General features: G+C 57.5%; 38 protein-coding genes and 3 pseudogenes. 18 read left to right on the top strand and 23 right to left on the bottom strand.

Annotation, left to right across the window (positions count from 1 at the left end):
- Positions 1-464: 464 nt before the first annotated feature.
- Positions 465-1,496: a Glu/Leu/Phe/Val family dehydrogenase gene (locus tag KHU29_RS19595; RefSeq protein WP_211454954.1), complete on the bottom strand. Its 1,032-nt coding sequence runs from the start codon at positions 1,494-1,496 to the stop codon at positions 465-467.
- A 388-nt stretch (positions 1,497-1,884) separates the two neighbouring features.
- On the opposite strand from KHU29_RS19595, the gene KHU29_RS19590 reads away from it, so the two are divergent.
- Positions 1,885-2,115: a type II toxin-antitoxin system RelE/ParE family toxin gene (locus KHU29_RS19590; protein ID WP_211454952.1), complete on the top strand. Its 231-nt coding sequence runs from the start codon at positions 1,885-1,887 to the stop codon at positions 2,113-2,115.
- An 11-nt stretch (positions 2,116-2,126) separates the two neighbouring features.
- On the top strand, positions 2,127-2,423 hold the full coding sequence (locus KHU29_RS19585; protein ID WP_211454950.1) for a HigA family addiction module antitoxin: 297 nt from the start codon (positions 2,127-2,129) through the stop codon (positions 2,421-2,423).
- 45 nt (positions 2,424-2,468) lie between these two features.
- Here the strand turns inward: KHU29_RS19585 and KHU29_RS19580 are convergent, their stop codons facing one another.
- The 4 genes from KHU29_RS19580 to KHU29_RS19565 form a co-directional block, all read right to left on the bottom strand.
- Positions 2,469-3,728, bottom strand: coding sequence for a DEAD/DEAH box helicase (locus tag KHU29_RS19580; protein ID WP_211454948.1), 1,260 nt, complete (start codon positions 3,726-3,728; stop codon positions 2,469-2,471).
- 111 nt (positions 3,729-3,839) lie between these two features.
- On the bottom strand, positions 3,840-6,323 hold the full coding sequence (locus tag KHU29_RS19575) for a DEAD/DEAH box helicase (RefSeq protein WP_211454946.1): 2,484 nt from the start codon (positions 6,321-6,323) through the stop codon (positions 3,840-3,842).
- Positions 6,320-7,090 carry a fumarylacetoacetate hydrolase family protein gene (locus tag KHU29_RS19570; protein WP_211454944.1) on the bottom strand — a complete coding sequence of 257 codons (771 nt, stop codon included), beginning with the start codon at positions 7,088-7,090 and terminating at the stop codon, positions 6,320-6,322. Before KHU29_RS19570 ends, KHU29_RS19575 begins: the two co-directional genes overlap by 4 nt.
- Positions 7,091-7,093: 3 nt before the next feature.
- Positions 7,094-7,852 carry a GNAT family N-acetyltransferase gene (locus KHU29_RS19565; RefSeq protein WP_211454942.1) on the bottom strand — a complete coding sequence of 253 codons (759 nt, stop codon included), beginning with the start codon at positions 7,850-7,852 and terminating at the stop codon, positions 7,094-7,096.
- A 121-nt stretch (positions 7,853-7,973) separates the two neighbouring features.
- Between KHU29_RS19565 and KHU29_RS19560 the strand changes: the two genes are divergently transcribed.
- Positions 7,974-10,130 carry a S9 family peptidase gene (locus KHU29_RS19560; RefSeq protein WP_246542312.1) on the top strand — a complete coding sequence of 719 codons (2,157 nt, stop codon included), beginning with the start codon at positions 7,974-7,976 and terminating at the stop codon, positions 10,128-10,130.
- Between the two features lie 138 nt (positions 10,131-10,268).
- Positions 10,269-11,483 (top strand): alkaline phosphatase family protein, encoded by a 1,215-nt coding sequence (locus KHU29_RS19555; protein WP_246542310.1) that lies wholly within the window; start codon positions 10,269-10,271, stop codon positions 11,481-11,483.
- A 25-nt stretch (positions 11,484-11,508) separates the two neighbouring features.
- Here the strand turns inward: KHU29_RS19555 and KHU29_RS22285 are convergent.
- A pseudogene (locus KHU29_RS22285) lies at positions 11,509-11,634 on the bottom strand (alpha/beta fold hydrolase); the annotation flags it as partial.
- A 133-nt stretch (positions 11,635-11,767) separates the two neighbouring features.
- On the opposite strand from KHU29_RS22285, the gene KHU29_RS19550 reads away from it, so the two are divergent.
- The 3 genes from KHU29_RS19550 (at position 11,768) to KHU29_RS19540 (ending at position 13,769) form a co-directional block, all read left to right on the top strand.
- Positions 11,768-12,175, top strand: a complete 408-nt coding sequence (locus tag KHU29_RS19550) for a nuclear transport factor 2 family protein (protein ID WP_211454938.1) — start codon at positions 11,768-11,770, stop codon at positions 12,173-12,175.
- Positions 12,176-12,250: 75 nt separating this feature from the next.
- Entirely contained in the window at positions 12,251-13,138 is an 888-nt protein-coding gene (locus KHU29_RS19545) for a helix-turn-helix domain-containing protein (protein WP_211454936.1), read from the top strand.
- Positions 13,139-13,229: 91 nt separating this feature from the next.
- Positions 13,230-13,769: a DUF3455 domain-containing protein gene (locus tag KHU29_RS19540; protein WP_211454933.1), complete on the top strand. Its 540-nt coding sequence runs from the start codon at positions 13,230-13,232 to the stop codon at positions 13,767-13,769.
- Positions 13,770-14,631: 862 nt separating this feature from the next.
- Here the strand turns inward: KHU29_RS19540 and KHU29_RS19535 are convergent.
- Entirely contained in the window at positions 14,632-15,369 is a 738-nt protein-coding gene (locus KHU29_RS19535) for a GntR family transcriptional regulator (RefSeq protein ID WP_246542308.1), read from the bottom strand.
- 298 nt (positions 15,370-15,667) lie between these two features.
- Between KHU29_RS19535 and KHU29_RS19530 the strand changes: the two genes are divergently transcribed.
- The 5 genes from KHU29_RS19530 (at position 15,668) to KHU29_RS19510 (ending at position 20,773) form a co-directional block, all read left to right on the top strand.
- On the top strand, positions 15,668-17,215 hold the full coding sequence (locus KHU29_RS19530; RefSeq protein ID WP_211454930.1) for an ABC transporter ATP-binding protein: 1,548 nt from the start codon (positions 15,668-15,670) through the stop codon (positions 17,213-17,215).
- Positions 17,208-18,296: an ABC transporter permease gene (locus KHU29_RS19525; RefSeq protein ID WP_246542306.1), complete on the top strand. Its 1,089-nt coding sequence runs from the start codon at positions 17,208-17,210 to the stop codon at positions 18,294-18,296. The genes KHU29_RS19530 and KHU29_RS19525 overlap by 8 nt, the downstream gene beginning before the upstream one ends.
- Positions 18,297-18,298: 2 nt before the next feature.
- Positions 18,299-19,219, top strand: coding sequence for an ABC transporter permease (locus KHU29_RS19520; RefSeq protein ID WP_211454926.1), 921 nt, complete (start codon positions 18,299-18,301; stop codon positions 19,217-19,219).
- Positions 19,220-19,287: 68 nt separating this feature from the next.
- Positions 19,288-20,430 (top strand): BMP family ABC transporter substrate-binding protein, encoded by a 1,143-nt coding sequence (locus KHU29_RS19515; RefSeq protein ID WP_211454924.1) that lies wholly within the window; start codon positions 19,288-19,290, stop codon positions 20,428-20,430.
- Between the two features lie 67 nt (positions 20,431-20,497).
- Positions 20,498-20,773 (top strand): DUF3566 domain-containing protein, encoded by a 276-nt coding sequence (locus tag KHU29_RS19510; RefSeq protein WP_211454922.1) that lies wholly within the window; start codon positions 20,498-20,500, stop codon positions 20,771-20,773.
- A gap of 79 nt (positions 20,774-20,852) precedes the next feature.
- On the opposite strand, the gene KHU29_RS19505 is transcribed toward KHU29_RS19510, so the two are convergent.
- From KHU29_RS19505 to KHU29_RS19495, 3 genes are all read right to left on the bottom strand, one after another.
- A complete protein-coding gene (locus KHU29_RS19505) occupies positions 20,853-22,430 on the bottom strand; it encodes an aldehyde dehydrogenase (NADP(+)) (RefSeq protein WP_211454920.1) in 1,578 nt (525 codons plus the stop codon).
- A gap of 177 nt (positions 22,431-22,607) precedes the next feature.
- Positions 22,608-23,519, bottom strand: coding sequence for a 5-dehydro-4-deoxyglucarate dehydratase (gene kdgD / locus KHU29_RS19500; protein ID WP_211454918.1), 912 nt, complete (start codon positions 23,517-23,519; stop codon positions 22,608-22,610).
- Positions 23,520-23,839: 320 nt separating this feature from the next.
- Positions 23,840-24,598, bottom strand: a complete 759-nt coding sequence (locus tag KHU29_RS19495) for a FadR/GntR family transcriptional regulator (RefSeq protein ID WP_211454916.1) — start codon at positions 24,596-24,598, stop codon at positions 23,840-23,842.
- A 368-nt stretch (positions 24,599-24,966) separates the two neighbouring features.
- Between KHU29_RS19495 and KHU29_RS19490 the strand changes: the two genes are divergently transcribed.
- Entirely contained in the window at positions 24,967-26,319 is a 1,353-nt protein-coding gene (locus tag KHU29_RS19490; RefSeq protein ID WP_246542314.1) for an MFS transporter, read from the top strand.
- A complete protein-coding gene (gene garD, locus KHU29_RS19485; protein ID WP_211454912.1) occupies positions 26,316-27,902 on the top strand; it encodes a galactarate dehydratase in 1,587 nt (528 codons plus the stop codon). The genes KHU29_RS19490 and garD overlap by 4 nt, the downstream gene beginning before the upstream one ends.
- Before the next feature lie 7 nt (positions 27,903-27,909).
- Here the strand turns inward: garD and KHU29_RS19480 are convergent, their stop codons facing one another.
- Positions 27,910-28,953: a questin oxidase family protein gene (locus tag KHU29_RS19480; RefSeq protein ID WP_211454910.1), complete on the bottom strand. Its 1,044-nt coding sequence runs from the start codon at positions 28,951-28,953 to the stop codon at positions 27,910-27,912.
- Positions 28,954-29,379: 426 nt separating this feature from the next.
- Between KHU29_RS19480 and KHU29_RS19475 the strand changes: the two genes are divergently transcribed.
- Positions 29,380-29,691 carry a hypothetical protein gene (locus KHU29_RS19475; protein WP_211454908.1) on the top strand — a complete coding sequence of 104 codons (312 nt, stop codon included), beginning with the start codon at positions 29,380-29,382 and terminating at the stop codon, positions 29,689-29,691.
- A 188-nt stretch (positions 29,692-29,879) separates the two neighbouring features.
- Here the strand turns inward: KHU29_RS19475 and KHU29_RS19470 are convergent, their stop codons facing one another.
- The 8 genes from KHU29_RS19470 to KHU29_RS19435 form a co-directional block, all read right to left on the bottom strand.
- Positions 29,880-30,998, bottom strand: coding sequence for a porin (locus KHU29_RS19470; protein ID WP_211454906.1), 1,119 nt, complete (start codon positions 30,996-30,998; stop codon positions 29,880-29,882).
- A gap of 167 nt (positions 30,999-31,165) precedes the next feature.
- Positions 31,166-32,089 carry an SMP-30/gluconolactonase/LRE family protein gene (locus tag KHU29_RS19465; RefSeq protein WP_425514497.1) on the bottom strand — a complete coding sequence of 308 codons (924 nt, stop codon included), beginning with the start codon at positions 32,087-32,089 and terminating at the stop codon, positions 31,166-31,168.
- A gap of 9 nt (positions 32,090-32,098) precedes the next feature.
- A complete protein-coding gene (locus KHU29_RS19460; RefSeq protein ID WP_246542304.1) occupies positions 32,099-33,124 on the bottom strand; it encodes an ABC transporter substrate-binding protein in 1,026 nt (341 codons plus the stop codon).
- A 55-nt stretch (positions 33,125-33,179) separates the two neighbouring features.
- On the bottom strand, positions 33,180-33,971 hold the full coding sequence (locus KHU29_RS19455) for an ABC transporter permease (protein ID WP_211454902.1): 792 nt from the start codon (positions 33,969-33,971) through the stop codon (positions 33,180-33,182).
- Between the two features lies 1 nt (position 33,972).
- Complete coding sequence (locus KHU29_RS19450; protein WP_246542302.1) at positions 33,973-34,815, bottom strand: ABC transporter ATP-binding protein; 843 nt, start codon at positions 34,813-34,815, stop codon at positions 33,973-33,975.
- Positions 34,816-35,103: 288 nt separating this feature from the next.
- The gene (locus KHU29_RS19445; protein WP_211454898.1) at positions 35,104-36,135 is read right to left on the bottom strand and encodes an IS110 family RNA-guided transposase; all 1,032 of its coding nucleotides are present in this window, start codon (positions 36,133-36,135) and stop codon (positions 35,104-35,106) included.
- 221 nt (positions 36,136-36,356) lie between these two features.
- Positions 36,357-37,571, bottom strand: a complete 1,215-nt coding sequence (locus KHU29_RS19440; RefSeq protein WP_246542300.1) for a CaiB/BaiF CoA transferase family protein — start codon at positions 37,569-37,571, stop codon at positions 36,357-36,359.
- Positions 37,568-38,500, bottom strand: a complete 933-nt coding sequence (locus KHU29_RS19435) for a hydroxymethylglutaryl-CoA lyase (RefSeq protein WP_211454896.1) — start codon at positions 38,498-38,500, stop codon at positions 37,568-37,570. Before KHU29_RS19435 ends, KHU29_RS19440 begins: the two co-directional genes overlap by 4 nt.
- 103 nt (positions 38,501-38,603) lie before the next feature.
- Between KHU29_RS19435 and KHU29_RS19430 the strand changes: the two genes are divergently transcribed.
- Positions 38,604-39,329 carry an IclR family transcriptional regulator gene (locus KHU29_RS19430; protein WP_211454894.1) on the top strand — a complete coding sequence of 242 codons (726 nt, stop codon included), beginning with the start codon at positions 38,604-38,606 and terminating at the stop codon, positions 39,327-39,329.
- A 36-nt stretch (positions 39,330-39,365) separates the two neighbouring features.
- Here KHU29_RS19430 and KHU29_RS19425 read toward each other — a convergent pair whose 3' ends face one another.
- On the bottom strand, positions 39,366-41,489 hold the full coding sequence (locus KHU29_RS19425; protein WP_484793072.1) for a carboxy terminal-processing peptidase: 2,124 nt from the start codon (positions 41,487-41,489) through the stop codon (positions 39,366-39,368).
- Between the two features lie 433 nt (positions 41,490-41,922).
- On the bottom strand, positions 41,923-42,351 hold the full coding sequence (locus KHU29_RS19420; RefSeq protein ID WP_211454890.1) for a TOBE domain-containing protein: 429 nt from the start codon (positions 42,349-42,351) through the stop codon (positions 41,923-41,925).
- Positions 42,352-42,656: 305 nt separating this feature from the next.
- Between KHU29_RS19420 and KHU29_RS19415 the strand changes: the two genes are divergently transcribed.
- Together KHU29_RS19415 and KHU29_RS19410 are read left to right on the top strand one after the other, a co-directional pair.
- Positions 42,657-44,261, top strand: coding sequence for a S53 family peptidase (locus KHU29_RS19415; protein ID WP_211454888.1), 1,605 nt, complete (start codon positions 42,657-42,659; stop codon positions 44,259-44,261).
- Between the two features lie 82 nt (positions 44,262-44,343).
- Positions 44,344-45,957: a S10 family peptidase gene (locus tag KHU29_RS19410; RefSeq protein WP_211454886.1), complete on the top strand. Its 1,614-nt coding sequence runs from the start codon at positions 44,344-44,346 to the stop codon at positions 45,955-45,957.
- A gap of 2 nt (positions 45,958-45,959) precedes the next feature.
- Here the strand turns inward: KHU29_RS19410 and KHU29_RS19405 are convergent.
- Positions 45,960-46,679 (bottom strand): annotated as a pseudogene (locus tag KHU29_RS19405) (GNAT family N-acetyltransferase); the annotation flags it as partial.
- A 101-nt stretch (positions 46,680-46,780) separates the two neighbouring features.
- Positions 46,781-47,307: pseudogene (locus tag KHU29_RS19400) on the bottom strand (hypothetical protein); the annotation flags it as partial.

Below are 47,307 nucleotides of genomic sequence, written 5' to 3'. Positions count from 1 at the left end.
GAAGATGCCACAGCGAACATGGAAGCTGGCAGCCAACCAATTCGCCATCATGTTCGGCGAACGCTTTACCAACGCAATTGACTAACTATGAAATTCTGATCCCGCACACAGAATTCCTGACAGGTCCCCAATATTTTTTATATGGAATCGAAAATTTCCTTATCGTGAACCGACGGGTATGCTGGCACATCCGATCGTCACGGCAATGCGAATTGCATGCATTACGTTATCAGCTTTCTCGTGTTCTTGTTTGTATACGGTCTTTTCGAAGGAATTCTTATTAGCTACTCGACGCGAATTCACTTAGGAGACCGTCTTGAAATTCCAGTTCTTATAGTGACTGGCATCGCTGCAATTTTTTGCGGGAACCGCTATCGGAAAATGTCACCAAAACGACGCAAATAAAAAAACAGGGCGCAAGCATATGGCGCTTTCCACCCTGCCAGTCCAAAACACTACATTGCTTAGTGCTTGAAGCGCGCTTCAGCCAGCTTGTCTGCTACCACGCTGGTCGGCAAACCTTCCGCGTCGGCGCGTTTGAAAATCTCGCCCAGGGTCACGCCGATTTCACGCACGTGGGCTTCGACATCGGCTTCCGGTTTGTCGTAGTACTCGTAGCAAACCTTGATGATGCCGCCGGCGTTGATCACGAAGTCCGGCACGTACAACACTTCTTTGCGACGCAGCAGTTCGCCCACTTCAGCGGTGGCCAGCTGGTTGTTGGCAGCGCCGGCAACGATCTTGGCTTTCAGGCGCGACAGGGTCGCCGGGTTGAGCGTGGCGCCCAGTGCGCATGGTGCGTAGATGTCGGCTTGTACGTCATAGATGGCGTCGGTTGCCACTACTTCGGCACCAAACTCGGTGCGCGCACGTTCTAGCGCTGTCTGATCGATATCGGTGACGATCAGCTTGGCGCCGGCGGCATGCAGGCGGCGCGCGTAGTCGTAACCGACATTGCCCAGTCCTTGTACCGCAACCGTCAAGCCTTCCAGCGAGTCGCGTCCCAGGTAATGCCTGACCGCGGCTTGCGCGCCGACAAAACAACCCAGTGCGGTGAACGGCGAAGGATCGCCGCTGGCGCCGAGGCCGGCGACGTATTTGGTCTTGGTGGCGATGTGCGCCATGTCGGCCGGGCTGGTGCCGACATCTTCCGCCGTGATGTAACGGCCGCCGAGGCGTTCCAGGGCTTCACCCATGGCCTCGAACAAGGCGGGTGTCTTGGCGGTTTTAGGATTGCCGATAATCACGCTTTTGCCACCGCCGATAGGCAGGCCGGCAACTGCATTCTTGTAGGTCATGCCGCGCGACAGGCGCAGCACATCGTTGACGGCGACGGCTTCGCTGGCGTAGTCCCACATGCGGCAACCGCCCATGGCCGGGCCGAGGTTGGTGTTGTGGACAGCGATGATGCCTCTGAGGCCGGATTTTTCTTCGGAAACGAAGACCACTTGCTCGTGGTTGTCGAAATTCAATTCATTAAAAATGAAGGTACTCATGCTTTTGGCTCCGTGCGGATAGCATTCACTCGTCCGGGTAGGGCGGGCTATGGTTTTCCGTTATCTTCGGAGTCTGTCGGGTTGAGGGGATCGAAGCGAAAAAATAGCTGGGCGAGGACAGATTTTGCCGGATTCGCAGTGTCAATAGCCTAGCTATTGACCAAGAAGCCGGTGAAATATGGACCGTTCAGCTATTTTTGCAGCCGATCACCTCAGCCCGATAGACTCCAGGGGTTAAGGTCAGTGATACGGGTGTTTGCGGCGGGTTGGCGCCGGTCAACGGGTGAGGCCGTGATTGTGTCACGCAGGTGAGAGTGTAATTTATCGCTATGTGAAACTCAATTGAGTTCAATGGTTTGTTCCGGTATACCTTATAGAAATTGCCTTAATGGCAATTGCTAATCATTTAAACTGCCAATTAAAGCCTGCATTTCAAATGCAGATGCTGCATGCGGCGCACAATATAAATGACTTGCGAGTGCCGCCGAACAATCGGTTGGAAGCCTTGAAAGGCGGGCGTAAGGGACGGTACAGTATTCGCGTCAACGATCAGTGGCGTATCTGCTTTCGTTTTACGAATGGCAGTGCAAGCCATGTTGAAATTGTCGACTATCATTGATGAGGTCCACCATGACCAGGCAAATTGCTCTCGCAACACCCGGCGAAATTCTCAATGAAGAGTTTCTATTACCGATGAATATCAGCCAATACGCCCTGGCAAAAGCCGTGCATGTACCGGCTCGACGTATCAACGAGATCATCAAGCATGGGCGAGCCATCACGCCCGATACAGCGTTGCGCCTCGGCCAGTATTTTGGCATGTCTGCGGATTTCTGGAGCAACCTGCAATCGCATTACGATCTGGAAACGCGCCGCGCGCAAATGACAGAGGAGTTGGCAGCCATCAAGCAACTGCAGGCGGCCTGATATGGTGCGGTTGCTCAGCAAATGTTGGTTTTTAGCTAAACCAGTTTAGTCAGTTGAATCCCGCGCTGCCGCCTCACGCAACTTGTCTTTTTTGCTCTTTCTTTTGCCTTTGATGCCGCCGTTGGCGGTGTCGGTGGGCGATTCAGTGCTGGCTGAAACTGCAGTGACGACAGGCTCGAACCCGGCAATCTGCTCGCGCTCGCATCTCAGATGATGGCGCTTTTCTATGAGGCGGAAATGGGCTTCGGTATCGGCGCTGATGAAGCTGATGGCGATGCCGCTTTTGCCAGCCCGGCCGGTACGGCCGATGCGATGGGTGTAGTCCACCGCCGAGCGTGGCAGATCGTAGTTCAGGACCACCGGTAATTGTGCAATGTCTATACCGCGGGCGGCGACGTCGGTGGCTACCAGCACTTGCACTTTGCTGGCTTTGAAATCCGCCAATACCTCGTCGCGTGCGCCTTGGCTGAACTCGCCATGGAAGGCGGCGGCTTTGATGCCTGCCCGATGGAGTTTTTCCGCAATGTGTTCCGCTGCGTATTTGGTGGCGACGAAAACCAGTACCCGGCCCCAGTTGTTTTCGCGTAGCAGATGCCGCAGCAATTGGGTGCGGCGGCCGGCGTCGACTTGTATCGCGCGTTGCTGGATGGCTGGCTGGTTTTGTTCTAGTGCAGGAATGGCTATGCGGGCCGGCTGGTGCAGCATCTTGGCGGCGAGTGCGTGGACTGCGGGTGGGAACGTTGCTGAGAAAAACAGGTTTTGGCGTTGCTTGGGCAGCAATGCCAGGATGCGTCCGATTTCGTCGGCGAATCCCATGTCGAGCAGACGGTCTGCTTCGTCCAGCACCAGTGAGGATACCGTCGCGATGCTGAGGGCGTTGTGATCAATCAGGTCAAGCAGGCGGCCGGGTGTTGCGACCACGATGTCGACGCCGCCGCGCAGATCCATCATTTGTGGATTGATCGATACGCCGCCGAACAGGGCGGCGATTTTTAGCGGTTGCGGGCTGGTTTGGGCGAGGGTGCGGATGGATTCTGCGGTTTGCTGAGCTAGTTCGCGGGTTGGGACCAGGATCAGGGTTCTTAGCCGGCGCGGTTTTTCGGTAGGGGTTTCTAGTATTAGTTGCAGTAGCGGTAGGGCGAATGCGGCGGTTTTTCCGGAGCCGGTTTGGGCTGCTGCCAGTACATCGTTGCCGCGCAGGATTTCGGGGATTGCCGCTACCTGGATCGGGGTTGGCGTGGTGTAGCCGCGTGTGCTGATGGCTTGCAGGATGGCGGGGGACAGGCCCAGGTTGGAGAATGACATGATGGTGGGCCTTGACAGCTTGAGGGGTAGCTATCTTACCATTTGCGTTGATTAATACGTTTGCTACTCCGTGGAGACGTGCGCCGGTACTCGACAAACGTTTGACATCACTCAAACCAACGGCGCCAACAACAACTGCAAATCCTCACTACTAAACTTGATCGCCAACGCCGCATCGCTACCCAGCACACCTTCCGCCAACGCGGCCTTGCGCGCCTGCAGCTCAATAATGCGTTCCTCAATGCTGCCTTCAACCACGATCTTGTAGACGAACACTGTCTGCTCCTGGCCGATACGATGGGCGCGGGCAGTGGCTTGTTCCTGCACTGCGGGGTTCCACCACGGGTCGATATGGATCACGGTGTCGGCGGCGGTCAGGTTGAGGCCGACGCCCCCGGCTTTGAGGCTGATCAACAGTAAGGGTACGGTTTTGCTCTGGAATTGCGCTACCAGCTCGCCGCGTTTTGCCGGCGGCGTCTTGCCGGTCAAGGCCAGCCACGGAAGTTGCAAAGCATCGAGTTCGACCGCAATCAAGTCCAGCATTTCGGTAAATTGAGAAAACACCAGAATACGCCGGCCTTCCGCCACCAGTGCCGGCAGCATGTCGCGCAGCAGTTCCAGTTTGGCGCGTTCCATGCTCGCCGGGTGTTCCATGCCTTTCAGCAGGAACGGATCGCAGCATACCTGCCGTAGCTTGAGCAGGGCGTCGAGAATCGTGATTTGTCCGCCGGCAAAGCCTTTGCGTTTGAGGACGCCGCGTACCTGTTCGTCGGCGGCCAAACGGACGCTTTCGTAAAGATCGCGTTGCCGACCTTGCAATTGCACGCGCTTGATTGCCTCGCTGCGTGGCGGCAGTTCGCTCGCTACTTCATCTTTGCGGCGGCGCAGGATGAACGGCCTGACTCTTTGCGCCAGCAATTGCGCGCGCAGGGTTTGACCACCATACTCGATCGGTTTGCGCCACAAGCGCGTGAAGCTTCGCATGTCGCCGAGGAAACCGGGCATCAGGAAATCGAATTGGGTCCACAGTTCTCCCAGGTGATTTTCCAGCGGCGTCCCGGTGATGCACAATCGATGCCGCGCGCGCAAACGCCGCACGGCGCCGGCGCTGCGGGCGGTGGCGTTTTTCACGGTCTGCGCTTCGTCCAGGATCAGCATGTGAAACGGCTGTGCTTCTAGCGTGGAGCGGTCGCGCCATAGCAACGGGTAAGTAGTTAGGATCAGGTCGTACTCAGCCATGCGAGAAAAATCGCGATGGCGCTCCGGCCCTTGCAGCGCAAGCACACGCAAATCGGGCGCCATGCGCCTGGCTTCGGCCTGCCAGTTGAAGATCAGAGAAGTCGGCAACACAACCAGTGCGGGCAGGTCGAGACGGCCTGCCTGTTTCTCGATTAGCAAGTGAGCCAGCGCTTGCGCGGTTTTCCCGAGACCCATATCGTCGGCCAGGATGCCGGCCAAGTGATGCTCACGCAGGTATTGTAGCCAAGCCACGCCGTGTAATTGATAGGGGCGCAGGGTAACGCCAAGGCCGCTCGGCGCTACGATGGCCGGCGGTGTGCCGGCGCCTTGCAGTCGTTGCGCCAGCGCGCGCAGGCCGGCGTCGCCTTGCAATTGCCAGCTGCCGTGGTTGCCGGCGCGTTCGCGCTGCGTATCCAGCAAACTCAGGCGCATTGTCTCGAGCCGATAGGCGTCCCAGGATGACAGCAGCAGCGGACCGTCTTTGCGTTGAGGGTCGGTCAGCAACTCCAGCATGCTGCCGATTATTGCCTTGAGCGGCGCCGCCCGGGCTTCAATGCGTTTGCCGCCCGGTGCTCGCAGCTTGATCAAGGCGTGATCGTCGATCAAGGCAATCTGTTTGGCGTCCAGCCAGCGCCCGTCGCGTTGCAGCAGATGGGCCAGCAACGGCACCAGATCCACCATCTCGCCTTCGATTTCAATGCCCAGGGTCAGCAACCACGAGCCTTCGCCGGCAGGCAGACCCAAGGCGGTTACCATCTGCTCGCGACCCCGCATGCGCGCAGCAACTTCCTTGCCAAGTACCTGGCCGGTCTCGGGGCTTACGATCAGGTGCCAGACATCCACCGGCACGCTTTCATGCGCAAAACCGGGACGTACCACGATAGCCCAGCCTTTTGCCTGCAGATCCGGCAATTGCTCCGCCCAGAAATCGCCGAAAAAATCTTCCTGCACCAAAGTCCAAAGCGACGCCAGCGTTTGCCCCGCGTCCTGCGCAGCGCTTTCCGTGCGCCATTGCAGAGTATCGCTCGGCAGCGGGTGCAAGCCCAGGTCCCACACCAGGTCCAAGGCGTCGGCTTCAGCCCCCAGGTCGCGCAGCAACAGGCGTCGACCTTGGCTGTCTTCCACCGTTTGCGCCGATGCCGGGCGGCGATTCAGCAGCGTGGTAGGTGCTGCAGTCTCCCACTGCAAGCCATCGTCGGTGACATACGTCCAAGTGATTTGCGCCACTGTCACGTTGGGGCCGCGCGGGCCGAACGGACCGGAAGGGCGCATTCCCAGGAGGCCGTCGCCGCGTCCCAGGGTTTGCAGCGTCAGGCGCGGCCGGAAGTGGCCGACGGTGTCTGCAACGACATTCATCTCGGCGAAAAACGGACGGCTAGTTCGCCCAGATCGCCGTAGCGTATTGCGATGTCCTGCGCCACCGGCAAGCCGAAACTGCCGGTGTAGGAGCCGGTGATAACGGCTTGTCCGGCCTGCAATCCCTGCCCCGCAGCGCGCAGGAACTCTACCAGCCAGTACAGCGGAGCGCGTGGATTGACGGCAGGATGGCGGCCACTTAGCTGGTTTGTTTCCTGGGTTGCAATGCTGATTCGGATCGCTAATTCGGTAGCAGCATGCGCAGCTTCCGCATCCGCCAGCGGGCCGAGGTACAACCCTTGGTTGAGTAAACCGTCAGCCAGATTTTCAATAAAACCCGCTTCATCCGGTTCGCTGTAGCGGCTGTCTATCAGCTCGAGTGCAAGGTAGGTACCGCCGATAGCAGCATCAATTTCCGTTGCCGAGTAGGGCGAAGATCGCGTCGGCAGATCTTGAGCGAGGACGAAAGCCAGTTCCGGTTCAACCCGGACCTGGCCGTCGCGTACCCACGCCGCGCACGCGCCACCGCTGTAGACGGTGCGGGCATAGATGGGGGCCAGCACGGGTTGTCCATCGACAGGCAATCCGCATTTCCACGCGATGATCTTGTCGCCCAGCTGTTCACTCACGAGAGCCTGCACTGCGAGCGCTGCCGCAGCATCCAGTGGTCGCAAGGAGGGCGGCAGGCGTGCGCCGCGCGTGCCGGATCGGCGCCGTTCTGCGAGGATGGCTGCGGCGGGCAGGGAGTTATGAGTTTGAGAAGTCATGCTTTATGGACGTATGCGGTAATGATATTCATATTGTTCATCGAACCCGAGTTTTCGATACAGCGCAATTGCCGGCAGGTTATCGGCAACAACCTGGAGATATGCGCGTGTAGCACGTTGCGCCTGTCCCCACTCCAGCAGAGCTGTAACGAGCTTTGTCGCAACGCCACGACGGCGTGCATCCGGCGCGACGACAATATCGAACAGGCCGACAATCCCATTCTCTGCTACCGCCAGAGCATAGGCAACCGGCGTTTCATTCTCAATGAGCGTGGCGAACGCGGCTGGCATCGTGATCGCCGCGAGCATACGGTCATGCACCGCCCGCGAGCCGGATGGGACGCCGTTTGCTTGCGAAAAACCGGCACTCCACGTATCGTTTGCAGCGGCTTCAATCACCACATCGCGCGAAGTCGACGCTAGTGTCGAGGTCGCCAGCGATGCAGTCATGACAAGTGTACGGTCGATTTTACGATATCCTGCCTGGTCGAGTGCGCGGTCCGGTTCGGCGCCGGCCAGCGGCGATAAGCGAAAAATCGCTGGCAAGCCATGTCTCGCATAGAAATTCTCTACGACCCGCAGTGTTTCGCCGAATGCCACCGTCGGACGCAAGGCATTGGCAGAATTCGCGCGCTTGGTATATCCCTCGGACAGACGTAATAACCAGCCACCGCAAAGCGCAGATTTTTGCGCCGGCCATGCATTAAACGCACGTTCCTCAAGTGAGCTGATGAGATCGAAATCCGCGGACGGTGTTGTCATCTTGTTTTGCTGCTGTAAGTGGCGGAAAGATATTCTAACCGGTATGCGTATCCGAATTTTTCAATCCATGCCGATGCGCCAGGTGTACATTCATGCTTATCCATACTAGGATCAGTACACTATGCCTTTCCTTCAGCAACGCGCTCATACCCTGAGCGCATTTTTCCTGGCTCTGATGACTTCCACTTCTACCCCTACTTTTGCAGCGCCCCTTCCAACGCCGCCAGTCGCTGCCAGGCAAGCATGGCAAGAAACCCGGCATGGAGAAATCGTCACCGACGACTATCACTGGCTGCGTGAAAAAGCCGATCCGAGGGTGATCTCCTACCTGAAAGCGGAGAATGCCTATACGCAGGCAATGACCAAGGAGCTGGCGCCGCTGTCGAAAAAACTCTACGGCGAAATAAAGGGCCGCATGAAGGAAACAGATCTGTCGGTGTCGACCCGGCGCGGCAATTTTTACTATTACAGCCGCACCGAGGCCGGCCAGCAGTATCCGATCATTTGCCGTCGGCTTGCCAAGGCCGACGCCGATTTTGCCTATGACGCCAACGCCACGGAAGAAATCCTGCTGGATGAAAACCAGCTGGCCAAGGGCAAGAAGTTTTTTGAGGTTGAGAGTTTTTCAGTCAGCCACGATGACCGCTACCTGGCGTACTCCACCGATACCACCGGATATCGGCAATATCAGTTGCACATCAAGGATCTCCGTACCGGGCAATTGCTGGACGATTCAGTGGAGCGCGTCACCAGCCTGGCATGGGCCGCCGACAGCCAGACCTTGTTCCTGGTGCAGGAAGACGCCACCACCAAGCGTTCTGATCTGCTGCTGCGTCTCAAGCTTGGCAGCAAGCCGGTCGAGGTGTATCGCGAAGCGGTGGAGCAATTCAACCTGGACGTCGGCATCAGCGGCGACCGCAAATTCATTGAACTGGAAGCGCAAAGCACCGACACCACCGAAGTCAGCCTGCTACCGGCAGACCAGCCGGAAGGCAGCTTCCATTCAGTGCTGGGGCGTGAAACCGGGCATCGCTACCATGTCGATCATCGCGATGGCGAACTGTTCATCATGACCAACAAGGATGCCAAGAATTTCCGCCTGGTGACAGCGCCGTTGACAACTCCGAGTCCAGATCATTGGAAAGAACTGGTAGCGCATGATCCCGCGGTGTTGCTGGAATCGTTCGAACTGTTCCGTGATTTCCTGGTGGTCAGCGAAAAGTCGGATGCGCAAGAGCGTTCCCGCATCTACAATTTTGCCGATCACAGCTGGAAGACCGTGCAGTTCGATGAAGCGGTATACGCCTCGCACCCTGGCGGCACGCCGGAATTCACCTCACGTCAATATCGCCTGATGTACGAGTCGCCGGTTACGCCGTCGACGGTGTTCGATGTCGACATGGCGAGCGGTCAGCGCGTAGTACTGAAGCAGCAGGAAGTGCCTGGCTACGATCCCGCTTTGTATGAGACCAGGCGCCTGTGGGCCACCGCGCGTGACGGCGTCAAAGTGCCGCTTTGGATCGTCGCCAGGAAGGGCATCAAGCTGGACGGCTCGGCGCCATTGCTGCTGTATGCCTATGGTTCGTATGGCATTCCTGCCGACGCGAGTTTCTCGAACAGCCGCGTCAGCCTGCTGGATCGCGGCGTCATATTCGCCGAAGCGCATATCCGCGGCGGCAACGATATGGGCGAACATTGGCATGACGATGGCATGCTGATGCACAAGAAGAATACTTTCAACGATTTCATCGACAGCGCCGAATATTTGATCAGGCAGGGCTGGACCAGTCCGCAGCACCTGATCATCGAAGGCGGCAGCGCCGGTGGCCTGCTGATGGGCGCAGTCACCAATATGCGGCCCGACCTGTTCCATGCGGTGCACGCGGCGGTGCCGTTTGTCGACGTGATGAACACCATGATGGATGCCAGCCTGCCGCTGACCACCGGCGAGTATCTGGAATGGGGCAACCCCAACGAGAAGCCGGCCTACGATTACATGCGCAGCTATTCGCCGTACGATAATATCGAGCGCAAAGCCTACCCTCCCATGCTGGTCACTACCGGCCTCAACGATAGCCAGGTGATGTATTGGGAGTCAGCCAAATATGTCGCCAAACTGCGCGCCATGAAAACCGACCATCACACCTTGCTGCTCAAGGTCAATATGGGCGCCGGCCACGGCGGCGCTTCCGGCCGCTACGATGCCATCAAGGAGCGTTCGTTCGAGATGGCGTGGATGCTGTCGCAGTGGGGCTTGCTACAGCCTGGTAAACGTTAAGCGGATCACGGAAAAAATCATTAGAACCATTCAATTTGCCCGGGATTGTCATGCAATTTTGAGGAAAACATGCTTGCAATGAATAGTCGCGGAAGATGGCTCGGCTTGGCCGCATCGGTCATAACGGTTGCAATATTATTGAGTGGCTGTGGCGGCGGCCAGGCAATTAACGCTGGCCACCCGCCGCCAGCCAATGTCGATTTCAGCAAACGCAAGGCGTTGGTAATTGGCGTCGACGGCATGCAATACGAGAAGCTGCAAGAAGCCATCACCGCCGGGCAGGCGCCGAATATCGCCAAATTCCACGTCGCTAAAACTTATATCGGCGGCATCGTCGGCAGTCCGACCGAACAAGCTACCTATAGCGGACCGGGCTGGACCACCATCCTGACCGGCGCCTGGGCGAATCGGCACAAGGTCACGGCAAACGACGGCAAGCTACGCAACCAGGCCGACAGCGTCTTCAAGCTGATCAAAAATGCCGATGCCACACGGCGTGCCGCCAGTATCGTCAGCTGGAATACCATCAACGACAATTTTGCCCGCGATATTGATCTGGGCTATATAGATCTGGCAGAAAAATGCAACGACGTCGATCAATGCGTAGCCGACAAGGCCAGCGGCGCGCTGCGTTTCGGTGATTTCGATTTTGTGTTCGCGCACTTTGATGAACCGGACAAGACGGGACACGCCGTCGGTTTTGTTCCGGCCTATCAAGCCGCGATCCAGATTGTCGACGGCCAGGTGGGACAAGTGCTGACAGCGCTGCACCGTCGCCAGCAAACGCATTCTGATGAGGACTGGCTGGTTATCGTTACACCGGACCACGGCCGTGCTTTGCCGGATGGCCATCATCATGGCGGTCAGACCTTAAGCGAAAAAACCACCTTCATCGCCATCAACAAAACCGCCAATGCCCAGCTCAATGCGCCGGTCAAGGATCCCGCAGACAGCAGTTTCAATGGCCTGTACGGCAACGCTACGCAAGCCGATATCGTACCCACCGTGCTGGCACATATGGGTATCAAGCTGGATGCCGCCAATTACCATGTCGATGGCGTACCGCTGACGGGCGCACTCGGCGTGCGGCAGCTGACGGCCAAGGCCGATAACACTGCGCGAAGTGTCACGTTGCAGTGGCGCGGTCCAGATGCGCCATCCGGCATGCCGCTGACGATTTATCGTGACGGCAAGCAGATCGCGCAGCTGAGCGACACCGCAACTACCTATGTCGACCAAGACTTGCAGGAGGTTCAGGATGGCGCCGTCGATATCAACTATAGCGTGATGCTTAACGAGATACCGGCGGCTTATCTGGCGCGCGTGAATTTCAGTGCACTGGTCACGCCTTAGCCGGCGACTCGACGATTACCGGTTATTACCTGGCAAGCCAGTCCGGCAAGGTTTTATGAAACTCGGCCGGCTGCTCCATTTGCGGCGCGTGGCCGAGGCCGGCAAACTCGATCAGCGTCGATTGCGGGATCAGCTTGGCGGCCTGCTTGCCACCGCCTTCATTTGATTACCTGAGAGGTAATCGACCGTGCCTGGTTTGGCGCGGAGAATGCAACTGTCGACAACGACAAAGCAGTTCTCCCCGAACCAACCAATCCTATCCTATCCTTGAATGGAGCACGATCATGACCAGCGCCACCAACTCCACTACCGCCAAGAACATCGCAAATGAAGCTTCGTCCATCGCCAGCCGCTATATCGCAGCCTGGGACGAACCGGACGCCATCCGCCGCCGCGCGCTGATAGCGACGGTGTTTACCCCGGAAGCAACCTATGTCGATCCGATGACGCGCAACGCCGGCCACGACGGGTTGGATGCCATGATCGGCGCAGTGCAACAGCAATTTGCCGGGTTGCGCTTCAAACTGCATGGCAAGCAAGACGGCCATAATGATGTCGTCCGCTTTTCCTGGGCCCTGGCTGCCGATGGCGCAGAGCCGGTTGCATACGGCACCGATATCGTGGTGGTGGCGGAAGACGGACGCATCAGCAGCGTCACGGGCTTCCTGGATGCGATGAACTTGCCGGCTTGAAGCCGTCTCCAGCGAACCGCGGGCGGTTTTTTCGATATCCAGATAAACTGCCCGGTAATCCTTTGGAGCCAAATTATGGGCGTACAGCAAGCCATGGTGAAGGCGGGCTCGGTGAAGCCGGTCGTAGTGAAACAAGGCGCAGAACCGGCTGCACCGAATCGCTATTTCAACGACTTCGCGGCAGCATTGCGCTATTGGCGCGACAAGCGTGGCTACAGCCAGTTGCGCTTGTCTACCGAAAGCCAGATCTCGCAGCGCCACATCAGCTTCCTGGAAAGCGGGCGATCGCAGCCGAGCCGGGAATTGATCCTGAAGCTGGGGACGGTACTCGACATCCCGCTGCGGCAGCGCAATGTGATGTTGCTGGCAGCCGGTTTCGCGCCGGCCTACCAGGAGCGGAAATTGACCGATCCTGAGTTAAGCTCGGTCAAGCAGGCGCTGGATTTCATGCTGGCCCAGCAAGCGCCTTATCCGGCACTGGTGGTGGACCGCTTGTGGAACCTGGTGATGAGCAACGGACCGGCAGCCATGATGATAAGGTGGCTGCTGGAGTTGCCGGAGAACCAGCCGATTCCGCGTGAAGGCATCAACGTTCTGAAGCTGATGCTGGATCCGCAAGCCATCCGGAAATATTTGGTGAATTGGCAGGATGTCAGCGCCGATCTGTTGCATTGGATACAGCGCGAAGCCATGAGCGACGGTCCGGGCAGCGAGGCCACCAGCCTGCTGGAACAGTTGATCGCGCTGGCAGGCATCAAGGCCGCCACGCAGACGCCGAATCTCGATACCCGCGTCTTGCCGTTCCTGGCGATGACGATCAGGAAGGATGATGTGGAATTGAATCTGTTCACCTCGATCGCCACCATGGGAACGCCGCACGATGTTACTGTCCACGAGTTGCGGATAGAATCATTTTTCCCCGCCGATGCAGCGACGGCAGCATGGTTCAAGAACCGTGCCTAGACCAACTATGGCTTTACAATAAGGACGCTGCAAAAGATTCAGCCCGATATATTTGTCAAACGCATCCATAAAATTATCTGGAGGAAGCAAAATGGCAAGGAAAATGCTAGGTCTGGCAACAGTAGCAACCTGCTGCGCAGCGTTTCTGGCCGGCTGTGCCGGGCCGCAGCCGATAGAGGTTCCCGCCAATCTGAATGTAGCGCCGACGCAGGCTTTGTCGCTGGAACTAAAGGCGACCGGCGTGCAAATTTATCAATGCGCCACCGCAAAAAACGACGCTTCCAAATTCGAATGGCAGTTTATGGCGCCGGAAGCCGATCTGTTTGACCAGGGTGGGCAAAAGATAGGCTGGCATTACGCCGGTCCGAGCTGGGAATCGACGGATGGCAGCAAGGTGGTTGGCGCAGTGCAGGCGCAAAACACCGGTCCCGACGCCAATGCCATTACGTGGTTGCTGCTAAGCGCAAAAGCGACCTCCGGCACCGGTGTCTTCGGCCAGACGCAAAGCATCCAGCGGTTGCAAACGGTTGGCGGTAAGGCGCCGATGGACGGTTGCAATCAAGCCGTGCTCGGCAAAGAAGCGCGTGTGCCTTACCGAGCGATATATCGTTTCTACTCCGCCAAATCGTAAACTGCCAGGCACCGCGATGAACTGATCAGCGTTTGGCCGACCCAGCCTCTGCCGCTTTTGGCGCAGGCGACGTCGGCTGGTTCATCAGTTTGATCATCAGTTTTTCAAAGGGCGGCACGTTAACTTCGCGCTCCACGGTTGTCGAGCTGCCTGTGCCTGCGAGGGTAATGCCGCAGATATCGCCAGTCCCAGCATGATCGAGTTGGAGGCGCCGCCGACTGCTGTCAACTGCTCACTTTGGCCGCCAGCACGCGAATATCCTGGCCGCCGGAGTTGAGGACATCGAGGGTTTCACCCTTGAGCAAGGTCACCGAGATCGGTACGTCCTTGATCTTTTCGACCTTGCGCTGCGCCCAGCGTCAAGACCACTTTATGTGCGCAACGCATGTGGGCGCGCGCCCTCGCTTTTTTCCCCATTTTTCCACTCCCGTAGTATCGACATTGATAAACCGAACTTGCTTGTTTTTTTGTTGTGCCTACATCGCGCAAGTTGAGATCAGATCATCGAGAAGCTATCTCGACTATTGACCGGACCGGATTCAGTCAACGCAAAGACCGTGCCAGAATTTTTCCAGGCAGGAATCATGGAAGAAATGGTGAAGAAATCGAATTACGATTTATATCGAAAATATATTGTATACATATGAAAAGCCGTTTTTGATGCCAGACCGCGATGCATCAACGGCAATTGGAGTTGTTCAAGGCAGGGCCATAATTGGCGAAAAATAACGCTGTTTATTGGTGAGTCCCGCGCCAAATTAGGGATGCCGGGATCAGGAAAGAGCCGGATTAGTGCGTATCGATGTGTCGGAATAGCGACACATTTTAATAAGTTGTATACACTTTAAAGAGGCTGCGGTATCTATGCGATATCGAGTATTTCAGCCAGGTCCACGTCGTGTTCGTCGTCGCTCAGGCGCAGGGCGCGCTCGATATCGAGCAGATGGTGATTCATCATTTTGACGGCCTGCGCGGCATCGCCGGCGGCAATCGCGTCGATCAGTTGTTCGTGTTCGTCGTTCGGGCAGGCAGTCTTGCCCGGCGCCTGATACAGCGCGATGATCAGGGAACAGCGCGATACCAGTTCGCGCAGGAAGCGGGTGAGCACCGGATTGCCGGCGCTCTCGGACAACAGGATATGGAACTCGCCGCCCAGGCGTATCCATTTGGCGTGATCGCCGGAATGAAAGGACGCATGTTCTTCTCTCACGATCTGACGCAAGCGAGTGATTTGCGCGCGGGTGGCGTTGGTTGCCGCCAGCGGCACGATCGCTGCTTCGATAGCACGCCGCGCGGCGAAGATTTCGCGCGTTTCCTGAGGCGTCGGCTGGGCAATGATGGCGCCGCGGTTGGGGCGCAATTCGAGAATATGATCGTGCGCCAGACGCTGGATCGCCTTGCGCACGATGGTCCGGCTGACGGCAAACAGGTCGCACAGGCTGGATTCGGTCAGCTTGGTTCCAGGCGGCAGGCGCTGGCTCATCACCGCTTTCAGGACGGAGTCGTAAATCTTTTGGTCGACAATGCCGCTGCCGCGTTTGGTGACGGCTTTGGCCGGCGCGGAAGCCGCGTCGCCAGACTTACCAGACTTTTTTTTCATGGGTCTCATTTCCGTTTGGATTGCAAGCCTGTGCTCATGCTACCGCAAAATCACAGGCACAAACCGCGCCAGATGCTTTCAGCCTTCCCGTATCGGCCTCTGGCATGCAGTTTGCTTTTGTAAGGACTTTATGCCGGCAAATCATTGCATTTTAAGTCGGCGATAAGCATAGGAATTGATGTAGCATGTTGCTAGCATCGCATGCGCTGAAACGCGCACGCAGGACGGTAAGGTAACAACGCTGCAGCAACGCTGGAATCATTTTGCAACAGTCTTTTACTGGTACAGGCAAAAGAAAGTGACTTCAACCATACCGCGTCTGGAAATCGCCCATATCCGCAAAGCCTATCCAGGCGTGCTGGCGAATGACGATATCAATCTGTGCGTTGCCCCCGGCGAAATTCATGCTGTTCTCGGCGAGAACGGCGCCGGTAAATCGACCTTGATGAAGATTATTTTCGGCACGGTGAAACCGGATGCCGGCGAGATTTTCTGGAACGGCGAGCAAGTGCATATCGCCAATCCGCATGTGGCGCGCAAGCTCGGCATCGCCATGGTGTTCCAGCATTTTTCCTTGTTCGATACGCTGACCGTGGCGGAAAACATCGCTCTCGGCATGGCATCTGATGTCAGCATGCCGGAGTTGGTCGCGCAAATCCGACAGACCGGCGAAAAATACGGTTTGGAGCTGGAGCCGCATCGCCATGTGCATACGCTGTCGGTAGGCGAACGCCAGCGGGTGGAAATCGTACGCGCTTTGCTGACCAATCCGCAACTGCTGATCCTTGATGAGCCAACCTCAGTATTGACGCCACAGGCGGTAGACAAACTGTTCGTCACCCTGCGCAAGCTGGCCGCCGAAGGCTGCAGCATACTCTACATCAGCCACAAGCTCGATGAAATCCGCGCCCTGTGCCACATCGCCACGGTGATGCGCAACGGCAGGGTCACCGGTAACTGCGATCCGCGCAACGAAACCAGCGCCGGTTTGTCGCGCATGATGATTGGCGATGAGCTGGTGCGCTTGCAGCGCGAACGTAATCCAGATTCGCAACGCAGCGAGCGCAAGCTGCATATCAACCGCCTTAGTTTGCCGAAAGCGCATCTGTTCGCCACCGAGCTGCACAATATCGAATGCGAAGTGCGGGCCGGTGAGATCGTCGGTATCGCAGGTGTCTCCGGCAACGGCCAGCAGGAATTGCTGGCTGCGCTGTCCGGCGAAGATCAGCGCGCTGCGCCCACTATGCTGATGCTGGCCGGTCGTGCCGCCGGTCACCTTGCACCTAACCCGCGCCGCGCGCTCGGCCTCGGACTGGTGCCGGAGGAAAGACTGGGCCGCGGTGCGGTGCCGACCATGTCGCTGGCCGCCAACATGCTGTTGTCGCATCAGAAGACCCCTTACGTCAAACGCGGCATGATCGATTTTGCTTACACCCGCAATGCTGCCGCAGCTATCATTACAGGCTTCAAAGTCAAGGCGAGCGGCCCCGATGCGCTGGCTAAAAGTCTGTCCGGCGGCAATCTGCAGAAATTCATCGTCGGCCGCGAGCTGGACCGCAAGCCGAGCGTATTCATCGTGGCGCAGCCGACCTGGGGCGTGGATGTGGGCGCCGCGGCGCAAATTCACGCGGAAATCCTGGCGTTGAAAAAGGAAGGTTGTGCGGTGCTGATCATTTCTGAAGAGCTCGATGAATTGTTTGCCCTGTGCGACCGGCTGCACGTGATTGCCAAGGGCAAACTGTCACCGTCGATCCAGATCGAGCAGGCTACCCGTGAGCAAGTCGGTTTGTGGATGAGTGGCCTGTGGCAGGACGGGCCAGATGGTCAGGAGGCCGCGCATGCGTAATTTGTGGCCATGGAAACTGGAGCTGCGCGGCACGCCATCGCGTTCGATGACGTATCTGTCGCCGCTGATTGCGATTGTGATGACCATGTTGCTTGGCGCATTGCTGTTCATTGCGCTGGGCAAGGATCCGCTGGCCGGCTTGAAAGTATTCCTGATCGATCCTTTCAACGGCAAGCGCGCCATCAGCGAGCTGCTGCTGAAATCGATCCCGCTGATATTGTGTGCGCTGGGCCTGGCGGTATGCTTTCGCGCCAATGTCTGGAACATCGGCGCCGAAGGACAATTCACTGTCGGCGCGCTGTTTGCCGGCGGCGCGCTGGTGCTGATCGATGTGCCTGGGCATGCGATTCCCGGCGGCATCGGCTTGTTACTGATGATCGTCGCCGGTATTTTCGGCGGCGCTTTCTGGGCCAGTATTACGGCGTTGTTGCGTGACCGTTTCAACGCCAACGAAATCCTGGTTTCGCTGATGCTGACCTACGTCGCGCAATTACTGCTGATGTATGCGGTCAACGGGCCGTTGAAAGATCCGAACGGCATGAACTTCCCGCAATCGAAAGTGTTCTCCAGCGAGTTCATGCTGCCGGAACTGATCAGCGGGACACGCCTGCATATCGGCTTTGTCGTCACGCTGGTGCTGGCGGCCGTGATGACGGTGTTCGTGACGCGCAGCTTGCGCGGCTTTTCGCTGTTTGTCGGCGGCACCGCACCTCACGCGGCGCGTTATGCCGGTTTTTCCAGCCGTAGCGCATTGTGGACCTCGTTGTTGATTTCCGGCAGTTTCGCCGGCCTGGCGGGAGCGTTTGAAATTGCCGGTCCGATCGGCCAGTTGCTGCCGTCGGTGTCGCCGGGCTACGGCTTCGCCGCCATCATCGTCGCCTTTATCGGGCGTCTGCATCCGGTCGGCGCGGTGCTGGGCGGGCTGGTGATGTCGCTACTCTATCTGGGCGGTGAACTGGCGCAATCGCGGCTCGGCCTGCCATCGGCAATCACCGGCGTGTTCCAGGGCATGTTGCTGTTCCTGCTGTTGGCCAGCGATACCTTGATCGATTATCGTCTGCGCCGGAAAGTCGAGGTTTAAACATGGAACAATTCGCTTCTCTTATCGCCGCCTCGATCAATGCTGGAACGCCGTTGCTGCTGGCGGCGCTCGGCCTGCTGATCAACGAGCGTGCGGGTGTCCTCAATCTCGGCGCGGAAGGCATGATGCTGGTCGCCGCCATCGCCGGCTTCGCGGTCGGCTACACCACGCATAGCCCGATGCTCGGGTTCATGGCCGGCGCGCTCAGCGGGGTCTTGATGGCGGCGCTGTTTTCCTGGCTGGCGCTGGTACTGGCGACCAACCAGGTTGCCACCGGGTTGGCGCTGTCGATTTTCGGCGCCGGCTTGTCGGCCTTTATCGGCCAGCGCTTTGTCGGCCTGGCGTTACCGTCGCAAACGCTGTCTATCCCTGTACTCAAGGACATCCCGTTTCTAGGCCAGGCACTGTTCCAGCAGCATTGGATGAGCTATCTGTCGCTGCTGTTGTGTGCGGCGATTGCCTGGTTCATTTACCGCACCCGTGCCGGCCTGATCCTGCGCGCCGTCGGTGAATCGCCGGAATCGGCGCATGCCCTGGGTTATCCGGTGCGCTGGATCCGGTTTGCCGCGCTGATGTTCGGTGGCGCTTGCTGCGGGCTGGCCGGCGCCTATCTGTCGCTGGTGTATACGCCGATGTGGGTCGAAGGCCTGGTTTCCGGCCGTGGCTGGATTGCACTGGCCTTGACTGCGTTTGCCACCTGGCGTCCGATCCGTGTGCTGCTCGGCGCACTGCTGTTCGGTGGTGTCACCATTCTGCAGTTTTACCTGCAGGGCATAGGAGTGACGCTGCCTTCGCAAATCTTGTCGATGCTGCCGTATGTAGCAACCATCGTGGTGCTGGCGTTGATTTCACGTAATCCGGACTGGATTCGCCTGAACATGCCGGCTTCGTTGGGCAAGCCTTTTAAACCGGGTGCAAGTTAAGTAACCAATGCAACCAACTAGCAGACCAGTAGCAAGCTGATCAACCATCCATACCAAGGGAGATACAAATGAGGATTTCACGCAGGGCATCACTCGCAATGCTCACAGCGCTGGCCGCCGCCACGCTGATCGGCTGCGGCAAGAAAGATGAACCGGCAGCGCCGGCCGCTTCTGCTTCGGCGCCGGCTGCAGCGCCAGCCAAGGCCGAACCGCTGAAGGTCGCTTTCGTCTACGTCGGCCCGGTCGGCGACGCCGGCTGGACCTTCGCCCACGACAAGGGACGCAAGGCAGTCGAAGAAAAATACGGCGACAAGGTGAAAACCACTTTCGTCGAAAACGTGCCTGAATCCGCTGCCGATGCCGAGCGTGTTATCCGCCAGCTGGCGGTCGACGGCAACAAGATAATCTTCGGCACCACGTTCGGTTATATGGAAGCGATGCTGAAGGTCGCCAAGGAATTCCCGGACGTTAAGTTCGAACACGCGACCGGGTTCAAGACTGCCGACAATCTGGCGCAATACGATGTCCGCACCTATGAAGGCGCTTACCTGGCTGGTGTAGTGGCAGGCAAGATGAGCAAGTCAGGCAAGCTCGGCGTGGTCGCTTCGGTGCCGATTCCTGAGGTCATCCGCAATATCGACTCCTTCACCTTGGGTGCGCGCTCGGTCAATCCGAAAGCCACCACCCGCGTAGTGTGGGTTAACAAATGGTTCGATCCGGGCAAGGAACGCGAAGCAGCTACCACGCTGATCGGCCAGGGTGTTGACGTGCTGATGCAAAATACCGATTCCGCCGCCGTGGTGCAGACCGCGCAGGAAAAAGGGATATATGCCTTCGGCTGGGATAGCGACATGACCAGCTTCGGCCCGAAAGCGCATCTGGCGGCATCGATGATCAACTGGGGCGTGTACTACACCAAACGCGTCGGCGAAGTGCTCGACGGCACCTGGAAAACCAGCACCAGCTGGCTTGGCCTGAAAGACGACGGCATCGATCTCGGCGCCTTCAATGCCGTGCTGCCGGTTGAGGTCAGAACGCTGGTTGCCGAACGCAAGAAGGCCATCATCGACGGTAGCGCGCCGATCTGGAAAGGTCCGGTTGTCGACAATGCCGGCAAGGAAGTGGTGGCTAAGGATGTTGTGCCAGATGATGGCTTCCTGCATGGCATCAAGTTTTACGTGCAAGGTGTAGAAGGCAAGGTGCCGGGCTAATCGTGCAAGTTCCGGATCGGCGTTTATCGCAAGGTCGATCCGGGCATTTAAAAGGGAAAAATAAAGCATGAAAAAACAAATTTCCAGTATTTCACCGTTTCAAACCGCCAAAGTCTTGGCAATTCTTTATTTCGCTATTTCTTTGCCGATGATTGCTCTCATGAGTTTGCTTTATGCATTTATGCCCGGACCTAAAGCACCGACGGGCGTGATGTTCATACTGCCGTTTCTTTATGCAATCTTCGGTTTCATTTTCACAGCGATTGGCGCATGGATTTACAACCTCATTGCAAAATGGGTTGGCGGTATTGAATTCACTGTCTCGGAAATTGAAAATTCCTGATGCTGTGTTAAAACGGGACTGCGCGAAAGAATTTCGCGTAGTCCCGCATGCACGATCGAGTTCGAGTCGAATTGCCCTTTTAGAGCTTGATCAAGTTCCCATCCATCAGTCGCGTCAATCCAAGGGGGTTACCGTCTTGCACGGCTGTCGGCAGTAAATCTGCGGGAAAGTCCTGATAGCACACCGGCCGCAGGAAGCGATCGATGGCGCTGGCGCCGACTGAGGTGCTGCGGCTGTCCGAAGTTGCGGGGAACGGGCCGCCATGCACCATCGCGTAAGACACTTCAACGCCGGTTGGATAACCGTTCACCAGGATGCGGCCGGCTTTGCGTTCCAGTGTTGGCAGCAGTTTCCTGGCCAGTGCGTGATCTTCATTATCGAGCTGCAGCGTGGCGGTCAGCTGGCCGGCCAGGTGTTCGGCTACGGCGCGCATTTCTTCTTCGTTCTGGCAGGCGACAATCAATGAGCTGGGGCCGAAGATTTCATCTTCCAGCTGTCCGGTCGCCAGGAAGGTTGCGGCATCGGTGGCAAACAATGTAGCCTGGGCGGCGCATGGGGCACCTGCCGGCAGACCTTGGCCGAGAGTGGTGACGCCGGCAACTGCGCTCATGCGTTCGACGCCGGTGACATAGGCGCTGTGGATGCCAGGTGTGAGCATGGTGCCGGCGGCCTTGGCTTGTAGTGCATGCGATGCGGCTTCTTGAAACTGCGACAGGTGTTCCCCTGCCAAGCCGATTACCAGACCCGGATTGGTGCAGAACTGTCCTACGCCCATGGTCAGCGAATCGACGAAAGCGCTGCCGATTTGCGATGCCCGTGCCGCTAATGCATGCGGCAGCAGGAACATGGGATTGATACTGCTCATTTCGGCGTACACGGGAATCGGTTCGCGTCGTTGTGCTGCTGCGCGCATCAGCGCCAGGCCGCCTTGACGCGAGCCGGTAAAGCCGACTGCTTTGATGGCTGGGTGGCTGACTAATGCGTGGCCGACTTCGTTGCCGTTGCCGATGATCAGGGAGAACACGCCTTCAGGCATTTTGCAGGTAGCGACTGCCTGTTGAATTACGCGGCCGACCAGTTCCGAGGTTCCTGGATGGGCGTTGTGCGTCTTGACTACCACCGGGCAGCCGGCGGCGAATGCCGCGGCGGTGTCGCCGCCGGCTACCGAGAATGCTAGCGGGAAATTGCTGGCGCCAAATACGGCGACCGGGCCGATGGCGATCTTGCGCAGGCGTAGATCGGAGCGTGGCGGGGTGCGGTCGGGTAGTGCTGAATCGAGGGTGGCGCTTAGGTGGTTTCCGGCGCGTACTACTGTGGCGAACAGGCGTAACTGGCCTACGGTGCGGCCGCGTTCGCCTTCCAGGCGGGCGGTTGGCAGGCCGGACTCTTGCGCTGCGCGTTCGATTAACGCTGGTCCGAGCGCCAGGATGCCGTTGGCGATTTCTTCGAGGAATTCTGCGCGTTGTTGCGGGGTGGTTTCGCGATAGATGTCGAAAGCTTGTTGCGCCAGGGTGCAGGCGCGGTCTACCTCTGCGGCTCCGCCGACGCGGAAATCGGGGCCGATCTTTTCATTGGTGGCGGGATTGATTGCGCGTAGCGTGCCTTCGGCGCCGCGTACGCTGGATTGGCCGATAAGCATTTCACCAGTGATGTTCATTTATTTTCCTCGATATACAAATGTTCGATTTTTTGCGTCACCGCAAAAGCAGTTACTTCGCCCCGCCGCAAACGTAGTTAAATGGGGTCAGAGTTTTTTTACGTCAGTCGTATCGTCGTAAATTACTCTGACCCCTTTTAACGGGCCACGGAGTAAACGCCGTTGCCTGTTTGTTAATTACTGCGCCCCTTGCGCCAAAATCAATGCCTTCAATTGTTCACATTCTTCCGCATTCAGATCAATCAACGGCGTACGCACCGGACCACCATCATGACCGACAATGGTTGCACCGGCTTTGACGATGCTGACCGCATAACCGGCTTTCTTGTTGCGGATTGCCAGGTAAGGCAGGAAGAAGCTATCTATCAAACGTTCTGTGGTGGCGTGGTCATCGTTCTTGACTGCAGTATAAAAATCGATCGCCATCTTCGGCAGGAAATTGAATACGGCTGACGAATAAACCGGTACGCCGAGTGCCTTGTACGGTGCGGCAAACAATTCTGCAGTCGGCAAGCCGCCCAAATAAGTCAGGCGATCGCCGAGGCGGCGGCGTATCGATACCATCAGTTCGATGTCGCCGATGCCGTCCTTGAAGCCGATCAGGTTAGGGCAGCGTGCGGCCAGCAACTCCATCGAATCCGCATTCAGGCGGCAGATGCCGCGGTTGTACACGACGACGCCGAATTTGACTGAATTGCAGATGGCTTCGACGTGGGCTACCAAACCGTCTTGCGATGCTTCGGTCAGGTAATGCGGCATCAGCAGGATGCCTTGCGCGCCCAGGCGTTCGGCTTCTTGTGCGGACGCGATGGCGGTGCGGGTCGGGCCGCCGGCGCCGGCCAGGATCGGTACTTTACCATGGCAGGTTTCTACCGCCAGCCGTACTACGTCGGAATATTCGGAGGTCGTGAGCGAAAAGAACTCACCTGTGCCGCCTGCGACAAACAAGGCGCTCGCGCCGTAGGGAGCCAGCCATTCAAGTCGTTCCGCGTAGGTGCTCGGGCGGAAATTGCCCTGCACATCGAAATCGGTAATCGGGAAAGACAGCAAGCCGGAGGAAAGTACTTGTTTGAGTTCTTGAGGATTCATGGTCTCGGTATCGTGTAGTGCTGCGGTTTATGATTGATCGCCTTTGCCGCGCAGATGGGCTTGTTGGCGTTCGGGGATTTAAGTTATCAGTCATCGTACAACAAAGATTTGCAGTATGCAAGCCGGAAAATGCTATGTGTTTTATTCAGGAGGGCGAAGCTGGGTATTAAAAACGGGGAAGATCCGTGGCAAAACGGGCGGCAGGCAGTGCGTCGCCGGGAGGTTTTTTTTCGGAGTTTGTGGCGTTGCCGGACATGCCGGCAGCTTGATTATTCGATTTTGTTTGATTGCAGTCGGTTCGTTGTCAGCCTGTCATCCGCTTACGACTGCAACGCCATGCTGTCCTGCACCTTGCGCAAACGCTCGCGGCTATTACTCAGATGTGTGCGCATTGCTGCCCGCGCCGTCTCCGGATCCTGGCGCACGATGGCATTGTAGATATCTTCATGCTCACGGTGTACGCGGTCCAGATAGGCCGCCGGATCGTCATGCGCCAGTTTGGCGGAGTTGATCCGGGTGCGCGGAATGATGGTGGTGCCAAGGTGGGTCAGGATATCCACAAAATAGCGGTTGCCGGTGGCTTGTGCGATGTGCAAATGGAACTGCACATCGGCCGCAACCGAGTCGCCATGCTCGTTGGCGCTTTTCTGAAAGGCATCCAGCGCCATCCGCATTTGCGCTAGCTGCTCGTCGTTGCGCCGTGCGGCCGCCAGTCCGGCGGCTTCCGCTTCGAGGCTGATGCGCAATTCCAGGATGGCCAGGATATCGCGCATGGTGATCACGGTTTCCGGATCGATGTCGAAATTGCTGGAGTTGCTTGCCGCCAACACAAAGGTGCCGATGCCGTGCCGCGTCTCTACCAGTCCCGAGGCTTGCAGATGCGAAATCGCCTCGCGTATCACGGTGCGACTGACGCCCTGCGTGCGCATCAGTTCGGATTCGGTCGGCAGCTTGTCCCCGGGTTTGCTGATGCCGCTGCGAATGCTTTCGGCAATATTGGCGACCACGCTCTGCGCCAGGTTGCGATGTTTTTTCGGCGGGGCGCTTGGAGCGGGCAGAGCATTGAGCGGTGTATTCATTGGATGGGGCCGCGGGAAAAGTAAATCTAGTTGCTAAATTATTTTTCGGTGATTATACTACGATTCAAGTTGTAGGATGACTGATAACAACTGTAGTCTAGTACACATAAACATCAATAACAATAAGAACGGCGCCCTGCAGCAAGCAATAACGGGCAGGCGATAACCGACAAACAACAGCCGGCAATCCGGCCCCGATCCGCAAAGTACGCGGTGACGAGTTCGGATGGTGGGGATCTGCAGTGTATCAAGCGGCTTCATTGCAAGCGCTGACTCTGGAAAAAAGACAGGAGACGTAGGTGAATATCAACAAAACGACTGGGCCGGCATCGGCTCAACGTGGCAAGCTGCGCTACACGATTTTGTTCATGCTGTTCATGGTGACCACTTTCAATTATGCCGATCGCGCCATCCTATCCATTGCAGGTACCGCAATGAAGAGCGAACTGGGCTTCGACGCTGTCACCATGGGGTTCATCTTTTCGGCCTTCAGCTGGGCTTACGTGCTGGGGCAATTGCCGGGTGGCTGGCTGCTAGACCGCTACGGCTCGAAGCGCGTGTACGCCGCCAGCATCTTCATCTGGTCGCTATTCACCCTGATGCAAGGCGGAGTGCATTTTCTCGGTGCGCTGTGGGCAGTGCCGGCGCTATTCATGTTGCGCTTCATGGTCGGTCTGGCCGAAGCGCCTTCCTTCCCCGCCAACGGCCGTATCGTCGCCGCCTGGTTTCCGACAACTGAACGCGGCACCGCTTCGGCAATTTTCAATTCGGCGCAATATTTTGCCACCGTGTTGTTCGCTCCCTTGATGGCCTGGATCACGCATGCCTACGGCTGGTCGCAAACGTTTGTCGTGATGGGCGCTGCGGGCATGGTGCTGAGCATGATCTGGATGCGGATGATGCATAGCCCGAAGGATCATCCTGGCATGACTTCGGCGGAGCTGGCGCATATCCGCGACGGCGGCGGCCTGGTCGACATGGACCAGGGCCTGGGTGGCGGCAAGAGCGCAGCTGCAAAGGGTAGCGCGGCCAGCAAGATCAACCGCGGCGTCAAGCTGGGTTATCTCAAGCAATTGCTCAGCAATCGCATGCTGGCCGGTGTATATCTCGGTCAATACTGCATCAATACGATTACCTACTTCTTCCTGACCTGGTTCCCGATCTACCTGGTGCAGGAACGCGGCATGTCGATTCTGAAAGCGGGCATCGTGGCATCATTGCCGGCGATTTGCGGCTTTCTCGGCGGCGTATTGGGCGGCATGATTTCGGACCGGCTGATCAAACGCGGCTTCTCGCTGACCTGGGCCCGCAAGATTCCTATCGTCGCCGGCTTGCTGTTGTCGACCACCATGATCTTGTGCAATTACGTCGATACCCAATGGATGGTGGTCGGCATCATGGCGCTGGCTTTCTTCGGCAAGGGCGTCGGCGCGTTGGGCTGGGCCGTTGTGGCTGATACTTCACCGAAAGAGATCATCGGCCTTACCGGTAGCCTGTTTAACATGTTCGGCAATATCGCCGGCATCACCGCACCGATCGTGATCGGCTATATCATCAAGGAAACCGGCTCCTTCGAGTGGGCGCTGGTGTATGTCGGCGCCAATGCCCTGCTAGCTGTGATCAGCTACCTCGTGATTGTGAAAGACATCAAGCGCGTCGAACTCAAGCCGCTTGACGATGCAGGACAGCCATACAAGAAATTATCTGGAGTGGAATCATGACCAAGGCAGCACCGGTTGTCGATAAAGACAACAATACGCCATTGTACATCCGCATGCAGGAGCAGGATAACGTTGCGATTGTCGCCAATGACGGCGGTTTGCCGGCCGGCACGATCTTCCCGTGCGGGCTGGCGCTGCGCGACAAAGTACCGCAGGGCCATAAAGTGGCACTGCGCGATCTGGCGGAAGGCGAATCCATCGTGCGCTACGGCGTGGTGATCGGATATGCGCAACGGCCGATTGCGCAAGGAAGCTGGATCGAAGAATCGCTGGTGCGGATGCCACCGGCACGGGAGCTGACCAATTTGCCGATTGCTACCAAGGTTCCGGCAGCGGCAACGCCGTTGGACGGGTATACCTTCGAAGGTTACCGCAATGCCGACGGCACGGTCGGCACCCGCAATATCCTGGCGATCAGCACCACCGTGCAATGTGTATCCGGCGTGGTGGAACATGCGGTCAAACGCATCAAGGCAGAACTGCTGCCCCGCTACCCGCACGTCGACGATGTCATCGGCCTTGAACATACTTACGGCTGTGGCGTGGCGATTGACGCGCCAGGCGCCGAGATTCCGATCCGCACCTTGCGTAACATCAGCATGAATCCCAACTTCGGCGGCCAGGCGATGGTGGTTAGTTTGGGTTGCGAGAAATTGCAACCGGGCCGGTTGTTCCCGCAAGGCTCGATTCCGATTCAAAGCACCGGCGGCAAGGAAGACGGCTTGCGCGTAGTGTGCTTGCAAGATGCGGAGCACGTCGGCTTCGAGTCGATGATCACATCGATCATGGCTACCGCAGAAGAGCAATTGAGCGAATTGAATAAGCGCCGCCGTGTCTCTTGCCCGGCATCGGATCTGATCGTCGGCGTCCAGTGCGGCGGCAGCGATGCCTTCTCCGGCGTCACCGCCAATCCGGCAGTCGGCTTTGCCAGCGATTTGCTGGTGCGCGCCGGCGCCACGGTGATGTTTTCCGAAACCACCGAAGTGCGCGACGGTATCGACCAGCTGACCGCGCGCGCCGCCAATGCCGAGGTGGCGCAAGCCATGATCCGCGAGATGGCCTGGTACGACGACTATCTCACCCGCGGTGGCGTCGACCGCAGCGCCAACACCACGCCCGGAAATAAAAAGGGCGGCCTCGCCAATATCGTCGAAAAAGCCATGGGCTCGATCGTCAAATCCGGCAGCAGCGTCATCTCCGGCGTGCTTTCACCTGGCGACAAGCTCAAGCAAAAGGGTTTGATGTATGCGGCCACGCCGGCCAGTGATTTTGTCTGCGGCACCTTGCAACTGGCGGCTGGCATGAACCTGCACATATTCACCACCGGCCGTGGCACTCCCTACGGTTTGGCTGCAGTACCGGTTATCAAAGTGGCGACGCGAAACGACCTGGCGCGGCGCTGGCACGATCTGATGGATATCAACGCCGGCCGCATTGCCAGCGGCGAAGCCAGCATCGAAGACGTCGGCTGGGAGATGTTCCATCTCATGCTGGATGTCGCCAGCGGCCGCAAGAAGACTTGGGCGGAGCATCACAAATTGCACAACGCGTTGACGCTGTTCAATCCGGCGCCTATCACCTGACTCAGCTCTAATGCATCTGAAACACGCGGCCCGCTCGCCGGGCAGCTGCAGCCAGATACAGCGGTGACGGCGCACGCAGGTTTTCGCAATAGCAGGTGTACACCATCTTGATCACGTGGTCGTCGTCGGAAGCGATGGCGGTGGTGAACAGGTCTTGCCAGGTGTCCGCGCTGTCGGCCAGGATCTCTTTCGCCGACAGCGTGACATGCGAGGTGGCCAGCGGCGGCGCACCTATCGACACATAAGCGGCACAAAACGCTATCCACAAATCCGGCGGCAAACGGTGCGCCAGCGCTACCGGCAAAGACGCCAGGACACGGCGCGCCGCATGCAGGCCGGTGACCATATGCAGGGCAGTGAAATTATTGGTTTGCCAATACAAGGCAATTGCCGCCTGTGCCATGTGGTCGAGCAGTTGCGGTTGCGGCGGTGCTGCCGGCAGCGTTGCATAAAACGACGGATTGCCGCTCGCCGCCCGCAGGCGTACGACAATCCAATCGCCAGTGAATTTCGTGCCGCCCATCGCGCGCGACAATACCGCCAAGCCCTGATTCACTGAAGTGGCGGGTACCCGTTGCTGCGATCCCATATCTATGTGCAGATTACCGCTGACAAGCGCCGCCAGCCCGGCGGCGATTTCGCCGACGTGTTCTGCTTCCAGGCCATATCCGAGCCGGATCAAGGCGTGAAAGGCACCGCTCGCGGGAGCAAACGGTATCCGGCTCAGCACTTGCTCGAGGACGGCGTCCGCGCCGGCGCGCCAGATCCATTCTTCAAAGTATCCGCGCAGGGCGGTAAAAGCGCTGGCATCGCCCACGGATAACGGCCACGAATCTCGGCTGACCGGCTTGATGACGGGTTTGGCTGGCGCCGCGAAACGGCTTTCCCACTTATCGAAAAATTCCTGCAGGCGCGCTGGCTGCGCGCCCATGCCGGCTAATGCGCAAAGCGCCATCGGACAGTGGTTGGTCATGCCATTGCTGTCAGCTGCAAAGCGGACGTTTTCGTCGAGCAGGCGGTGCAGGGTTGGTTCGCGCAGTCGTTGATTCATGTCATTGGCTCCGGATCAGTGGTAGATGAACCCAGTATGCAAGTTAAAGTGAACTTGAAGTCAACAAGAATTTTGCAGATTACAGATACGGGTTACAGATCACTATGCTGCTCTTTTGAAAATGACGCTGGCTTTCAACCCGCGCAGTCGCTGCGCCTGTCCCAGCTGGACTTCGGCCTGATGTAGACCGCGATAACCGGAGCAAGAGCCTCCGCGGAGCGGAAATAGCCATGTACGTGATGTGAGTTCACGCGTGGGCACAAAAGCGTGCCCACCCTACGTCCTTCCTATTTTTACCGTTGTTTATCGGTCATCCGTGAAAGAATTTTTTAGCTGCCGTTTATACGATCCGCCCGTATTTTTACGACATCTTTATGCGCGCTTCCCCACACTGGATTCATCGGAGACAGCTGCGCAGGTTTTATCATGATCATCACGATTTTCGGCGAAAACGGATTTGCCAAACGGTCAATAATCGCCCTCAATTTGGCAGCGCATTGCGCGCTTAACCATCGCAAGGTACTGCTACTGGATGCCACGTCGCCGCAGCAAGCGCCAGGTTGGGACAGACGACGCAGAGCCACCGGCGGCAAGGCGAAGATAACCGTACGCGGCATCGAGAACTTGCAATCGGAACTGGAAAATCCAACGTCCTGCTACCGCAGCCACTACTCCGATACGATTATCGATGCCGACGGCGTCGATGTCCGCATGGAGACGTTGCCAAATGTGCCGTAGTTATATGAAAGAAAAAAATTCGGCAAGGCAAACGTCAACAAGTAAGCATCCTCCCGCAAAGTTGTTTTGAATTTACCAAAAATCAGTGTCACCGAAACGCATTCAAGGTTAAATCAACCTGCAGGAAAATAAAAAGACAGGTAAGAGTCTGTAGAGCCTGTCTTTTTACCTGCGCATCTATTGGACCGCTAGAAGCGCGTACGCATGCCCATCGCCAGTTCCGTCTGGTTTCTAAAGCCGTTAGACTGCGCCGCCACATACTGATCGTTCAGTTTCATGTAGTCGGCCGCAACATAAAATTCGGTCCGTTTCGAAATATGATAAAACGCGGATCCGTATATGGTCGACTTCTTGCCGCTGCCAGTAGCGGTTGCCAGCGCAACATTTGCGAATGGATTCAAGGTACTGCCCGATGCACTGAACGCGGCATTGTGGGCCTTGATGATCTGGTATCCAAGTTCATAATCGAATGCCCCTCTCGGCGCGTATTTTGCCGATACGGTATACGCATTGTCGGTCCTGTTTCCTAAAATACCCTGGTCGCCCTTGTAGCGATAATAACCAGCATTCAAGCGGACATCACCGAGTATGACGTTTCCGCCGAGTGAGTATGAACGGTCGGTGAAACCAGCCTGATTTGCCTGTACGACGTACGCGGAAAGATGATAATTCGAGCCGTTGTACCCGACCGCTCCGGTGACGGATGTATTTTTGGAGAACGAACCGGGAACCTCGCCGAATTGATAACCGACAGCCGTAAGAAACTTGCCATCCCAGAGTTTTTTCCAGACCACACCGTTATCCATCCGCGTCCCTGTGGCACTACCGGCGTAAAACACCAGTTGCTTGAAGTTGTTGGTGTTGGTGTATCCGGTCTCCTCCGTACTCACGGCTTCACTGGTATATGGATCCGAATATATCCCTGACACATCGCGACCGACGGCATTCTGTCGGCCGAATGTCAACTTGCCAAGATCATTACTGGTAAACCCGACCCATGCATCGCGATTGAACAACACGCCCGGGGTATCCATTTCCCCGGTCTGGGTGACGAATTCACTTTCAAGTTTGAACACCACATTCAAGCCGTTACCCACATCTTCGGTACCGCGCAGACCCCATCGGCTCCCGCTGAACCATGGCACCTGGAAGCCGGTAAGGGAGTTGCCTTTAGCGTCGGCGTGATTGATATGGGAAATGGTGGTGTCGATCAAACCGTATATCTGGACATTGCTGGTTTGTGCAGATGCTGTGCCACATAGTGCTGCGGCCGCTCCTAATATTGCAACTTGTTTTTTATTTATCATTTGTGCCGTCTCCTGAGTTGTTAAGTATCAAAATTCTGCTTTACTGCAGTGCTTCCCGCATTCTCTTGTTTCGAGAATGTCGGCGAAGTAGGGCGAGCGGGGGCGCGACGACCGACCGCGAGGTCTGCGTGTTCAAATTCAAGATGTTGAAAGCGGCGCCCCGCCTGTCAGGTTCTTTGGCGGGGCTGCGCGATACCTGGATGGGGCATGTCAGCAACCAAAATCGATCCTGAGTGGGATTCCGTTATAAAGAGCTGACACCGATCTTTGCCGCCATACGCCACATTGGTGCAGGTAGGGCCGGCGCAGGATTTCACGCGTGCAATCAGTTCGCCGTTCGGCGCGAACAGGAATACCTGTCCCAGCGATGCGTGGGCTACTGCCAGATTGCCGGCTTCATCCATGGCCATGCCGTCCGGGCCGCTGGCGCCGAACATTGAACAAAAGCGCCCGACCTTGGCCGTGCCGCCCTGGCTGGTCAAAGGCATGCGCCATACCGCATTGTCGCGGGTCATGGCGACGTACAGCACGGTTTCGTTGCGGTCGAGGGCCAAACCATTCGGGCTGATACCGGTATCCAGCAAGCAGTCTAGCCTGCCATCGGTATTCAGGCGATAGACGCGGCCGTTGGGGTCGTGCAAGCCGGTTTGTCCCTGGTCGGTAAAGTAGATGTCGCCGTTCGAGGCGATGTTGAGGTCGTTGATTCCCTTGAACGATTCGCCGTTGCGGCCGCCTAGGAGAACCTTGATGCGGCCGGATTGCGGATCAAGTTCAAGCAGGCCATTGACATAGTCGGCGATCAGGATGCGGCCGTCTGGATGGATCTTCAGGCCATTCGGTTGCCCCTCGTATTCAGCCACCAGGGTCCACTCCCGCTGCGCGCTGATGCGGAAGATTCTGCCATAGGGGATGTCGACCACATACAGGTTGCCGGCGGCGTCGAACGATGGCCCTTCGATGAAACAATCCACCGCCTGGCCACTCTTGTTGGCGCTGGCCCATGGCGAGAAGCTGTCTTTTTTGCGAAACCGTTCGGGCATCGCGGTGTACACCTGCGTTTCTATAACGGCCGGCGTCGACTCAAGATACATCATGTCTCCTTACTTGACGCGCTGTGCCGCGGCTTCGGCAAAGCGGTTGGTGTAGGTCTTGGACAAATCTATTTTTTTGCTCGCGATGGACGGATCAAATCCGGACAGCACGGCCAGCGGCGTTTTCACTTCTTCGGCGTTGAACAGGCCGGTGGTAGAGAACATGCCTTTGGATGCGGCCCAGATTGCTGCGTTGAGTTCGGCATCACCCAGTTTGGACGTCGCTGGCAGGGTCTCGACGATTTTTTGCGGCGACGAGGCGGCGATCCATCGCACCGTACGCAGGAAGGCGTTGGCGATGCGTTGTACGGTTTCAGGATTTTTTTCCAGAAAACTGCGCGTTACATACACGCAGGCAAACGGATAGGGGCCGCCGAATGCCAGCTTGGAGCCTTCTACGGTACGGGCGTCAAACAACAGTTTGGCTTCGCCTTTGCGTACCAGCTGGGTGGATACCGGATCATAGGAGAACAGGGCGTCGATATTTTTCGCCGTCAGCGCCACCATGCCGGGTGCACCGGAGCCGACGCCGATGATTTTGACATCGCTCTCGGCCAGGCCCGATTTCTTGACGTAGTAGCGGGCGATCATGTCGGTCGATGATCCGGGTGTTGTAATCCCCAGCCGCAATCCTTTCAGATCCTTGCCGCTCTTGACCTTGTCGGCGAGGTCGGTGCGCACTTCCAGGGTGATGCCTGGCACTTCATTCAGCAAGAATACGCCGACGATCTCCTTGCCCTTGGCTTGCATCTGGATGGTATGGTCGTACGAGCCGACCACGACGTCGACCGAACCGCCGATCAATGCCTGCAGCGCCTTGCTGCCGCCGGCCTGGAAATTTTCGAAGGTGACATTCAAACCCTCGGCTTTCAGGAAGCCGAGATTTTGCGCCAGCGGCACCGGGGTATAACCGAGAATCGATGAGCCGACCGCCATCGAAATATCCTGCTTTTCCGGCTCCGCTGCAAAAGCTGCGCTGCAGGCCACGAATAAAGCCGTGGCGGCCAATACCGAATTTAGAATGCTCTTCAACATGAACGTCTCCTGGGTTTGTTAGGGCTTATTATTGTGATTATTGTTGTTGATTAAATTAGCGGGCGGCCAAGGCCGTTTCTTCTTCATTCTCGCGAGGACGCCATACCAGCAGGCGCTTTTCGAGACGGTCGACCAGGGCATCCAGGGCCACCACAAAGGCGGACAACAGCACCAGTCCTGCAAACACGCCGGTCGCATCCATCACGCCTTCGGCCTGCGCGATCATGTGGCCAAGCCCGACCGACGATCCCAGATATTCGGCGACCACCGCGCCCAGCACCGCCAGGCCGACCGAGACCCGCAAGCTGGAAATGATCCAGCTGGCGGCCGACGGCAAGTACACATGTTTCAGCAAAGCCATCCGGCTGGCCTTCAGCAGCCTGGCGTTGGCCAGCACCACCGGGTTGACTTCGCGCACACCCTGCAAGGTATTGAAGAAGGCAACGAAAAACACCAGGGTCAAGCCCAGCGCCACTTTTGAGGTCAGACCGAGGCCAAACCACAGCACATAGATCGGCGCCAGCAAGACCCGCGGAATCGCATTGAAGACTTTGATGAAGGGATTCAGCACGCTGGCGGCGAACGGACTCAGCCCTAGCCATAGTCCCAGCAAGATGCCGCCGCTGATACCGAAAATAAAGGACAGCACGGTCTCCAGCAGGGTGACGCCGAGGTCGTACCAGATTTGCGCGCTGGAGAACCACTCCATCAGCCGCTGGAGAATGCTCAGCGGGCTAGGAAAGAAAAACGGATCGATCCAGCCGAAACGCGCGCCGCCTTCCCACAGAGTTAGCGAGAGCACCAGCAGGCCAAGTTGGGTAGCGCGGATTTTGTCTTTACGTTTCATGTCATGCCTCTACGGTTTTTTCTATTTCTACCGCTTCGTTCAGCGGTTCTATCTGTACATCCTGATTGCGATAGCTCTTCTCCACTTCCGCGCCCAGCAAACTCCACAGCTGGCGATACAAACTCAAGAATTCATCGGTGGTCGCCAAGGTGCTGACGTCGCGCGGCCGCGGCAAGGTAATCCTGACTTCGCCGACAATCCGCGCTGCCGGGCCGGCGGACATGACCACCACCCGGTCCGCGAGAGCGATCGCTTCTTCCAGGTCGTGGGTAATGAAAATCAGGGAACGCCGTTCTTCCTGCCACAGCTTTAGCAAGATCCGGTGCATCAGGCGCCGGGTATGCACATCGAGCGCCGAAAACGGCTCATCCATCAAGACGATTTTCGGCGCCATGATCAGGGTTTGCGCCATGGCCACACGCTTGCGCTGGCCGCCGGACAGCTGGTGTATATAACGGTGTTCGAAACCTTTCAGGCCGACTTTAGCCATCCATGGCGCAGCGCGCTCTCTGGCGGCGGTGATCGAATGCCCTTGGAATACCATGCCCAGGCCGACATTATCGAGCGCGGTTTTCCACGGCAGCAGCGCTTCCTGCTGCAGCATGTAGCCCGATTCGCTATTGAGGCCGGACAGTGTCTTGCTGAATATGCCAACTTCGCCGGCAGCGGCTGGCAACAGACCGGTAACGAGATTGAGAATGGTCGATTTGCCGCAGCCGGTCGGCCCGACTACGGCAACGAATTCACCGTCTTCGACGGTCAGATTGACATTTTCTATCGCGGTGAAATTACCAAACTTCACCGCCACATTTTTCAGCTCTACGGCTTTTGGTGAGGAGTGCATCTCCATGGCCTGTCTATATGGACGTCTCCCGTTTGCCAAGGTGTTTCTGTGTGAATTTGACAGGCTAGGCTGCAGTTCTATATCCGGCCTTGTTGCAGTGGGTATTTCCCTGCTGGCCTCGATGAAATCCGCTGACCTACACCTCATTCTCCTGGCGGGCTAACAGCCCAACACGCCATTCAGGTTTAGTAAGTCCCGGTCTGACCTGTTTGTCATCACACTCAATACCTCGCGCAACCTTTCGACGTGCCATCCTTATGTTAGTTAGTCAATCTGGTGTCCGGTTTGCTATATCGGCCTGACACTGACATGCTCGTTGTCATACTCCCGACTGTGCGCGAGCAGCGCCCAGATCGTTCTTGCCATCTTGTTGGCCAATGCCACCGTCACCACGTTCGGCGGTCGGCGCTTGCCTAAGTCCTGCAACCACGTGCCCGGTTCCTTGGTGTGCATCAAGACGGCCCGGGCGCCGTGGATCAGCAGCGTACGCAGGTAGGTGTCGCCGCGCTTGCTGATCCCCAGCAGCTTGACTCGCCCTCCTGTCCCGGTCTGGGCGGGCACCAATCCCAGCCAGGCCGCGAACTCCCGCCCAGACCGGAACGCCTTGGCGTCGCCCATCGTCGCCACCGCCGCCGTCGCCGTCAGCAGCCCAACTCCGGGAATCGCGGCGATCGTCTTGCTGGCTCGGTCTTGCCGCATCCATGCCAGCAACCTTTGTTCGATCCGCACGATTTGCTCGTCAAGCCGGGCCAGCATGTCCCATTGCTCGCGCAGGGTGTCGATCAGCACCGCCGGCAATCGCTCCGCCAGTCGCTCCAGCGCCTCCTTCATGCCCCGGTTCAGGGCGGCGCGGCCGACCGGTGTCACTTCGCCGTACTCGCCCAGCAAGCCGCGCAAGCCGTTGCTTTGCATCGTGCGGAATTTCACCAGTTGCTGTCGCATCCGGTGCAAGGCCAACACCGCCTGTTGTCCCTCACTCTTCACCGCCACCGCACGCACGCCTCTTTGTTGTACTGCAAGCCAGATTGCGCGCGCATCGGCGACGTCGTTCTTGTTGCTCGTCACGAATGCTTTTACCGTCTTGCCTGGCATCAGCTTTACCTCATGCCCCATCTCTTGAAGGCGTCGCGCCCAATGCTGCGAACCACCGCAGGCCTCCATCCCGATCAGGCACGGCGCCTTATTCACGAAGTGCTCCAGGAACTTGGCCCGTTTAAGCTGCTTGCTGAACATTTCGCCTGTCTCGACATCAACCCAATGAAGCTGGAACACCTGTTTGGCCGTATCTACCCCGACCACGGTTTTGGTAGTAGCATTCATGATGGATCCTCCGGTTACCTGGGAAGTACTGCACTTCCACTTTAGGCACTCCGATGCCGTTGGTACACCGTGGGGATCCCTCCATTGCGCAATCATTTTCCATCCCTCGGCGTCGCAACTTTACTCATTAGGAGGGAGGCGTCCATTTCATTCTCCTGTGTTACGTCGTATTAGATTGACTTGATTAGATTGACTTGATTCGGTAAATTGAATTCAGATACTTAAACACCGGTCAGCACGCCTTCAGCGCCGAGCTGGCTGATCTGGTCGCGTGAATAGCCGAGTTCTCGCAAAATATCCACCGTGTCGTGGCCGGTAACGGGTACATCAAGGCGAGTGCCGAAACGGCGCCCATCCATTTCTACCGGCAACACCGGAATCTGGGTGCTTCGCCCGTCCGGCAGCGTGATCTCGGTCATTCCGCGCGACTGCAGCAAATGCGGATCGTCGAACAAGTCAGCCGGCTTCTTGATCGGTGCGTACGGCAGGCCGGCCAGATCGCATTTTTCCATCAGTTCTTGCTTGCTCATCTGGAGGAAGCGTTGCCGAATGAACGGCAGAAACCGGTCGCGGCTGGCGACGCGCTGGTTGTTCAAAGCCAGTTCGGTATTCGCGGCCAGCTCCGTCAGTCCGAATGCTTTACAGAACAAGATCCACTGGGTATCGCTTACTACGCCGACAAAGACTTGCTCACCATCGACGGTATCGAACACGTCGTAGATGGCCCAGGCGGAAATGCGGCTTGGCATCGGCGATACCTCTTTGCCGGTGACGCGCTGTTGCATCATGTGCTGGGCCACCAGGAAGACCGAGTTTTCGTACAGCCCGGCGCGCACCAGCTGGCCTTTGCTGCTGCTGCGTTTTTCCAACAGCGCCGCCAGGATGCCGACCGCACCGAACATACCGCCCATGACGTCGTTGACGGAGGCGCCGGCGCGCAGAGGCTTGCCTTCCGGGCCGGTCATGTAGGCGAGGCCGGTCATCATCTGCACTACCTCGTCCAGCGCGGTGCGTTGATCGTAAGGGCCGGGCAGAAAGCCCTTCATCGAGCAATAGACGATGTCGGCCTTGATCTTCTTGACGTCCTCGTAACCAAGGCCGATGCCTTCCATGGCGCCCGGCCGGAAGTTCTCGGTCAAGACGTCGGCGCTTTGAATCAGTTTGGTAAGCACCTCCAGGCCGGCCGCGGATTTGAGGTCGACCGCGAGACTTTTCTTGTTGCGGTTATAAGTCACCCAGTAACCGGCGCCGGAACCGGTCAGCCGGCGTGTATTGTCGCCGGACGCCGGTTCGATCTTGATCACTTCCGCGCCCAGATCGGCCAATACCAGGCCGCAGGTAGGGCCCATCACCATGTGGGCAAACTCGACCACACGGATTCCGGCCAATGGCAGCGCTGCTTCGGCTGTCGTATTCGTATTCGTTGTCATATTCATGCGCGGCCGTCTCCATATACAAAACCCTTGGGCAAGCCGATGCCGGCGACGTAGCCGTACAGTTCCTGGCCAGGTAGTTCTTCCAATAGAACAGTCCTGGCGTGGCGCAGTTTTTCGATGTCGATGCCGGTGTCGTATTGCATGGATTCCAGCAGGAACACCAGATCTTCCGTGACGATATTACCGGTGGCGCCAGGGGCATAGGGGCAGCCGCCTATGCCGCCCATGCTCGAGTCGAAAGTGGTCACGCCGGCATCGAGCGCGGCCACCACATTGGCCAGGCCCTGACCATAGGTATTATGAAAATGGGCGCCGCCGGCCTTGTTGCCGACTGCTGTTTGCAAGCGCAGGAAAAGACGTTTGACCTGGGCCGGATTGGCATAGCCAGCGGTATCTGCGAGCCCGATTTCGTCGACGCCGCAGGCTGCCATCAGCTCCGCCATCCTGATTGTTTCATCTGCCGTCACCACACCCTGCAGCGTGCAGCCGAATGCAGTCGATAAGCCGGCTTCGACGTCGATGCCTGGAAAACGCTGGTTACGCAGTGCGATTACTGCACGCACTTCTTCGATCATCTCTGCGTGGGTTTTGCGCACATTGGCGATCGAATGCGATTCGCTGACCGAAACCGGCAGCGTGATCTTGCGGACCCCGGCCTCAAACGCATTCAAAGCGCCCTTCAGGTTGGGCGCCAGCGCGGTCACATGCAGATCCTTGATGGTTTTTGCCTGGGTCACGACCGCATTGATATCGGCCATTTGCGGCAGCAATTTGGGCGACACGAAGGAGCCGACTTCGATCTCCCTGAGACCGGCATCGGCCAGGGCGGCGATCCAGCGATGCTTGCCGGTGCTAGGCATGGTGCGCTTGAGCGCTTGCAAGCCGTCTCGCGGACCGACCTCGCTGACTAGAATGAAGGACATTGACATCTCCGTTTTAATTCTGTAAGATAGAACTAAGTTCTAATTTATGAATTATTATGGCCATGTAAAATACGGCTGTCAATCCCAATTCTTTTGGAAAATTCTAAAAATGCCCAAGAAAGCCGCCCAACCCTCACTGGCCGACGCCGATTCCGCTCCCGGCGGCGCGGCCGCGGTTGACCGCGCATTGTCGATACTGGCCACTTTTAGCGCTGCGACATCGGTGCAAAGCCTGGCGGAGATAGCAGAGCGGACGCAGCTATACAAAAGCACCGTGCTGCGCCTGCTGGCATCGCTTGAACATGGCCGGCTGATACAGCGAACCGACGAAGGCCGCTATGCGTTGGGTCCAGAGATTGCGCGCCTGTACGGGGGTTATTCGGCTTCGTTTTCGCTGGCCGCGGTGGTGCTGCCGATCATGCAGCGACTGGTGGAGGTGACACATGAGAGCGCATCGCTGCATGTCAGGCAGGGTGCGCAAAGGCTGGTGCTGTACCGGGTCGATTCACCGCAACCGATACGCGATCACATAAAGGCCGGCGATCTGTTGCCTCTGGATAAGGGCGTAGGGGCGCATGTCATCATGGCGTTCAGCGGCGCGAGCGGCAAACTGTACGATGAAATCCGCAAGAAAAAACTGGTGTCGATGATTGGCGACCGCTCTGAGGGCGTGGCGGGAATTTCCTCGCCGGTATTCGATGCGAGCGACAAGCTGGTGGGGGCTATCACGCTGACCATGCCGGCCACGCGTTTTCAGAAAAAGCACGAAGCAGCGCTGAGAAAGGCCGCGGTGGACATGACAGAGAGCCTGGGCGGCTCTCTGTCATTTGATTAGATATCAGATCAGTTGCCAGTTTTGTTCAGCGACTAATTATTTCTGCACGGCGGCAGCTGGTTGCTGCACCGCGAATTTGACATTGGACTTGAGCAGATCCGATTCATCGCCAAGTATCTGCGCCGCTTCGTTCAGCAGTACGTCCTTCGCATTCTTCAGCGCTTTTTCCGCCGCGATGTCGGCACTCAGGCTGCGTTCGTTGGCTTGCAGACCGTCGTCCTGGCGATTCAACTCGGCGTCGACAGCAGCATCGTCCTTGTCTTTAGCACTGCTATCCTCAGCTTTGCCGCGTGCCTTGAGACGCGCTTCCTGCTGTGCCATCTCGGCACGCCTGTCAGCTTCGTTGAGAGAGATGACGCGCTTCTTGCGTTGCACATTCAACTCGCTCACATCTTCCAGGAAACGCTGGAAGTCCTTGTTTTTTTCCACGCGCGCATCATGCCGGCTCTGGATCTGCGGCACCAGGCTTTTCAGATCGCCGTAAGGCACATAATCCGCCGCCTTGACTTGCGACCACGGCAGGGCGTTATCGTAGCTCGACTCGCCAAAGGCTTCGGGATCCGAGAAGCCGGGCAAGCTTATGTCCGGCGTTACGCCGCGCAACTGGGTGGTGCCGCCGTTGATCCGGAAAAATTGCGCGATGGTCATCTTCAGTTCACCGAACTTCGGCTTATCGTTATGCGTCAGCTCGTCAAGATTGACCATGGTCTGCACGGTGCCTTTGCCAAAACTGCCTTCGCCGATAATGATGCCGCGTCCATAGTCCTGGATTGCCGCCGCAAAAATTTCCGAGGCAGAGGCCGAGCCGCGATTGATCAGTACTGCCAGCGGGCCGGTCCAGGCAGGAGTCGGACGGTCGTCGGCTTCGACGTTGACGTCGCCGCGCGCGTTGCGTTGCTGCACGATCGGTCCCTTGCCGACAAACAGGCCGGTCAGGTCGACCGCCTCAGTCAGCGAACCGCCGCCGTTATTGCGCAAATCGATCAGGACGCTGTCGACCTTTTCCTTTTTCAGATCGGCCAGGAGTGCCGCCACATCGCGGCTGGCGCTCCTGAAATTCTTGTCGCCCTTGCGTCGCGCATCAAAATCTTCATAGAAGGCTGGCAAGGTAATCACGCCCACTTTGCGGGTGGCGTCGCCGTTCTTGGTGGTGATGATGGATTTTTTTGCCGCCTGTTGTTCCAGGCTGATCTTGTTACGCACCAGGTTGATCAGTTTGTGCTTGCCATCCGGACCGGCATCGGCCGGCAATATGTCCAGGCGCACTACCGTATCCTTGGCGCCACGAATCTGTTTGACGACATCGTCAATCCGCGTGCCGACCACATCTGTCATGACGCCTTTTTCGCCTTGCGCCACGCCGACAATCCGGTCGCCGACGGCAAGCTTGCCGGACAATTGCGCCGGACCGCCTGCTACCAGTTCGCGTATGGTCGTGTATTCATCCCGCTCCTGGAGCACAGCACCGATGCCGACCAGGGAAAGCTTCATGGAGATATCGAAATCTGCCGCAGCAGTCGTACCCAGATAATCGGTATGCGGCTCAATCGATGTCGCATAAGCGTTCATGAAAATCTGGAACACGTCGTCGCTCTTGTACTTGTAGGCGCGCGTCAGGGAATTTTCGTAACGCTTGCTGAGCGTTTCGCGAATCGCCTGGTCTTTCTTGCCGGCCAGTTTCAGGCGCAGCCAGTCGTTCTTGACACGCTTGCGCCACAGTTCGCGGCTTTCTGCTGTGGTTTTCGGCCAAGGCTCCTTATCGCGCACGAAGGAATAATCTTCTTTCTGGCTAAAGTCGAAACCTTGTTTGAGCAATTCACGCGCATAGGTCAGGCGTTCCACTATGCGCTGTTCATACAGGTTGAAAATGGCGAAAGGAATTTGCAGGTCTTCGCGATAAATTGCGTCGTCGAGCTTATTGTGCTGAGCGGTAAATTGATCGATATCCGCTTGTATGAAAAAGAATTTTTCCGGATCGAGCAGCTTGATATAGCGATTGATGATCTTCGCGGACAAGGCGTCGTCCAGCGGCACCGGTTTGTAGTGGAAACGACTCAGGAATTGCGCGCTCAGGTGAGCCGCTTGCGCTTGCTGCTGCAACGGCGCCAAGGCCGGAGGTGGGCCGGCTTCCAACGCATAGGCGGCGGTGGAAATTGCCAACAGTACACATAACAGACTATTTCTTAGGCGCATATAACCTTCAATTCGATGTTCGGTGATGATTTGAGCAGCAAGTGCATTGATTTTTCCCGCTATTTTTTCCCATTACATCAAGATTGCCCACGGGAATCTCTGCCGGAAGGCCCGGCACGGTGCAATTTGACCGGCACGCTGGACAAGCGTTCAATTTGACTAATTCTACTTGGCTTTACTTAAGGTTTGCTTAAACCACTTTTCCCGGACCGATTTGCCCCCGAGACCCGGCAGTTGCCTTCAGTATAGTATTTATTTGGCAACCAGGAGATGATGCGACGAGATACCGCAAAGAGCGAACCGCAGCGGCCTGCCCTCTGGCAGGAGGGTTGCCGCTGTTGCAGGGGAGGTGGATGCTGTCGTACTGAATTGAAGTGGCTATTCTCCGGCCTTCAGGTCTTCAGCCCTTGACGCCGACGATCACGTGCGAGGCTTTGAAAATCGCCACTACCGGCTTACCGGCCGCCAAGCCCAGCGCCGTTGCGCTTTCCTGGGTAATGATGGCAGTCAGCGTTGCGCCGCCGTTGAGGCTGACCGCTACTTCGGTATTCACCGCGCCGGTCTTCACTGCCGTGACGGTGCCTTGCAGGCGGTTGCGCGTAGAAAATTTGATGCCGGCATCAGGGTTGAACAAAATCACCCATGGCGCTTTCACCAGCGCCAGCGCTTCCGTACCTGGCTTCAGCTCGAGGTATTTGGTGCTTTCCCGGGTGATGACCGCAACGATGCGGTCGCCGCCGGCGAGCGTGATCTCCACTTCGTCGTTGACGGCGCCTTCGTTAATGGCGGTAACCTTGCCTGCGAATTCATTGCGTGCACTAGTCAGCATGTTGTTGTACTCCTTGATTTGTGTCGAAATTACGTTGAGCGCCAGCCCGGGGGCTTGGCAGAAAATAGCGGCGGAGTTTTATCTTACCTTGCTGCGAAATCATGGGAATCACATCCTGATGTTACTACCTATAGCCTTGCAGCAATACGCGGCTTTGCGACGGGATCTGTAATTTGTTTCGGACAGGGATTTGGAAATGACGTTATAGGGCCGGCCGATCTTTCGCTGTAGAATATTTCTAAGTGGAAATGAACTGTCTCTCCAAACCTCGGTCATAAAGAAATCAGACACGGAGTATTGAGGCCATGGCAAAAATCCCGAAAGTCCAGAACGTTCCCAAGATTCCTCTAGCCGGCAGCGAACGCAGCATTGTTTCCGGAGCCCGATGTATCGGCGCAGCAGTGCCCTCCGAGCAAATTGAAGTGACGATTGTGATGCGCTGCAATGCGGACCAGGAGTTATGCGATATCGTCGATAGTCAGAGTGCAAGTGAGCGTGCCGGCGCGCCTGAAGCAACACAGGCAGCACATCTTTCACGTGAAGAATTCGCCAGAAAATTTTCCGCCACGCCACAGAACATCGCCAGGGTCGTCACGTTTGCGCGTGATCACGGGTTGCAGGTGGTGCGCGAGAATCCAGCCTGCAGCACCGTTACCCTATCCGGCTCGGTGGCGCAGTTCAATCAAGCATTCGATGTCGATCTGCAGCGTTATGAATCGCATCTTGGCAACTATCGCGGACGTACCGGTGTCGTCAAGATTCCTGCCGAGCTGCAAGATATCGTGACGGCGGTCATCGGTCTCGACGACCGGCCACAGGCCCATGCACATTTTCGTCTGCAGCCGCCGTTCCGTTTTGCAGCGCACAAAGTTTCCACTTCCTTCGTGCCGACGCAGCTGGCGTCGTTGTATGATTTTCCCGATAACCTCGGTAAAGGCCAGTGCATCGGCATCATCGAACTAGGCGGGGGCTACCAGGCCGCCGATCTGCAAACTTATTTTTCAAAGCTCGGCGTTGCACTTCCCGACGTCACTTCGGTCGCGGTAAACGGCCCCGGAAACCAGCCGAGCGGCGATCCTAACGGCGCCGACGGTGAAGTGGTGCTGGACATCGAAATCATCGGCGCGTTGGCGCCGGAAGCGCATATCGTGGTGTATTTTTCGACCAATACCGATGCCGGTTTTCTAAATGCGCTCAACAGCGCGGTACATGACAACGTCAACAAGCCATCTGTCATCTCGATCAGCTGGGGCAGTGCCGAGCCGCGCTGGACGCAGCAAGCCATGCAAGCCTTCAACACAGCGCTGCAAGCTGCCGCCGCGATGGGGGTAACAGTATGCGTTGCCTCCGGTGACAGCGGCTCCGGCGACGGCGTGGCAAGCGGGAACAATGTCGATTTCCCGGCATCCAGTCCGTATGCCCTGGCTTGCGGCGGCACCAGGCTGCTCGCTGCGGGTAATGCGATCGAGAGCGAGGTGGTATGGAATGACGGCACGCAAGGCGGCGCCGGCGGCGGTGGTGTCAGCGCGGTTTTCGCTTTGCCGCCCTGGCAGCAGAACCTCATCCTGACTGGCAGCAACGGCAACAACCGGCCGCTATTGAAACGCGGCGTGCCTGACGTCGCCGGCAACGCCGACCCGGTCACCGGTTACCAGGTCTATATCGACGGCAGCGATGCGGTGGTAGGCGGGACCAGTGCGGTGGCGCCGCTGTGGGCAGCGTTGTTCGCACGTATCAATACCGCGAAGGGCAGTGCGGTCGGTTTCGTCAATCCGACACTGTATCAGCAACAGGCCGCCTTCCACGACGTCACTCAAGGTAATAACGGCTACTATGCCGCTGCGCCGGGATGGGATGCATGCACCGGGCTGGGCAGCCCTGACGGCAAGAAGCTGGCAAGCGTGCTTTGATGTGCTGTGGCGGCCGGCCAGCCGCTAGCGTTTTGCAAACCTATCGCAAACCTATCGCAAACGTCTCGGAAAGGAAGTGATCATGAGCTTCAATTTTGCGTCGATCAAGGCTGCGGGTTCACCGCAAGACCAGCCGTTTTTTGACTCCACCGCCTACGGTAACGGGCCAGGCGATTCGGTCGCCGATGCGAGCGAAAATGCCGCTATCACGCATCACAGCACAACGATAAGCGGGCGTGCCTATCCGTACACGGCGACGGCGGGCCATCTGGTGGCGGTCGATGCCGATAATTCGCAGCCTGCCGCGAAAATATTCTACGTGGCGTTTTCCGTCGACGGGGGTGATCTCAATACCCGTCCGGTCACTTTTTTCTATAACGGCGGACCGGGTTCGTCCTCGGTGTTCGTCATGCTGGGATCGTTCGCACCTAAGCGCATCAAGACCTCCATGCCAGGCTTCACGCCGCCGGCGCCCTATACCCTGGAAGACAATCCAGACAGCCTGCTCGACAAGACTGACCTGGTATTCATCAATCCGGTCGGCACCGGTTATTCCGCCGCCATTGCGCCATACAAGAACAAGGATTTCTGGGGCGTGGACCAGGATGCCAAATCGATCCGGCAATTCATCAAGCGCTATCTCACCGCGAATGACCGCTGGAATTCACCGAAATTCCTGTTTGGCGAATCCTATGGCACGCCACGCAGCGCCGTGCTGTCGTATCTGCTGCACGAAGATGGTATCGATCTGAACGGCATCACCCTGCAATCATCGATCCTCGATTACGCGCAAGCGGGCAATCCTGTGGGCGCGTTGCCGACGGCAGTAGCGGACGCCTGGTATCACAAGAAAACCCATCTGACGCCGCCGCCGGCCAGCCTGTCGACACTGATGGCAAGCGCGGCGCTATTTGCGCGTGGCGACTATGCTACGGCTTTGGAGAAATTCCCCAAGTTCGATCCGGCGACGTTGCAAAAATTGAGCGACTTCACCGGCATCGACCCAACCACGCTAACCGCCTGGGGGCTAGACATAACCGCCGGCGACGGCAACGGCAGAACGCTGTTCCTGATCAGCCTGTTGCAAAGCCAGGGGCTGGCGCTCGGCTCTTATGACGGCCGCGTCACCGGCGTCGATACGGGGATTGCCGCCGATATTTCACCGAATTCAGGCGGCAACGATCCGAGCATGACAGCAGTGTCGGGCGTCTATACGGCGATGTGGAACTACTACCTGAACGACGGTTTGAAGTTCACCTCGAATTCGGCTTTCACCGATCTGAACGACAAGGCGTTCCAGAATTGGGATTTCACCCATATCGATCCGACCGGCGCGCAAAAGGGCATCGATGCCAAGGGCAATATCATCTTGTACACGGCCGGTGATTTGGCCGCGACGATGAGCTTGAACGTCGATTTGAAAGTGTTGTCGGCCAACGGCTATTACGATTTCGTCACGCCGTTCTACCAGACCGTCATGGATCTGCAGAAAATGCCGCTGGTCGATCCTGCCGTGCGAAAGAACCTGAGCGCCAAATTCTACCCGTCGGGCCACATGGTGTATCTGGAGGCCGGGTCACGCACCGCCTTGAAAGCCGATGTGGCGGCGATGATAGACGCCGCTACTTCTGACCATCAGGCGATGGCCAGAATCCGGACGTTGCAGACGATGAAAACGAAGGAAAGCCGCAACTAGCTTGCGGTTGATTGATCGTCGCGCATCGCTGTCAGCGATGTGCGCTGCTGCCCTTGCGCGTCGAAGTTCTCTGGGGCCAGCCATCTCTCGAAGGCTGTGCGCAACGCAGGCCATTCACGGTCTACGATGGAGAACCACGCGGTGTCACGGTTGCGTCCCTTGTAGACCACGGCCTGGCGAAATATCCCCTCAAACTGGAAGCCAAGGCGCTGGGCCGCCTGGCGCGAAGGCGCGTTCAAACTGTCGCACTTCCACTCGTAGCGCCGGTAGCCCAGTTGATCGAAGGCGTGCTTCATCAGCAGGTACTGGGCCTCGGTAGAAACCGGGGTGCGCTTCAGAAGCGGCGAGAACGTCACGAACCCGACTTCGATGACACCGTTAGCCGGGTCGATCCGCATCAGTGCCAAGGTGCCGACTGCACGGCCCGTCTTGAGTTCGATGACTGCGTAGTGCAAAGGATCCGGGCTGGCTGCAGCGCGCTCGGCATAGTCGCGGTAACTCGCCGCATCGGCAAACGGGCCGACTGATAAATATGTCCAGTCGCGCTCATCCGGCGCTGTGCTGTAGGCGGTATAGAGATCTGCTGCGTGGCGCTGCGGATCCAGTGGTTCCAGGCGGCAGTAGCGGCCTTCGATCACGGTGCGCGGCGGCTTCGGGCGTGCGGCCCAGCCGGGTACAGGTTCGCCGGTCGGCTGCTGGTATGGATTCACAATGTTGGGCATAAATGGTTCCTCGATTCCAAGCTACATGAAGTTAGATGTGTGTCGGCATGTGCTAAAGTAAGCGCTTCGTGGATCCTTTAAAAGTGCCACATCATATATATTTAATGGTGCCACGAAATGATGCTCAGACTATACTGACAGCCCGCTTGCACTTTCTCGATCTTCCCATGACGACGACTACCCCGGCTCTGGTGCCACAGGTTTTGCTCGACGCCAAATACGGTAAATCCGATCGACTGCAGCCAACGGGCGGCCGGAATGCTTTCCAAACCGCGCTCGATATGCGCGTAGCCGCCGCCGGCAATCACCAGCACCGCACTGCCGTTGGGCCGTTCAGGAGGATAGACAATCATGCGCGGACGAGAGATATTCGTGACGGATCCTCTGGCGCTGGTTCGCTCAGGTCCTTGGGGACCGTTGCCGCCAGGCGGCTTGTCGTCGGGCCGGAGCGGGATCTCTTGTTCCATGGCAGATGGCGACGCTGCGTAAAGATGACGCGGACTGTAGTGGTCTAATTTGCCCGGACACCTCGATAGGTGGACAATCCACCATCCGAGGAGATTTGCATGACAAGGCAACGCCGCAATTTCGACCCCAGCTTTAAGCTTGAGGTCGTCAAAATGATCAA

Source organism: Collimonas antrihumi, from assembly GCF_018304965.1.
Taxonomy (GTDB): domain Bacteria; phylum Pseudomonadota; class Gammaproteobacteria; order Burkholderiales; family Burkholderiaceae_D; genus Collimonas; species Collimonas antrihumi.
This window is presented reverse-complemented; position numbering and strand designations above follow the sequence as displayed.

What these genes read in the sequence shown, in the direction of transcription:
- garD (WP_211454912.1), top strand. Translation starts at nt 26,316, where the DNA reads ATGACCAAGGCAGCACCGGTTGTCGATAAAGACAACAATACGCCATTG.
- KHU29_RS19520 (WP_211454926.1), top strand. Translation starts at nt 18,299, where the DNA reads ATGGAACAATTCGCTTCTCTTATCGCCGCCTCGATCAATGCTGGAACG.
- KHU29_RS19535 (WP_246542308.1), bottom strand. Translation starts at nt 15,369, where the DNA reads ATGAAAAAAAAGTCTGGTAAGTCTGGCGACGCGGCTTCCGCGCCGGCC.
- KHU29_RS19580 (WP_211454948.1), bottom strand. Translation starts at nt 3,728, where the DNA reads ATGTCATTCTCCAACCTGGGCCTGTCCCCCGCCATCCTGCAAGCCATC.
- KHU29_RS19480 (WP_211454910.1), bottom strand. Translation starts at nt 28,953, where the DNA reads ATGAATCAACGACTGCGCGAACCAACCCTGCACCGCCTGCTCGACGAA.
- KHU29_RS19510 (WP_211454922.1), top strand. Translation starts at nt 20,498, where the DNA reads ATGAAAAAACAAATTTCCAGTATTTCACCGTTTCAAACCGCCAAAGTC.
- KHU29_RS19595 (WP_211454954.1), bottom strand. Translation starts at nt 1,496, where the DNA reads ATGAGTACCTTCATTTTTAATGAATTGAATTTCGACAACCACGAGCAA.
- KHU29_RS19490 (WP_246542314.1), top strand. Translation starts at nt 24,967, where the DNA reads ATGCTGTTCATGGTGACCACTTTCAATTATGCCGATCGCGCCATCCTA.
- KHU29_RS19415 (WP_211454888.1), top strand. Translation starts at nt 42,657, where the DNA reads ATGGCAAAAATCCCGAAAGTCCAGAACGTTCCCAAGATTCCTCTAGCC.
- KHU29_RS19445 (WP_211454898.1), bottom strand. Translation starts at nt 36,135, where the DNA reads ATGAATGCTACTACCAAAACCGTGGTCGGGGTAGATACGGCCAAACAG.
- KHU29_RS19525 (WP_246542306.1), top strand. Translation starts at nt 17,208, where the DNA reads ATGCGTAATTTGTGGCCATGGAAACTGGAGCTGCGCGGCACGCCATCG.
- KHU29_RS19565 (WP_211454942.1), bottom strand. Translation starts at nt 7,852, where the DNA reads ATGACAACACCGTCCGCGGATTTCGATCTCATCAGCTCACTTGAGGAA.
- KHU29_RS19465 (WP_425514497.1), bottom strand. Translation starts at nt 32,089, where the DNA reads ATGTATCTTGAGTCGACGCCGGCCGTTATAGAAACGCAGGTGTACACC.
- KHU29_RS19550 (WP_211454938.1), top strand. Translation starts at nt 11,768, where the DNA reads ATGACCAGCGCCACCAACTCCACTACCGCCAAGAACATCGCAAATGAA.
- KHU29_RS19455 (WP_211454902.1), bottom strand. Translation starts at nt 33,971, where the DNA reads ATGAAACGTAAAGACAAAATCCGCGCTACCCAACTTGGCCTGCTGGTG.
- KHU29_RS19420 (WP_211454890.1), bottom strand. Translation starts at nt 42,351, where the DNA reads ATGCTGACTAGTGCACGCAATGAATTCGCAGGCAAGGTTACCGCCATT.
- KHU29_RS19460 (WP_246542304.1), bottom strand. Translation starts at nt 33,124, where the DNA reads ATGTTGAAGAGCATTCTAAATTCGGTATTGGCCGCCACGGCTTTATTC.
- KHU29_RS19495 (WP_211454916.1), bottom strand. Translation starts at nt 24,598, where the DNA reads ATGAATACACCGCTCAATGCTCTGCCCGCTCCAAGCGCCCCGCCGAAA.
- KHU29_RS19585 (WP_211454950.1), top strand. Translation starts at nt 2,127, where the DNA reads ATGACCAGGCAAATTGCTCTCGCAACACCCGGCGAAATTCTCAATGAA.
- KHU29_RS19505 (WP_211454920.1), bottom strand. Translation starts at nt 22,430, where the DNA reads ATGAACATCACTGGTGAAATGCTTATCGGCCAATCCAGCGTACGCGGC.
- KHU29_RS19540 (WP_211454933.1), top strand. Translation starts at nt 13,230, where the DNA reads ATGGCAAGGAAAATGCTAGGTCTGGCAACAGTAGCAACCTGCTGCGCA.
- KHU29_RS19470 (WP_211454906.1), bottom strand. Translation starts at nt 30,998, where the DNA reads ATGATAAATAAAAAACAAGTTGCAATATTAGGAGCGGCCGCAGCACTA.
- KHU29_RS19410 (WP_211454886.1), top strand. Translation starts at nt 44,344, where the DNA reads ATGAGCTTCAATTTTGCGTCGATCAAGGCTGCGGGTTCACCGCAAGAC.
- KHU29_RS19515 (WP_211454924.1), top strand. Translation starts at nt 19,288, where the DNA reads ATGAGGATTTCACGCAGGGCATCACTCGCAATGCTCACAGCGCTGGCC.
- KHU29_RS19590 (WP_211454952.1), top strand. Translation starts at nt 1,885, where the DNA reads ATGGCAATTGCTAATCATTTAAACTGCCAATTAAAGCCTGCATTTCAA.
- KHU29_RS19475 (WP_211454908.1), top strand. Translation starts at nt 29,380, where the DNA reads ATGATCATCACGATTTTCGGCGAAAACGGATTTGCCAAACGGTCAATA.
- KHU29_RS19440 (WP_246542300.1), bottom strand. Translation starts at nt 37,571, where the DNA reads ATGAATATGACAACGAATACGAATACGACAGCCGAAGCAGCGCTGCCA.
- KHU29_RS19450 (WP_246542302.1), bottom strand. Translation starts at nt 34,815, where the DNA reads ATGCACTCCTCACCAAAAGCCGTAGAGCTGAAAAATGTGGCGGTGAAG.
- KHU29_RS19575 (WP_211454946.1), bottom strand. Translation starts at nt 6,323, where the DNA reads ATGAATGTCGTTGCAGACACCGTCGGCCACTTCCGGCCGCGCCTGACG.
- kdgD (WP_211454918.1), bottom strand. Translation starts at nt 23,519, where the DNA reads ATGAATCCTCAAGAACTCAAACAAGTACTTTCCTCCGGCTTGCTGTCT.
- KHU29_RS19570 (WP_211454944.1), bottom strand. Translation starts at nt 7,090, where the DNA reads ATGACTTCTCAAACTCATAACTCCCTGCCCGCCGCAGCCATCCTCGCA.
- KHU29_RS19430 (WP_211454894.1), top strand. Translation starts at nt 38,604, where the DNA reads ATGCCCAAGAAAGCCGCCCAACCCTCACTGGCCGACGCCGATTCCGCT.
- KHU29_RS19560 (WP_246542312.1), top strand. Translation starts at nt 7,974, where the DNA reads ATGCCTTTCCTTCAGCAACGCGCTCATACCCTGAGCGCATTTTTCCTG.
- KHU29_RS19435 (WP_211454896.1), bottom strand. Translation starts at nt 38,500, where the DNA reads ATGTCAATGTCCTTCATTCTAGTCAGCGAGGTCGGTCCGCGAGACGGC.
- KHU29_RS19545 (WP_211454936.1), top strand. Translation starts at nt 12,251, where the DNA reads ATGGGCGTACAGCAAGCCATGGTGAAGGCGGGCTCGGTGAAGCCGGTC.